This window comes from Paracidovorax sp. (assembly GCF_057642795.1).
The window spans coordinates 447,711-503,517 of record NZ_JBXYZY010000001.1; the positions used below are offsets into that span (position 1 = coordinate 447,711).

General features: G+C 64.8%; 52 protein-coding genes, 1 other RNA gene and 1 pseudogene (2 of these 54 only partly in view). 18 read left to right on the forward strand and 36 right to left on the reverse strand.

The features are described 5' to 3' along the window. From AC3A84_RS02075 to gyrA, 19 genes are all read right to left on the reverse strand, one after another. Positions 1 to 159, reverse strand: partial view of an LOG family protein gene (locus tag AC3A84_RS02075; RefSeq protein WP_487968069.1) — the 5' portion only. 705 nt of this gene lie to the left of the window's left edge; the window shows 159 of its 864 coding nt (coding positions 1-159); the start codon lies at positions 157 to 159; its stop codon lies beyond the left edge, outside the window. Between the two features lie 98 nt (positions 160 to 257). Further along, entirely contained in the window at positions 258 to 647 is a 390-nt protein-coding gene (crcB, locus tag AC3A84_RS02080) for a fluoride efflux transporter CrcB (RefSeq protein WP_487968070.1), read from the reverse strand. Between the two features lie 36 nt (positions 648 to 683). Next, complete coding sequence (locus tag AC3A84_RS02085) at positions 684 to 2,528, reverse strand: M14 family metallopeptidase (RefSeq protein ID WP_487968071.1); 1,845 nt, start codon at positions 2,526 to 2,528, stop codon at positions 684 to 686. A gap of 92 nt (positions 2,529 to 2,620) precedes the next feature. Continuing rightward, positions 2,621 to 2,992: a Na+/H+ antiporter subunit G gene (locus tag AC3A84_RS02090; protein WP_487968072.1), complete on the reverse strand. Its 372-nt coding sequence runs from the start codon at positions 2,990 to 2,992 to the stop codon at positions 2,621 to 2,623. Further along, entirely contained in the window at positions 2,989 to 3,270 is a 282-nt protein-coding gene (locus AC3A84_RS02095) for a K+/H+ antiporter subunit F (protein WP_487968073.1), read from the reverse strand. Before AC3A84_RS02095 ends, AC3A84_RS02090 begins: the two co-directional genes overlap by 4 nt. Continuing rightward, positions 3,267 to 3,764 (reverse strand): Na+/H+ antiporter subunit E, encoded by a 498-nt coding sequence (locus AC3A84_RS02100; RefSeq protein WP_487968074.1) that lies wholly within the window; start codon positions 3,762 to 3,764, stop codon positions 3,267 to 3,269. The genes AC3A84_RS02095 and AC3A84_RS02100 overlap by 4 nt, the downstream gene beginning before the upstream one ends. Continuing rightward, positions 3,761 to 5,500: a monovalent cation/H+ antiporter subunit D gene (locus AC3A84_RS02105; RefSeq protein ID WP_487968075.1), complete on the reverse strand. Its 1,740-nt coding sequence runs from the start codon at positions 5,498 to 5,500 to the stop codon at positions 3,761 to 3,763. Before AC3A84_RS02105 ends, AC3A84_RS02100 begins: the two co-directional genes overlap by 4 nt. Beyond that, positions 5,497 to 5,862 carry a Na+/H+ antiporter subunit C gene (locus AC3A84_RS02110; protein WP_343590184.1) on the reverse strand — a complete coding sequence of 122 codons (366 nt, stop codon included), beginning with the start codon at positions 5,860 to 5,862 and terminating at the stop codon, positions 5,497 to 5,499. Before AC3A84_RS02110 ends, AC3A84_RS02105 begins: the two co-directional genes overlap by 4 nt. After that, positions 5,862 to 8,837, reverse strand: coding sequence for a monovalent cation/H+ antiporter subunit A (locus AC3A84_RS02115; RefSeq protein WP_487968076.1), 2,976 nt, complete (start codon positions 8,835 to 8,837; stop codon positions 5,862 to 5,864). Before AC3A84_RS02115 ends, AC3A84_RS02110 begins: the two co-directional genes overlap by 1 nt. 133 nt (positions 8,838 to 8,970) lie before the next feature. Next, positions 8,971 to 9,330, reverse strand: coding sequence for a ComEA family DNA-binding protein (locus tag AC3A84_RS02120; RefSeq protein WP_487968077.1), 360 nt, complete (start codon positions 9,328 to 9,330; stop codon positions 8,971 to 8,973). A 62-nt stretch (positions 9,331 to 9,392) separates the two neighbouring features. Further along, complete coding sequence (gene lapB / locus AC3A84_RS02125; protein WP_487968078.1) at positions 9,393 to 10,550, reverse strand: lipopolysaccharide assembly protein LapB; 1,158 nt, start codon at positions 10,548 to 10,550, stop codon at positions 9,393 to 9,395. Next, positions 10,540 to 10,893 (reverse strand): LapA family protein, encoded by a 354-nt coding sequence (locus tag AC3A84_RS02130; RefSeq protein ID WP_487968079.1) that lies wholly within the window; start codon positions 10,891 to 10,893, stop codon positions 10,540 to 10,542. Before AC3A84_RS02130 ends, lapB begins: the two co-directional genes overlap by 11 nt. Positions 10,894 to 11,057: 164 nt before the next feature. Continuing rightward, positions 11,058 to 11,369, reverse strand: a complete 312-nt coding sequence (locus AC3A84_RS02135) for an integration host factor subunit beta (protein ID WP_092936661.1) — start codon at positions 11,367 to 11,369, stop codon at positions 11,058 to 11,060. 135 nt (positions 11,370 to 11,504) lie between these two features. Then, positions 11,505 to 13,193, reverse strand: coding sequence for a 30S ribosomal protein S1 (rpsA, locus tag AC3A84_RS02140; protein ID WP_092936659.1), 1,689 nt, complete (start codon positions 13,191 to 13,193; stop codon positions 11,505 to 11,507). Positions 13,194 to 13,378: 185 nt separating this feature from the next. Next, positions 13,379 to 15,406, reverse strand: coding sequence for a bifunctional 3-phosphoshikimate 1-carboxyvinyltransferase/cytidylate kinase (locus AC3A84_RS02145; RefSeq protein ID WP_487968080.1), 2,028 nt, complete (start codon positions 15,404 to 15,406; stop codon positions 13,379 to 13,381). Further along, positions 15,406 to 16,293, reverse strand: coding sequence for a prephenate dehydrogenase (locus AC3A84_RS02150; protein ID WP_487968081.1), 888 nt, complete (start codon positions 16,291 to 16,293; stop codon positions 15,406 to 15,408). Before AC3A84_RS02150 ends, AC3A84_RS02145 begins: the two co-directional genes overlap by 1 nt. Before the next feature lie 42 nt (positions 16,294 to 16,335). Beyond that, the gene (pheA, locus tag AC3A84_RS02155; RefSeq protein ID WP_487968082.1) at positions 16,336 to 17,436 is read right to left on the reverse strand and encodes a prephenate dehydratase; all 1,101 of its coding nucleotides are present in this window, start codon (positions 17,434 to 17,436) and stop codon (positions 16,336 to 16,338) included. Positions 17,437 to 17,489: 53 nt separating this feature from the next. Further along, positions 17,490 to 18,599 carry a 3-phosphoserine/phosphohydroxythreonine transaminase gene (gene serC / locus AC3A84_RS02160; RefSeq protein ID WP_288508718.1) on the reverse strand — a complete coding sequence of 370 codons (1,110 nt, stop codon included), beginning with the start codon at positions 18,597 to 18,599 and terminating at the stop codon, positions 17,490 to 17,492. Positions 18,600 to 18,720: 121 nt separating this feature from the next. After that, a complete protein-coding gene (gene gyrA / locus AC3A84_RS02165) occupies positions 18,721 to 21,378 on the reverse strand; it encodes a DNA gyrase subunit A (RefSeq protein ID WP_487968083.1) in 2,658 nt (885 codons plus the stop codon). A 224-nt stretch (positions 21,379 to 21,602) separates the two neighbouring features. Here gyrA and ompA point away from each other — a divergent pair, with 224 nt between their 5' ends. From ompA to AC3A84_RS02200, 7 genes are all read left to right on the forward strand, one after another. Continuing rightward, a complete protein-coding gene (ompA, locus tag AC3A84_RS02170; RefSeq protein ID WP_487968084.1) occupies positions 21,603 to 22,262 on the forward strand; it encodes an outer membrane protein OmpA in 660 nt (219 codons plus the stop codon). A gap of 83 nt (positions 22,263 to 22,345) precedes the next feature. Continuing rightward, positions 22,346 to 23,059, forward strand: coding sequence for a bifunctional 2-polyprenyl-6-hydroxyphenol methylase/3-demethylubiquinol 3-O-methyltransferase UbiG (ubiG, locus tag AC3A84_RS02175; protein WP_487968085.1), 714 nt, complete (start codon positions 22,346 to 22,348; stop codon positions 23,057 to 23,059). Continuing rightward, positions 23,056 to 23,730: a phosphoglycolate phosphatase gene (gene gph, locus AC3A84_RS02180; protein WP_487968086.1), complete on the forward strand. Its 675-nt coding sequence runs from the start codon at positions 23,056 to 23,058 to the stop codon at positions 23,728 to 23,730. The genes ubiG and gph overlap by 4 nt, the downstream gene beginning before the upstream one ends. A gap of 12 nt (positions 23,731 to 23,742) precedes the next feature. Beyond that, positions 23,743 to 24,121, forward strand: a transfer-messenger RNA (tmRNA) gene (gene ssrA, locus AC3A84_RS02185). A 308-nt stretch (positions 24,122 to 24,429) separates the two neighbouring features. Beyond that, complete coding sequence (locus tag AC3A84_RS02190; protein ID WP_487968087.1) at positions 24,430 to 24,723, forward strand: type II toxin-antitoxin system TacA family antitoxin; 294 nt, start codon at positions 24,430 to 24,432, stop codon at positions 24,721 to 24,723. Further along, on the forward strand, positions 24,720 to 25,220 hold the full coding sequence (locus AC3A84_RS02195) for a GNAT family N-acetyltransferase (protein WP_487968088.1): 501 nt from the start codon (positions 24,720 to 24,722) through the stop codon (positions 25,218 to 25,220). Before AC3A84_RS02190 ends, AC3A84_RS02195 begins: the two co-directional genes overlap by 4 nt. 3 nt (positions 25,221 to 25,223) lie before the next feature. Continuing rightward, positions 25,224 to 25,451: a hypothetical protein gene (locus tag AC3A84_RS02200; protein ID WP_487968089.1), complete on the forward strand. Its 228-nt coding sequence runs from the start codon at positions 25,224 to 25,226 to the stop codon at positions 25,449 to 25,451. Positions 25,452 to 25,456: 5 nt separating this feature from the next. Here the strand turns inward: AC3A84_RS02200 and AC3A84_RS02205 are convergent, their stop codons facing one another. From AC3A84_RS02205 to AC3A84_RS02260, 12 genes are all read right to left on the reverse strand, one after another. Beyond that, on the reverse strand, positions 25,457 to 25,909 hold the full coding sequence (locus tag AC3A84_RS02205; RefSeq protein WP_487968090.1) for a hypothetical protein: 453 nt from the start codon (positions 25,907 to 25,909) through the stop codon (positions 25,457 to 25,459). After that, positions 25,906 to 27,255 carry a recombinase family protein gene (locus AC3A84_RS02210; RefSeq protein WP_487968091.1) on the reverse strand — a complete coding sequence of 450 codons (1,350 nt, stop codon included), beginning with the start codon at positions 27,253 to 27,255 and terminating at the stop codon, positions 25,906 to 25,908. Before AC3A84_RS02210 ends, AC3A84_RS02205 begins: the two co-directional genes overlap by 4 nt. After that, a complete protein-coding gene (locus tag AC3A84_RS02215) occupies positions 27,252 to 27,713 on the reverse strand; it encodes a DUF2924 domain-containing protein (RefSeq protein WP_487968092.1) in 462 nt (153 codons plus the stop codon). The genes AC3A84_RS02210 and AC3A84_RS02215 overlap by 4 nt, the downstream gene beginning before the upstream one ends. Before the next feature lie 2 nt (positions 27,714 to 27,715). After that, the gene (locus AC3A84_RS02220; protein ID WP_487968093.1) at positions 27,716 to 27,964 is read right to left on the reverse strand and encodes a hypothetical protein; all 249 of its coding nucleotides are present in this window, start codon (positions 27,962 to 27,964) and stop codon (positions 27,716 to 27,718) included. Positions 27,965 to 28,025: 61 nt separating this feature from the next. After that, a complete protein-coding gene (locus AC3A84_RS02225) occupies positions 28,026 to 28,454 on the reverse strand; it encodes a hypothetical protein (protein WP_487968094.1) in 429 nt (142 codons plus the stop codon). A 169-nt stretch (positions 28,455 to 28,623) separates the two neighbouring features. After that, complete coding sequence (locus AC3A84_RS02230) at positions 28,624 to 29,469, reverse strand: hypothetical protein (protein ID WP_487968095.1); 846 nt, start codon at positions 29,467 to 29,469, stop codon at positions 28,624 to 28,626. A 21-nt stretch (positions 29,470 to 29,490) separates the two neighbouring features. Continuing rightward, a complete protein-coding gene (locus AC3A84_RS02235) occupies positions 29,491 to 29,766 on the reverse strand; it encodes a hypothetical protein (RefSeq protein ID WP_487968096.1) in 276 nt (91 codons plus the stop codon). Then, positions 29,759 to 31,582: a hypothetical protein gene (locus AC3A84_RS02240; protein WP_487968097.1), complete on the reverse strand. Its 1,824-nt coding sequence runs from the start codon at positions 31,580 to 31,582 to the stop codon at positions 29,759 to 29,761. Before AC3A84_RS02240 ends, AC3A84_RS02235 begins: the two co-directional genes overlap by 8 nt. A gap of 14 nt (positions 31,583 to 31,596) precedes the next feature. Further along, entirely contained in the window at positions 31,597 to 31,794 is a 198-nt protein-coding gene (locus AC3A84_RS02245) for a helix-turn-helix transcriptional regulator (RefSeq protein ID WP_410747804.1), read from the reverse strand. A gap of 119 nt (positions 31,795 to 31,913) precedes the next feature. Next, entirely contained in the window at positions 31,914 to 32,651 is a 738-nt protein-coding gene (locus tag AC3A84_RS02250) for a hypothetical protein (protein ID WP_487968098.1), read from the reverse strand. An 822-nt stretch (positions 32,652 to 33,473) separates the two neighbouring features. Continuing rightward, positions 33,474 to 33,959, reverse strand: a complete 486-nt coding sequence (locus AC3A84_RS02255; RefSeq protein WP_487968099.1) for a DUF3489 domain-containing protein — start codon at positions 33,957 to 33,959, stop codon at positions 33,474 to 33,476. 11 nt (positions 33,960 to 33,970) lie between these two features. Beyond that, positions 33,971 to 34,174 carry a hypothetical protein gene (locus tag AC3A84_RS02260; protein WP_487968100.1) on the reverse strand — a complete coding sequence of 68 codons (204 nt, stop codon included), beginning with the start codon at positions 34,172 to 34,174 and terminating at the stop codon, positions 33,971 to 33,973. Positions 34,175 to 34,319: 145 nt separating this feature from the next. On the opposite strand from AC3A84_RS02260, the gene AC3A84_RS02265 reads away from it, so the two are divergent. The 6 genes and pseudogenes from AC3A84_RS02265 (at position 34,320) to AC3A84_RS02290 (ending at position 44,474) form a co-directional block, all read left to right on the forward strand. After that, on the forward strand, positions 34,320 to 34,643 hold the full coding sequence (locus tag AC3A84_RS02265; protein WP_487968101.1) for an HVO_A0114 family putative DNA-binding protein: 324 nt from the start codon (positions 34,320 to 34,322) through the stop codon (positions 34,641 to 34,643). A 9-nt stretch (positions 34,644 to 34,652) separates the two neighbouring features. Then, positions 34,653 to 37,067 (forward strand): annotated as a pseudogene (hsdR, locus tag AC3A84_RS02270) (EcoAI/FtnUII family type I restriction enzme subunit R). A 15-nt stretch (positions 37,068 to 37,082) separates the two neighbouring features. After that, complete coding sequence (locus AC3A84_RS02275) at positions 37,083 to 38,915, forward strand: class I SAM-dependent DNA methyltransferase (RefSeq protein ID WP_487968102.1); 1,833 nt, start codon at positions 37,083 to 37,085, stop codon at positions 38,913 to 38,915. Between the two features lie 86 nt (positions 38,916 to 39,001). After that, a complete protein-coding gene (locus AC3A84_RS02280; RefSeq protein ID WP_487968103.1) occupies positions 39,002 to 40,075 on the forward strand; it encodes a restriction endonuclease subunit S domain-containing protein in 1,074 nt (357 codons plus the stop codon). Beyond that, the gene (locus AC3A84_RS02285; RefSeq protein WP_487968104.1) at positions 40,072 to 42,810 is read left to right on the forward strand and encodes an NERD domain-containing protein; all 2,739 of its coding nucleotides are present in this window, start codon (positions 40,072 to 40,074) and stop codon (positions 42,808 to 42,810) included. The genes AC3A84_RS02280 and AC3A84_RS02285 overlap by 4 nt, the downstream gene beginning before the upstream one ends. Beyond that, positions 42,807 to 44,474, forward strand: a complete 1,668-nt coding sequence (locus tag AC3A84_RS02290; RefSeq protein ID WP_487968105.1) for a tetratricopeptide repeat protein — start codon at positions 42,807 to 42,809, stop codon at positions 44,472 to 44,474. Before AC3A84_RS02285 ends, AC3A84_RS02290 begins: the two co-directional genes overlap by 4 nt. A gap of 780 nt (positions 44,475 to 45,254) precedes the next feature. Here AC3A84_RS02290 and AC3A84_RS02295 read toward each other — a convergent pair. Further along, complete coding sequence (locus AC3A84_RS02295; protein ID WP_487968106.1) at positions 45,255 to 45,449, reverse strand: hypothetical protein; 195 nt, start codon at positions 45,447 to 45,449, stop codon at positions 45,255 to 45,257. A 705-nt stretch (positions 45,450 to 46,154) separates the two neighbouring features. Continuing rightward, the gene (locus AC3A84_RS02300) at positions 46,155 to 46,607 is read right to left on the reverse strand and encodes a hypothetical protein (RefSeq protein ID WP_487968107.1); all 453 of its coding nucleotides are present in this window, start codon (positions 46,605 to 46,607) and stop codon (positions 46,155 to 46,157) included. 397 nt (positions 46,608 to 47,004) lie between these two features. On the opposite strand from AC3A84_RS02300, the gene phaR reads away from it, so the two are divergent. From phaR to tcuC, 4 genes are all read left to right on the forward strand, one after another. Beyond that, positions 47,005 to 47,544, forward strand: coding sequence for a polyhydroxyalkanoate synthesis repressor PhaR (phaR, locus tag AC3A84_RS02305; RefSeq protein ID WP_487968108.1), 540 nt, complete (start codon positions 47,005 to 47,007; stop codon positions 47,542 to 47,544). A 66-nt stretch (positions 47,545 to 47,610) separates the two neighbouring features. Further along, on the forward strand, positions 47,611 to 49,002 hold the full coding sequence (gene rimO, locus AC3A84_RS02310) for a 30S ribosomal protein S12 methylthiotransferase RimO (protein WP_487968109.1): 1,392 nt from the start codon (positions 47,611 to 47,613) through the stop codon (positions 49,000 to 49,002). A 147-nt stretch (positions 49,003 to 49,149) separates the two neighbouring features. After that, positions 49,150 to 50,472: an Nramp family divalent metal transporter gene (locus tag AC3A84_RS02315; protein WP_487968110.1), complete on the forward strand. Its 1,323-nt coding sequence runs from the start codon at positions 49,150 to 49,152 to the stop codon at positions 50,470 to 50,472. Positions 50,473 to 50,615: 143 nt separating this feature from the next. Next, a complete protein-coding gene (gene tcuC / locus AC3A84_RS02320) occupies positions 50,616 to 51,932 on the forward strand; it encodes a tricarballylate/proton symporter TcuC (RefSeq protein WP_487968111.1) in 1,317 nt (438 codons plus the stop codon). A gap of 265 nt (positions 51,933 to 52,197) precedes the next feature. On the opposite strand, the gene efp is transcribed toward tcuC, so the two are convergent. The 3 genes from efp to AC3A84_RS02335 all read right to left on the reverse strand — a co-directional run bounded on the left by efp (position 52,198) and on the right by AC3A84_RS02335 (position 54,900). Continuing rightward, a complete protein-coding gene (efp, locus tag AC3A84_RS02325; RefSeq protein WP_487968112.1) occupies positions 52,198 to 52,752 on the reverse strand; it encodes an elongation factor P in 555 nt (184 codons plus the stop codon). Positions 52,753 to 52,915: 163 nt separating this feature from the next. Continuing rightward, positions 52,916 to 53,992 (reverse strand): elongation factor P maturation arginine rhamnosyltransferase EarP, encoded by a 1,077-nt coding sequence (earP, locus tag AC3A84_RS02330; RefSeq protein ID WP_487968113.1) that lies wholly within the window; start codon positions 53,990 to 53,992, stop codon positions 52,916 to 52,918. Continuing rightward, a complete protein-coding gene (locus tag AC3A84_RS02335) occupies positions 53,989 to 54,900 on the reverse strand; it encodes a LysR family transcriptional regulator (RefSeq protein ID WP_487968114.1) in 912 nt (303 codons plus the stop codon). The genes earP and AC3A84_RS02335 overlap by 4 nt, the downstream gene beginning before the upstream one ends. Before the next feature lie 133 nt (positions 54,901 to 55,033). Here AC3A84_RS02335 and AC3A84_RS02340 point away from each other — a divergent pair, with 133 nt between their 5' ends. Continuing rightward, positions 55,034 to 55,807, forward strand: the 5' portion of a protein-coding gene (locus tag AC3A84_RS02340) for a CaiB/BaiF CoA transferase family protein (protein ID WP_487968115.1). Its footprint extends 459 nt past the window's final position; only the first 774 of its 1,233 coding nucleotides appear in the window; the start codon lies at positions 55,034 to 55,036; the stop codon falls past the right edge of the window.

Below are 55,807 nucleotides of genomic sequence, written 5' to 3' on the forward strand. Positions count from 1 at the left end.
GCGGATGCCGCGCGTTTCCCGCCGCAGCAGGAACTCGGGATCCGCGAACGCGAGCCGGTAGGCGTCGGCATGCAGCGGGTTGCCGCTGATGGCGTGGTTCTGCAGCTCGGCCCAGGCGTTGGCCAGGCGGCTGTCGTTCAGGTCGTTGGTGGCTTCCATGGCGAAACGGGAAAAGTGATGAGGGGCAAATCCGGCAATAGCGCCCGCGCACTGTGCGCATGCAGCTACGGAAGTGATAGTAACCCTGCCGGGGCGCCTCAGCCCCGCAGTGCGGGCCAGAGCAGTGCAACGGTCTGCAGGCCCACCCAGGTCATCAGCAGGGAGCCGCACACGTGGACCAGCGCCGTGCCGCCGGCCAGCAGCCAACGCTCCTGCATCAGCATGCCCACGACTTCGGCCGAGAAGCTGGAGAAGGTGGTGAGCCCGCCGAGGAAGCCGGTGACGAGCGCCAGACGCCAGGCGGGATCGAGCTGCGGCAGCTGCTGGAAAGCCCCCACGCACACGCCGATCAGGTAGCCCCCGATGAGATTGGCGGCCAGCGTGCCCCACGGGATCAGCGAGCTGCCGGTGCTGAGCCACAGGCCCAGCTGCCAGCGCAGCAGTGCGCCCAGGCTGGCACCGATGGAGATGGAAAGAACGGCAAGCATGACCGGCAATGCTAGTGGTCTTCTGTGCCCGCCGCTTCAGTGCGCGTGGCCGGCAGCAATGCGTTGCCATGCGGCCACGGCCGCCAGCGTGGCATGCATTTGCACGGTGTGCGCGAATCGGAAGGACTCGCCATGCACGGTCTCGTCGGGGAACTCGGTGATGAGTGTGACGGCGGCGTCGTGTGCCCGTTCGGTGACGATGTAGGGAAAACCGTGCAGCGTCTCGAACGGAATGGGGCCGGCATGTCGCTCGTAGAGCGCAATCTGGCGGGCATTGAATTCGACGAGGCCTGGCACCTCTCGCAACGCTGCGGTCACCGACTGGATGAGCGCCATTGCACGGTCTCCGTGGTCGGCCTGGTGCCGCACGATCAGGAAGAAGCCCTTGGGCAGCATCCAGGGCTCGAAGCCGCGGGGCACATAGCCGGTGAGCGGGCGCGTCCATTCATGCGCTGGGTAGCCGTGCAGGTTGACGTGCAGGCCAGCGCCGGAGAGCGCCAGCGCCTCTTCGCGTGCTGCGCGCTCGTGCAGCGGCAGGGGCGGGGTGCGGTATTCGATGTCGTCGCCCAGGGCGCTGTAGCGCGCGGCATGGTGCATGTGGTGCGGGTGCTGTGCGCCCAGCTCGCGGTGCAGGGCGTAGCCATCGGGGTTCTCCAGGGCGATCAGCGCGAAGTGCGCGCCGGGCTGGCTTTGCAGCGCCTGGGCGGCGCGCAGCGCGCCGACCACGCCCGAGGTCTCGTTCGCGTGCTGGCCGGCGCTGATGAGCACGGGCGCGCCGCTGCCCGGCTGGTAGAGGCCCTGCACGGTGCGGCCCTGGCGCGATGTGGCGCACAGCCGCTGCACGCCGGGCCGGGTGAGTGAGTCCAGTTGCTGGGCGATGCGGCCCGGTGCGATGGCCTGCTTCAGTGCGTGCAGGGGCAGGCCGGGCGCATCGGCATCGGACCAGGCGGCGCCGTCTTGCGCTGCCACGTCGAAGCGCTGAAGTTCGATGCGCAGGCGAGGCGCGGCGCCGGCCGCCAGCGGCCGCACATCGGGAACCACCTGGCCGGGCTGCAGGCAGCGGTCACCCATCGGCCGGCCGGAGTGCTGCTGGAACCATTCGAGCAGCGAGAAGTAGAGGTCTTCATGCAGTGCCTCGTGCGTGCTGACCCGTTCGTCGCCCACGGGCAGGGCGTATTCCAGGCCGGGTGTGTCGATGCGGATCTGAAGGCGCTCGAAATACGGCTCCTCGTGGCCCCAGGGCTGCGCCTGCACGCTGTGCAGGGCCAGGCCGAAGAGCTGTTCATAGTCGGTGGCCTGGGGCGCGTCCAGCCGGTCGGCAGCGCCGGGCGTGCTGCCCACGCGCAGCCAGCCAGTGGGCGAGAGCTGCAGCTGGCCTATCCCGTCGGTATGTCGCCGGTTGGGCGCGAAGACGCTTGCGCGGTGCAGGCTGCCGTCCTCGAGCGTGGCCTCGACCTCGTAATGCAGCGCGGCGAGGTCTTCGCCACAGGCCGTGGCGAGTGGTTCGAACCGCAGGGCGCCTTCGGGCAGCAGGCCGGCGAGCGGGTAGGCCTCCATCAGGAAGCGCCGTTCCGAAGCCGGCGCGGCGTTGGGGTAGCGCACCACGGCCTGGGCGATCCGCCCGACGTCCAGTGCTTCCAGGAAGTGGTGCAGCAGCGGCTTGTAGGCGCTGTGAAAGCAAGCCTGCACGCCGGCGCGGGCCAGGGTCTGCTCGGCAGCGCGGCGCGCCGCCGCGTCTTCGAACAGCCAGCCCTGCACATGCGTGCCGGCCCATTCTGGGCGGCGGAAGCGCTCCACCCAGATGGCCAACGTGCGCGGCACGGTTGCGTCGACCAGCAGCCGGTCTTCGGCAGGTCGTTCGGTGGCGGTGGGGCTGGGCATGGATCAGGCTCCGATAGGCGCGCGGCGGGCGTCCTGCCTGCGCGGTGTGCTATTTTTTCTGAAGCGGTGCGGTGGCTTGCGGTGTGCGGGTATTAGGAGTCGCGCTCGCCGCCGTGCGTGCTCCGGCTCAGGCTGCCAGGCACGTCCTTGCCTGCACGGCGGGCACGAAAGAGCGCCGCTCGCATCAGGAAGATGTTGGTCACCGGCACGGTGATGGCGATGAAGAGCGCGATCAGCAGCGCGTGGATGGCCAGACCACCGCTCTTCAGCGAGAAATAAAGGATCGTGCCGTACATGATGCACCAGCAGCCCATGGTGGCGATGACGGAGGGCGCGTGGACACGCTCGAAATACGTCTTCAACCGCAACAGGCCCAGCGAGCCCAGGAGCGCGATCAGCGAGCCCGCCAGCACCAGGGCGGCGATGGCGATCTCGGCCCAGAGCGGGAGCGTGCTTTCTGTCATTCGATCACCTCCCCGCGCAGCAGGAACTTGGCCATGGCCGTGGAGCTGGCGAAGCCCAGCAGGGCGATCAGCAGCGCGGCCTCGAAGTAGTTGGTGCTGTCGTAGTAGATGCCCAGTACCAGCATGACGAGCATGCCGTTGAGATAGGTGCAGTCCAGCGCCAGCACGCGGTCTTGCGCCGAGGGGCCGCGCAGCACGCGGATCAGGCTGCAGGCCATCGCCAGCGCCAGGAGGAAGAGGGCGATGGGCAGAGCCCACGAGAGCACCGGGCTGTTCATTCGAAGATCTCCATCAGCGGGCGTTCGTAGCGCTGTTTGATGTGGTCGATGAGTTCTTGCGGATCGCCGACCTCCAGCGCATGCAGCAGCAGCACCGAGCGGTCCAGCGACAGCTCGGCCCACGTCGTGCCGGGCGTGATGCAGACGATTACCGCCAGCACGGCGAGCGCATTGGGATCGCGCAGGTCCAGCGGGATGTGCACGAAGCAGGACGGATGCCGGCGCAGCGACGGAACGGCCAGGAAACGCACCACAGCCCAGTTGGACGCGGCGGTGTCCGCGACCACCGTAGCTGCCAGCCTCAGCACTGTGCCGGGCTTGCGCACCCGCACGGGCAGCGGCCGCAGCCCGCGCGTCAGCACCGGAATGACGACGGCCACTAGCGTGGCCAGCACCAGCTGCCCGGCGCCGAGCGAGCCGTTGAGCAGCAGCCAGGTGGCGAAGAGCACCGCCGACAGCAAGGGCGCAGGAAAGATACGGCGCAGCAGGCTCATGGCGTGCCTCCGGAAATGCCCTGGGCGGCGGCGCTTTCGGATGGAACGCCGCTCGAAGCGGGACCGGGCACGGGGCGTGCCGACATCACCGCACGCACATAGGTCGATGGGGCATGCAGCACGTTGGCCGTGGCCTGCATGTAGCGCATCACGCTCTCCGCACGCACCGTGAGCACCACGCAGGCGGCCAGCAGCACGGCGATGGGCAGGCCCTCGGCCACGCGCAGCTGCGGCGTGGGCCGGTCGTGGCTGGCCCAGAAGTGGCGGATGCCGGCCCGCGTGAGCGCGATCAGCGCGATCAGCCCGGTGGCGATCAGCAGGGCCACCAGCGTCCAGCCCGGCAGGCCCGGCTGGTTGCCGGCCGACGAGCCCAGGCCCAGCGGATTGAGCAGGGCGGTCAGCATGGCGAACTTGCCGACGAAACCCGAGAGCGGCGGCAGCCCGGCGACCACCAGCGTGCAGGTGAGGAAGGCCAGCCCCAGGAAGGCGGCGGCGGCCGGGATGGCGCGGCCGATGAGTGCGACTTCGTCTTCGTCCAGGTTGATGCCGGTGGTGGGCATCAGCTGGGCGTTGAGGAAGGGCGCGTCGCCGTCGGTTTCGTAGGGTGCGAGCGAGGCGCCGTCGTTGCGCCAGCGGTCGATCAGGTCGGCCAGCAGGAACAGGGCGCTTATGGCCAGCGTGGAGCTGGGCAGGTAGTAGAGCAGCCCGGCAGTGAGCACGTTCTGCCCGAACCCGGCCGCCGCCAGCAGCGTGCCCGAGGAGAGGATGGCCGCATACCCCGCCAGATTCGCAAGCCGCTGCGAGCCCAGCATGCCGATGGCCGCGAACGCCATGGTGACCATGCCAGCGCCGATGAGCCAGAGGCTGCCGAAGAGGGCCGAGGGCCCGGCCTCGCTGCTGAACATCAGCGTCCAGAGGCGCAGCAAGGTATAGACGCCCACCTTGGTCATGAGCGCGAAGAGCGCGCCCACCGGCGCCGTGGCCGCTCTGTAGGCCGGAACGAGCCAGAAGTTGAGCGGCCAGACGGCGGCCTTGATGAGGAAGGCCGTGGCCAGGATGCCGGCTGCCGCATGCAGCAGGCCCCGGTCGGCCGCGGCCACCTGCGGAATGCTGCGCGCCAGGTCGGCCATGTTCAGCGTGCCGGTGATCCCGTAGAGCATCGAGGCGCCGATGAGAAAGAGCGACGAGGCCGCGAGGTTGATGGCGATGTAGTGCAGGCCCGACTGGATGCGCGTGCGGCCCGAGCCGTGCAGCACCAGCCCGTAGGAGGCGGCGAGCATGATCTCGAAGAAAACGAACAGGTTGAACAGGTCGGCCGTGAGGAAGGCGCCCGCCAGCCCCATCAGCTGGAACTGGAACAGCGGGTGGTAGTGCACGCCCGCCCGGTGCCAGCGCGATGCGGCGAAGACGATGGAGCACAGCGCGATGCCGCTGGTCAGCACCAGCATCAGGGCCGAGAGGCGGTCCAGCACCAGCACGATGCCGAAGGGCGCGGGCCAGTTGCCCGGCAGATAGACGCCCATCGACGCGGGGGCTCCGGCCTTGTGCGTCCACTGCATGAGGGCGATGGCGATGATCAGGCCCAGCAGCGTGGAGGCCATGTTCACGCCGAGCTTGAGCCGCTGGCGCTCCTCGCGCAGCAGCAGCATCAGCGCGCCCGTGAGCAGCGGCAGCATGATGGGCGCCAGCATCAGATGCGGCATCAGCGAGGAGATGAAGGATGCCCAGGCGGTCATGGCATCTCCTGCAGGTCTTTGGCGCGGTCGCCGTCCACATGGTCGGTGCCGGCGATGCCGCGGGAGGCCAGCAGCACGACCAGGAAGAGCGCCGTCATGGCGAAGCCGATGACGATGGCCGTGAGCACCAGGGCCTGGGGCATGGGGTCTGCGTAGTGCTGCAGATCCTGCGGCACGCCGGCGATCAGCACCGGCTCCTTGTCAACGGCCAGGCCCAGCCGGCCCATGCTGAAGATGAACAGGTTGACCGCGTACGACAGCAGCGACAGGCCCATGATGACCTGGAAGGTCCGTGGGCGCAGCAGCAGCCAGACGCCCGAGCCGGTGAGCACGCCGATGGCGATGGCGAGAACGATTTCCATCAGCGGCCTCCTGCGGTGGGTGGGTTGGGGGCGGGTTCCGTGGCGGGGGCTTCAGCGCCTCCGGCGGCTTCGGCGGCCTCTTCCATCAGGCGCGCGTGGTAGCGGTGGCCGCGCACGGACTGGTGGGCGATGGCCGTGAGCATCAGCAGGGTAGAGCCGACGACGATGGCGAACACGCCGACATCGAAGAAGAGCGCGCTGGCGACGTCGATCTCGCCGATCACCGGCAGCGTGAAGTGCGCCGTGTGGCTGGTGAGGAAGGGGTAGCCCAGCACCACCGCGCCCGCTCCGGTGGCCAGCGCGAAGAGCAGGCCCACGCCGATCCAGCGGCGCGGATAGAGCGGCAGGTGCGCTTCCACCCATTCGGTGCCCGAGATGATGTACTGCAGCAGCAGCGCCACCGACAGCACCAGCCCCGCCACGAAACCGCCGCCTGGCTGGTTGTGGCCGCGCATGAAGAGGTAGAACGACACCAGCAGCGCGAAGGGCAGCAGCAGCCGCACCAGCACGGCGGGCACCATCAGGTAGCCGATGGCCGTGTCGGAGGCGTTGCGCGGGTTCAGCAGGTCGGTCTGCAGGTCGGCCGGCAGCAGGCGCTGCTGCTCGGGCAGGTCCATGGTCTCGCGCGCGGGGCGGAAGCGGCGCAGCAGCGCATACACGGTGAGCGCGACGATGCCCAGCACCACGATCTCGCCGAAGGTGTCGAAGCCGCGGAAGTCCACCAGCACCACGTTGACCACGTTGGTGCCGCCGCCTTCGGTCAGCGCGCGTTCGAGGAAGAAGGTCGATGTGCTGTCGGCGAACGGCCGGCTCATCATGGCGAACGCCAGCCAGGCCATGCCACCGCCCGCCGCCAGGGCGATCAGAAGATCGCGCAGGCGCCGCGCACGCGCCGCGGCCTGGCTTACGCCGGCACCGCGCAGGCTTTCGTCGCGCCGGGGCAGCCAGCGCAGGCCCAGCAGCACCAGCACGGTGGTCACGATCTCGACCACCAGCTGCGTCAACGCCAGATCGGGCGCAGAGAACCAGAGGAAACTGATGCAGACGCACAACCCGGTTGCGCCCAGCAGCGTGAGCGCGGCCAGCCGGTGGTACTTGGCCTGCCACGCGGCGGTAACCGCGCAGATGCCGCCCAGTATCCAAAGCAGCACGAAGGTGGGCGAGAGCGCCAGCGTGCCCCGGTCGCCCAGCTGCAGCCCCTGCGTCCAAAGCGGCATGGCGCCGGCCGCGAGCGAGGCCAGCACCAGCCAGAGCATCTGCCACTGCAGCCGCTGGGTGGAGAGGAGCTGGCGGCCTGCGCGGCCTGCCTGCGTGAGCAGGGCCATCGCGCCCTCGAAGATCCGCTGGCCGCTGATGCGGTGCATGAGCGGCGGCGCATCCACGTGGCCGGCCTTGCGTTGCCAGCGCAGCAGCAGGTAGAGCGCGATGCCGCCCGCCATGGCGATGATGCTCATCACCAGCGGCGTGTTGAAGCCGTGCCAGATGGCCAGGCTGTATTCGGGCAGCTCGCCACCCACCACCGGCAGCGCTGCAGCGGCGAGGTATTTGCCGACTGACCACGAGGGGAAGATGCCCACGACCAGGCAGGCCAGCACCAGCAGCTCCACCGGCACGCGCATCCAGTGCGGCGGCTCGTGCGGCTCGCGGGGCAGGTCGGTGGCGCGCGGGCCCCAGAACACGTCGACGATGAAGCGCAGTGAATAGGCCACGCTGAACACACCGGCGATGGTGGCCGCAATGGGCAGCGCCATGGAAATGAAAGGCGTGGCCGTGATATAGACGGTTTCTGCGAAGAACATTTCCTTGGACAGGAAACCATTGAGCAGCGGCACGCCGGCCATGGACGCGCTGGCCACCATCGCCAGCGTGGCCGTCACCGGCATCATGGTGCGCAGGCCCGAGAGCCGGCGGATGTCGCGCGTGCCCGATTCGTGGTCCACGATGCCCGCCGCCATGAAGAGCGAGGCCTTGAAGGTCGCGTGGTTCATGATGTGGAAGACGGCGGCCACCGCCGCCAGCGGGCTGTTGAGCCCCAACAGCAGCGTGATGAGGCCCAGGTGCGAGATGGTGGAGTAGGCCAGCAGGCCTTTGAGGTCGTGCTGGAACATGGCCGCGTAGCCGCCTACCAGCAGTGTGCACATGCCGGCACCGCCCACCAGCCAGAACCAGGGCTCGGTGTCACCCAGCACCGGCCACAAGCGCGCCAGCAGGAAGACGCCCGCCTTCACCATCGTCGCCGAATGCAGATAGGCCGACACCGGCGTCGGTGCGGCCATGGCGTGGGGCAGCCAGAAGTGGAACGGGAACTGCGCGCTCTTGGTCAGCGCGCCCAGCAGCACCAGCACCAGGGCCGCAAGGTAGAGCGGATGGTGGCGCACCTGCTCGGCGGCGGCCAGCACGTGATCCAGGTCGTAGCTGCCCACGATGTGGCCGATCACCAGCATGCCGGCGAGCATGCACAGGCCGCCGGTGCCGGTCACGGTGAGCGCCATGCGCGCGCCGCGGCGGGCGTCCTTGCGGTGGTGCCAGTAGCCGATCAGCAGGAAAGAGAACAGGCTCGTCAGCTCCCAGAAGAAGGCGAGCTGGATGATGTTGCCGGAGAGCACGACCCCGGTCATGGCGCCCATGAAGGCCATGAAGAACGAGAAAAAGCGCGGCACCGGGTCGGCCGCCGACATGTAGTAGCGCGCATAGAGCACCACCAGCGAGCCGATGCCCAGCACCAGGATGCAGAACATCCAGGCGAACCCATCCATGCGGATGACCAGGTTCAGCCCCAGCGAGGGCAGCCAGGCGATCTCCTGCCGCAGCACCCCGCCTGCGGCCACCTCGGGAAAGCACAGCGCCACCTGCGCCGTGCAGACCACCGCGATCACACCGGCGAGCGTCGATTCGGCATTGCGGGCATTGGCGGGCAGCAGGGCGGCCAGCACGCTGCCCACGAATGGCAGAAGGACGAGGAGGATCAGTGGCATGTGCGTTTCATTCTACGGGCACGCCTCTCGGGCCGCTATGAAAACCTTAGCTGTAGACGGCCATTGGCCGTGGGTTGGCGAGGTGTTGCCTGGGGCTCTTCAGCCCTCGCACTGAAGCGCATCCGGCTCCCGCCTAAGGTGCGGGGGCGTGCGGGCCGGAGCCGCCCGTTGCCGGCTCGGACCGGGGTTGTGGAGCCTGGCCTGATGTGGGCCGAACGCCTGCAAAACCTTCGCCGTTGACCATCAGGCCTTCTGCCGAGAGCTTCTTGGCCGTGCCCGTGCCGATGCCTGGCACGCGCGCGATAAGGTCGTCCCAGTCCTTGAAGGCCGCGCTGCTGCGTGCAGCCAGGATTCGTGCAGTGGTGGCCGGCCCGACACCCCGGACGCTGTCGAGCTGCGCCTCGGTAGCGAGGTTGACCTCCACCGGCGCGGCCCCGTGGACTGCGACCCCCCAGGACCAGAGGACCGTCATGGCAAACTTCTTGGGGTGCATGGTGGCCTTCCTGGGTTCGTTGGGTTCAGGCGGTCAGGCGTCTTGATGCGGCCATCGCGGGTTTACAGCTCTTCCACCCGGCGGGCTGGGTAGCTGTCCCAGCTCTGGCAACCCGGGCACTGCCAGAAGTGCTGGCGAGCCTCGAAGCCGCAGGCCGCGCAACGGTAGCGCGTGAGTGGCTTGGTGGCGGCGTCGAGCGCGCGCTGCACCTGCGGGTGGAATTCCTCATGGTCGAAATGCTCGTTCGCCAGCCACTTTGCGGCGGCGACCAGGGAGGGTTCGGCTTCGAGGTGGCGCACATACCATTCGCGGGCAGGGCCGTGCGAGCCTGCGGAGGCCGTGTCCAGCGCCACGATGCCTTCGAGCAGGTCGAGCGAATGGCTTTGCTCGTAGTGGCGCAGCAGCAGGGCGCGCACTTCGTCCGTGCGGCCGGTGGCGCCGGCCAGTTCCACCAGCAGTGCCGCCGCCAGAGGCAGGGCGATGGGGGCGTCTTCCGCCAATCGCAGCAGCGTGGCCAGCGCACCCGCGGCATCACCCCGGCGCTGCAGCAGCCGAGCCAGTTCGATGCGGGCGCGGGGAGCTGCAGGCGCGGCGGCGATCGCCTCTTCCAGCTGTCGCTGCGCGGCGGCCAGATCGCCCTGGGCTGCATGCGCCAGGGCTTGTTCGCACAGGTAATGCGCTTGGCGTGGGCCGAAATCTCCCTGATGCAAGCCTTGCATCTTGCTGGCGATGGCGGCGGCCTGCGGCCAGTCGCGCGAGCGCTCGTAGATCGCCAGCAGGGCCAGCCGTGCCTGGTTCTCGAACGGCGTACCTTCGAGGCGCCGCAAGGCATCCTCTGCGCGATCGAGCAGGCCGGCTTTGAGGAAGTCCAGCGCCAGCGCATGCTGGGCGCGCTCGCGGTCGGCCCGGCTCAGGTCGCCGCGCGAGAGCAGGTGTTCATGCACCCGCACTGCGCGGTTGTATTCGCCTCGGCGCCGGAAGAGGTTGCCCAGCGCGAAATGCAGCTCCGAGGTGTCGGGGTCATTCTGGACAGCCTCGATGAAGGCGTCGATGGCTTGGTCCTGCTGCTCGTTGAGCAGGTAGTTCAAACCCTTGAAGTACGCCTTGGGCGCGCGGCGGTTCTCTTCGCGCAGCTGGCGCAGGTCAAAGCGCGATGCAAGCCAGCCCAACCCGAAGGCGAGCGGAAAGCCGAGCAATATCCAGCTGAGATCAAATTCCATGGAACGGGGGTTGTGGCGTTGTCAGAGGGGATGCGGGCGCGTAGGTGCCGGCCGCCGGTGGTGTAGTGGAGCCTTCAGCCCCTGTGGAGGCTGCGGCGGGCGCCGCAGGATGCGCGGCCACTGCCTTGCGTGCAGCGCTGCGGTGCTTCCACCAGCGCGGCACCATGCCGAGAACGCCCATCACCAGGCCCGCCGCAAAGGCCGTCAGCACCAACAGCACCATCGGTGCGCGCCACTGCGTGCCGAAGAAGAAATGCACAGTGGCGTCCTGCTGGTTGTTCAGCGCGAAGGCGAAGAGCGTAAAAAAAATGGCTGCCTTGAGCAGCCACAGAAGGTATTTCATGTGTCTCCCCGGTGGAGGGGGCATTCTACGGTCAGCACCCTCGAAGGGGTTGCCCTGCTGAACTGCGCGGCCCCGGGGCCAGGAGTGCCTGCGGCGCAAGGGCTTTAAGGCCTTCAGCGCTTGTTCTACCTACGCAGTGCGCTATATGTTTGATAGCGTCTTGATCAGCTGCCGGCAGCGTCTTTCAGCTCGGCGGTGCGTTGGTCGACCGCTTCACGCAGGGCCTTGCCCGGCTTGAAGTGCGGCACGCGCTTTTCGGGGATGGCGACGGCCTCGCCGCTGCGCGGATTGCGGCCCATGCGGGGCGGGCGGCGATTCACCGAAAAGCTGCCGAACCCGCGGATCTCGATGCGGTGGCCGCGCACCAGGGCATCGCCCACGGCGTCCAGGATGGTCTTGACGGCATGTTCGGCATCGCGCTGGGTGAGCTGGCCGAATCGTGCGGCCAGTTCTTCGACGAGGTCAGATCGGGTCATGGGAATGGAGGGCTTCTTTGCAGAACCGGAGGCAGTGCAGGGGCTGCCAAAAAATACGGGCGCCCAAGGCGCCCGCTGCGGCCCGCCGACGCTCAGCGCCGGCGGGTTTGAGCCTGCTAGTGAGGCTGCTCCGGCTTACTTGTCGGAGTTGTTGTCCAGCTTGGCGCGCAGCAGGGCGCCCAGGCTGGTCGTGCCGGCGCTTTCGCGGCTCGATTGCTGCGACAGGCTGGCCATGGCGCCTTGCTCGTCGGCCATGTCCTTTTGCTTGATCGACAGCTGGATGTTGCGGGTCTTGCGATCCACGTTCACCACCACGGCCGTGACTTCGTCGCCTTCCTTCAGCACGTTGCGGGCATCTTCCACGCGGTCGCGGGAGATTTCCGAAGCGCGCAGGTAGCCGACGATGTCTTCGCCCAGGTCGATTTCAGCGCCGCGGGCATCGACGGTCTTGACCTTGCCGGTCACCGTCTGGCCCTTGTCGTTCACGGTCACGAAGGTCGTGAACGGGTCGCCGTCGAGCTGCTTGATGCCCAGGGAGATGCGTTCGCGGTCCACGTCCACGGCCAGCACGATGGCTTCGACTTCCTGGCCCTTCTTGTAGTTGCGCACGGCGGCTTCGCCGGGCTCGTTCCACGACAGGTCGGACAGGTGCACCAGGCCGTCGATGCCGGCAGCCAGACCCACGAACACGCCGAAGTCGGTGATCGACTTGATCGGACCCTTCACGCGGTCGCCGCGCTTGGTGTTCTGGGCGAACTCTTGCCACGGGTTGGCCTTGCACTGCTTCATGCCCAGGCTGATACGGCGCTTGTCTTCGTCGATCTCGAGGACCATGACTTCGACTTCGTCACCCAGCGACACGAGCTTGGAAGGAGCGATGTTCTTGTTCGTCCAGTCCATTTCGGACACGTGGACCAGGCCTTCGATGCCGGGTTCCAGTTCCACGAACGCGCCGTAGTCGGCAATGTTCGTGACCTTGCCGAACAGGCGGGTGCCTTGGGGGTAGCGGCGCGAGACGCCCATCCAGGGGTCGTCGCCCATTTGCTTCAGACCCAGCGAGACACGGTTCTTCTCGGTGTCGAACTTCAGGATCTTGGCCGTGATTTCCTGGCCAGCCGTCACCACTTCGGAGGGGTGACGCACGCGGCGCCATGCCATGTCGGTGATGTGCAGCAGGCCGTCGATGCCGCCCAGGTCGACGAACGCACCGTATTCGGTGATGTTCTTGACCACGCCTTGGACGATGGAGCCTTCCTTGAGGGTTTCCATCAGCTTGGCGCGCTCTTCGCCCATGGAGGCTTCCACCACGGCGCGGCGGCTCAGCACCACGTTGTTGCGCTTGCGGTCGAGCTTGATGACCTTGAATTCCAGGGTCTTGTTCTCGTAGGGGGTCAGATCCTTGATCGGACGGGTGTCGATCAGGGAGCCGGGCAGGAAGGCGCGGATGCCGTTGACCAGCACCGTCAGGCCGCCCTTGACCTTGCCGCTGGTCGTGCCGGTGACGAATTCGCCGGATTCCAGGGCCTTTTCCAGCGCCAGCCAGGAGGCCAGGCGCTTGGCGGTGTCACGCGACAGGATGGTGTCGCCATAGCCGTTTTCGATGGAGCCGATGGCCACGGAGACGAAGTCGCCGACCTGGACTTCCACTTCGCCCTTGTCGTTCTTGAACTCTTCCAGCGGCACGTAGGCTTCGGACTTGAGGCCTGCGTTCACCACGACGAAGTTGTGCTCGACGCGCACGACTTCCGCGGTGATGACTTCGCCGGGGCGCATTTCGGTGCGCGACAACGACTCTTCAAAAAGGGCGGCAAAAGATTCAGACATGTATTTCCTAGAGCCGCAAACAGGTTTCCGGGAGCACCATTGCCACCGTTTCTAAGACTGCCTGCGGAGGTTTTGCGGCTGGGGAGCCGCGGTTAGGTTGAAAACCACGGGGGCCGGGCGCGTATTGCGCGACGCCGGCTTGGTGGGCCTCGGTGCAGGGCGACGAGACCCTGCGGGTGCCGGCCTCAGTGCTGCGGTGCAGAAAAGGGCTGGCGCTCCTGCCACCAAGCGACCACCTGCTCGACGGCCTCGTCGATCGTCAGCAGGGAGTTGTCCAGCACCAGGGCATCCTGCGCGGGCTTGAGTGGCGCGACGCTGCGGGAACTGTCCCGGGCATCGCGCGCCTCCAAGTCGGCGCGAAGGTCGTCTATGTTAGCCGAAATTCCCTTTGAAATCAATTGTTTATGGCGGCGTTCGGCGCGGCAGGCGGCGCTGGCCGTCAGATAGACCTTGAGCGGCGCCTCGGGAAAGATCACCGTGCCCATGTCGCGGCCGTCGGCGACCAGGCCCGGCAGGCGCTGGAAGCTGTGCTGCAGCTCCACCAGCGCCTCGCGCACCTGGGGCAGGGCGGACACGCGCGAGGCGTCCATTCCGGCCTCTTCGGTGCGGATGGCATCGGTCACGTCGGCTTCGCCCAGCCAGATGCGGCCGGCCTCGAAGCGCACGGGCAGCGCGCGGGCCAGGGCGGCGATGTGTGCTTCGTGCTCGGCATCGATCCGCAGGCCCGCCCGCGTGGCGGCCAGGGCGGTGATGCGGTACATCGCGCCCGAATCGAGGAAGCGGTAGCCCAGGCGTTCGGCCACGGCGGCGGCCACGGTGCCCTTGCCCGATGCCGTGGGGCCGTCGATGCAGATCACCGGAATGCGGGGGGTGGGCGTCTGGGCGACCGAGAACAGGGCCTCGAAATAATCCGGGAAGGTCTTGGCGACGCACTGCGGATCGAGGATGCGCACGGGCAGCCCCGCCGGGTTGAATGCCGCGAGCGAGAAGCACATCGCCACGCGGTGGTCGTCGTAGGTGTGGATGCTGGCGGCGCGCCAGTCGGCTGGTACGGCGAGCGGCGTCACGCGGATGAAGTCCGCGCCTTCTTCGACCGTGGCGCCCAGCTTGCGCAGCTCGGTGGCCATGGCGGCGATGCGGTCGGTTTCCTTCACGCGCCAGCTGGCGATGTTGCGCAGCGTGGTGGTGCCGTCGGCATAGAGCGCCATCACGGCCAGCGTCATGGCGGCGTCGGGGATGTGGTTGCAGTCCAGGTCGATGGCCTTGAGCGGCCAGGCGCCGCGGCGGATGCGCAGCCAGTTGGGGCCGCTTTCGACCTCTGCGCCCATGGCCTGGGCGGCTTCGACGAAGCGGATGTCGCCCTGGATCGAATCCCGGCCCACGCCCAGCACCTGCAGGCCTTCGGCGCCGTCAACGCCCGCCGCGAGCGCGCCCAGCGCGATGAAATAGCTGGCGGAGGAAGCATCCGCCTCGACGTGGATGCTGCCCGGCGAGCGGTACCTGCTACCGGCGGGGATGGTGAAGCGCTGCCACTGGTCGTGCCGCACGGCGATGCCGAAGCGTGCCAGCAGCTCCAGCGTGATGTGGATGTAAGGGCGCGAGATGAGCTCGCCCACCACGTCGACCACCACGTCCTGCGTGCGCGCCACCAGGGGTAGAGCCATGAGCAGCGCGGTCAGGAACTGGCTGGAGACGTCGCCGCGCACCTGGATGGGCTGGTCCAGCGCCAGGGCTGGCACGCCGTCCGCGTGGGCGATGCGCAGCGGCGGAAAGCCGTCGTTGCCGAGGTAGTCGATGAGGCAGCCGAGCTGGCGCAGCGCGGCGACCAGATCGCCGATGGGGCGCTCGTGCATGCGCGGCACGCCGGAGAGCTCGAATTCGCCGCCCAGCAGCGCCAGCGCCGCAGTCAGTGGGCGCATGGCGGTGCCGGCATTGCCCAAAAAGAGCTTTTGGGGCGACTGCGGCGCTCGCTCGCCCAGGCCGGTGATGCGCACCGTGCTGCCTGTCTGCTCCACGCCGCAGCCGATCTGGCGCAGGCCGTCCAGCATGACGCGGGTGTCGTCGGAGGCCAGCAGGTCGTGGACCTCGGTCGTGCCTTCGCTCAGTGCCGCCAGCAGCAGCACGCGGTTGGAAATGCTCTTGGAGCCGGGCAACTGCACGCTGCCGGCCGCCGTGGCGAGAGGAGGGAGATCAAGAAAGGCGGTGGTGTACATCAGGAGATGGTCTTGTGCGTACGCTGCGCGCCCATGCGCCAGTGGGCGCGGGTTTCGCTGGCCAGGGTGATGAGGTTTTCGATGGCCTGGCCGTCGCCTTGCTGCACGGCCTGCTCGAAGTCGGTCAGAGCCTGGCGGAAGTGGGCCGACTGAGCCAGCAGCTCGTCGCGGTTGGCCAGCAGGATGTCGCGCCACATCTTGGCGTCGCCTGCGGCTATGCGGGTGAAGTCGCGAAAGCCCGGGCCGGCGACCGAGAGGAAGGTCTCGCCTTCGGGCTGGGCCGTGATGCCGTTCATCATGGCGAAGGCCAGCATGTGGGGCAGGTGGCTGATGGCGGCGAAGGCGGTGTCGTGCGATTCGGGCGACATGCTCTGCACGCGGCAGCCCAGCGCGGTCCACACGCTCTCGGCCTTTTGCAGTTGAGCGGACAGAGTGCGCTCCGTCGGCGTCAGGATGACCTGCCGTCCGTGGTAGAGCTCCGCATCGGCAAATTCGACGCCCGAGACTTCGCGTCCCGTGACGGGGTGTGCCGGCACGAAGGAGCCGACCCGGTCGCGCAGCGCCTGGCGTGCCGCATGCACCACGTCGGTCTTGGTGGAGCCCACGTCCATCACCAGCATCTGCGGCGTGACCAGGTGCTTGATCGCCTTGAGCGTGTCTTCCGTCGCGGCCACGGGCACGGCCAGCAGAACGATGTCGGCGCCGGCGGCCGCCAGCAGGGCGGAGGGTGCCTCGACGTCGATTACTCCCAGCTGCCGGGCCCGGTCGGTGGTGGAGGGGGACTTGCTGTAGCCCACCACGCGCTTGACCAGCCCGGCCTTCTTGAGCGCCAGCGCGAAGGAGCCTCCCATCAGCCCGCAGCCGATGAGCCCGAGCTGCTCAAACATGGCCGCCTCGCGCTTGCGGGCGGCCTGCGACTGCGCTCCGGCTCATGGTGCCACCGGATACGAGCCCAGCACCTTGTAGAACGCGCAGAGGCTGCGCAGCTCTTCCAGCGCGCGGGCGACATGCGGCTGCGAGGGATGGCCGTCGAGGTCGATGTAGAAGTAGTACTCCCACTGGCCGGTGCGTGCCGGACGCGATTCGAAGCGCGTCATCGACACGCCGTGCTTCTTGAGCGGCACCAGCAGGTCGTGCACCGCGCCGGGCTGGTTGGGCACGGAGATGACGAGGCTGGTGCAGTCCTTGCCGCTGGCCGGCGGCGTGGGCAGCGTGTGCGGCAGGCAGATGACGGCGAAGCGGGTGCGGTTGTAGGCGTCGTCCTGGATGGCGTGCGAGACGATGTGCAGGCCGAACTGCGAGGCGGCGCGCTCGCTGGCAATGCCGGCCCACGCGGGGCTGGTGGCAGCCAGGCGCGCGCCCTCGGCATTGCTGGAGACCGGGCGGCGCTCGGCATGCGGCAGGTGCTTGGAGAGCCAGCTCTGGCACTGCGCCAGCGCCTGCGGATGGGCCAGCACGGCCTCGATGCCGTCGAGCGAGTTCGACTGGCGCAGCAGGTTGTGGCGCACCAGCAGGCTGACTTCGCCCACCACATGGCAAGGCGTGTGCAGAAAGAGGTCGAGCGAGCGCGTGACCACGCCCTCGACCGAGTTCTCCACGCCCACCACGCCGTACTGCGCGCTGCCGGCGGCCGTGGCGTGGAACACCTCGTCGAAGTTGGCGCAATACATCAGGTCGGCCGCGCCGCCGAAGAACTCGACGGCGGCCTGCTCGCAGAAGGTGCCCGCCGGGCCCAGCACGGCCACGCGCTGGGGTGCTTCGAGCGCGAGGCAGGCGGACATGATCTCGCGCCAGATGGCGGCCACGTGCGGGCCCTTGAGCGGGCCCGGGTTGGCGGTCTGGATCTTGTCGATGACCTGCGCCACGCGGTCGGGGCGGAAGAAAGGCGTGCCTTCGCGCTTCTTGACCTCGCCGACCTGCTCGGCCACCAGGGCGCGCTGGTTGAGCAGGGTGAGCAGTTGCTGGTCGATGTGGTCGATCTGCACGCGCAGGCTGGCGAGATCGTTGGAGGCTTGCGGGGTGGTGGACATCGGGTGTGGTGTGGGGCGGCGTGAGCGGGCGGATGGGGCGAGGCGCGGAGGCTTCAGGCGTGCTGCCGCTCGAATTCCTGCAGGTAGGCGATCAGTGCCTCGACGCCTTCCATCGGCATGGCGTTGTAGAGGCTGGCGCGCATGCCGCCCACGGACTTGTGGCCCTTGAGCTGCAGCAGGCCGCGCTGCTTGGCGCCGGCCAGGAAGGCGTCGTTGCGCGACTCGTCGCGCAGGAAGAAGGGAATGTTCATGCGAGAGCGCGCGTTCGCGGCCACCTTGTTCAGGTAGAGCTGCGACTGGTCGATGTAGCCGTAGAGCCGGTCGGCCTTGGCGATGTTGCGGCGCTCGATGGCGGCCACGCCGGTGGCATCACCCTCGCGCTGGCGCTTGAGCCACTGGAAGGTCAGGCCCGCGATGTAGATGCCCCAGGTCGGCGGGGTGTTGAACATCGACTGGTTGTCTGCCACGGTCTTGTAGTCGAAGGCGCTGGGGCAGGCGGGCAGGGCGTGGCCCAGCAGGTCTTCGCGGACGATGACCAGCGTGAGCCCGGCCGGGCCCAGGTTTTTCTGCGCGCCGCCGAAGGCCAGGCCCACGCGCGACCAGTCGACCGGGCGCGATGCGACGTGCGAGGAGAAGTCGATGACCAGCGGCGCGTCGCTGCCCAGCGCCTTCAGGTCGGGCAGCTCGTGGAATTCGACGCCGTGGATGGTCTCGTTGCTGCACAGGTGCAGGTAGCTCGCGCCGCGGCTCAGCTGCCAGGTGGCGGGGTCGGGCAGGGTGGTGAAGCCGCTGGCTTCGCCGGAGGCCGCCACATGCACTTCGGCCGCGTACTTGCGCGCTTCCTTCTGCGACTTCTGGCTCCAGCTGCCGGTCAGCACCACATCGACGGTGGCGGCGCGCGAGAGGTTCAGCGGCACGATGGCGTTCTCGGCCAGGCCGCCGCCCTGCATGAAGAGGATCTTGAATTCCGGCGGCACGGCGAGCAGCTCGCGCAGATCGGCCTCGGCCTGCTCGTAGATCGAGATGAATTCCTTGCCGCGGTGGCTCATCTCCATCACGCTCATGCCGCTGCCCTGCCAGTCGAGCATCTCCGCCGCAGCCTGCTGCAGCACTTCGACAGGAATGGCGGCCGGGCCGGCGGAGAAGTTGTAGGGGCGGTTCATGGTCGGTGCTTGCGGATGAAAACGGCTTGCAGCGCTTGATTTTCCGGCGCTTGCAGCTATCAATAAAGTAGCGGTCGTCCGGCAGCGACCCCTGGCGGGCGCTGCCGGTGCGGCTCTAGGCTCAGGCGTCTGCGGGCGGGGCGCCGGCGGGGTTGCCGCCTTCGGCATCGGCGTCTGCATCGGCTTCCGGCACGTTCGCGTCGTTCTCGACGATGCGCTGCAGGCCGCCGAGCTTGGCGCCTTCGTCCAGCGCGATCAGCGTCACGCCCTGCGTGGCGCGGCCCAGTTCGCGGATCTCGCTCACGCGGGTGCGCACCAGCACGCCCTTGTCGGTGATGAGCATGATCTCGTCATCGGCATGCACCAGCGTGGCGGCGACGACCTTGCCGTTGCGCTCGCTCTGCTGGATGGCGATCATCCCCTTGGTGCCACGCCCGTGGCGGGTGTATTCGACGATGCTGGTGCGTTTGCCGTAGCCGTTCTCGGTGGCGGTGAGCACGCTCTGCGTTTCGTCTTCGGCCACCAGCATGGCGATCACGCTCTGGCCTTCTTCCAGCGTCATGCCGCGCACGCCGCGTGCCGCGCGGCCCAGCGGGCGCACGTCGTTCTCGTCGAAGCGCACGGCCTTGCCGCCGTCGCTGAACAGCATCACGTCGTGCTTGCCGTCGGTGAGCGCCGCGCCGATGAGGTAGTCACCGTCATCCAGGTTCACGGCGATGATGCCGCCCTTGCGCGGGTTGCTGAACTCGTCCAGCGCCGTCTTCTTCACGGTGCCCATGCTGGTCGCCATGAACACGAAGCGGTCGGCGGGGAAGGTGCGCATGTCGCCCGTGAGCGGCAGCACCACGTTGATCTTCTCGCCTTCCTGCAGCGGGAACATGTTGACGATAGGCCGCCCGCGCGAGCCGCGCGAGCCCGCCGGCACTTCCCACACCTTCAGCCAGTAGAGGCGGCCGCGGTTGGAGAAGCACAGGATGTAGTCGTGCGTGTTGGCGATGAAGAGCTGGTCGATCCAGTCGTCTTCCTTGGTCGCCGTGGCCTGCTTGCCGCGTCCGCCGCGCTTCTGGGCGCGGTATTCCGACAGCGGCTGGCTCTTGATGTAGCCGGTGTGCGAGAGCGTCACCACCATGTCGGTGGGGGTGATCAGGTCTTCGGTGGAGAGGTCTTGCGCGCTGTACTCCACCACGCTGCGGCGGGCGCCCAGCTTGGACTGGCCGAACTCCTGCTTGATGTGGCCCAACTCCTCGCCGATGATGACCGAGACGCGCTCGGGCTTGGACAGGATGTCCAGCAGGTCTTCGATGACCGCCATGACGTCCTTGTATTCGGCGACGATCTTGTCCTGCTCCAGTCCGGTCAGGCGCTGCAGGCGCATCTGCAGGATTTCCTGGGCCTGGGTGTCGGACAGGTGGTAGAGCCCGTCCTGGCCCATGCCGTATTCGCGCTCCAAGCCCTCAGGGCGGTAGTCGTCCGCACTCACCACGCCGCCGTCTTCGCGGGTGCGGGTGAGCATCTCGCGCACCAGCTTGCTATCCCAGGCGCGGGCCATCAGCTCGGTCTTGGCGATGGGCGGCGTAGGCGATTCGCGGATGATGCGGATGAATTCGTCGATATTGGCCAGCGCCACGGCCAGGCCTTCCAGCACGTGGCCGCGGTCGCGCGCCTTGCGCAGCTCGAACACCGTGCGGCGTGTCACCACTTCGCGGCGGTGCTGCAGGAAGACGACGATCAGGTCCTTCAGGTTGCAAAGGCGCGGCTGGCCGTTGACCAGCGCCACCATGTTCATGCCGAACGTGTCCTGCAGCTGCGTCTGCTTGTACAGGTTGTTCAGCACTACTTCAGGCACTTCGCCGCGCTTGAGCTCGATCACCAGGCGCATGCCCGACTTGTCGGACTCGTCCTGAATATGGCTGATGCCTTCGATCTTCTTTTCGTGCACCAGCTCGGCCATGCGTTCCTGCAGCGTCTTCTTGTTGACCTGGTAGGGCAGCTCGTCGACGATGATGGCCTGGCGCTGACCGCGGTCGATGTCCTCGAAGTGGCAGCGCGCGCGCATGATGACCTTGCCGCGCCCCGTGCGGTACCCGTCCTTGACGCCATTGATGCCGTAGATGATCCCAGCGGTGGGGAAGTCCGGCGCCGGAATGATCTCCATCAATTCGTCGATGGTCGCCTCCGGGTTACGCAGCAGGTGCAGGCAGGCGTCCACCACTTCATTCAGGTTGTGCGGCGGAATGTTGGTGGCCATGCCCACCGCGATACCTGCCGATCCATTGACCAGCAGGTTGGGTAGCTTGCTGGGCAGCACCAGCGGCTCTTTTTCGCTGCCATCGTAGTTGGGGCCGAAATCGACGGTTTCCTTGTCGATGTCGCCCAGCATCTCGTGGGCGATCTTGGCAAGACGGATTTCGGTGTACCGCATGGCGGCCGCGTTGTCGCCATCGACCGAGCCGAAGTTGCCTTGCCCGTCCACCAGCATGTGGCGCAGAGAGAAGTCCTGTGCCATGCGGACGATGGTGTCATACACCGCGCTGTCGCCGTGCGGGTGGTACTTGCCGATCACGTCGCCCACGATACGGGCGGACTTCTTATAGGGTCGGTTCCAGTCGTTGTTCAGTTCGTGCATCGCGAACAGCACGCGGCGATGCACGGGCTTGAGGCCATCGCGCGCATCCGGCAGCGCGCGGCCGACGATCACGCTCATGGCGTAATCGAGGTAGCTGCGCCGCATTTCTTCTTCTAGGCTGATGGGCAGGGTCTCTTTGGCGAACTGGGTCATGGCGGCGGGGGTGGCGACAGTAAAGATTCATTTTAGTTCCAAGCGTCTGTCGCGGCTTCGCAACATATCCGCGCCATTGCGCTTCTGTCCTACGGCGCCCGCTCGGTCCAAGCCGCCTTTGGGTTGTTACGTATGGCACAATCAAATCAACGTTTTTAGTGATGGTCACTGACGACGTCCCTGATTCGCAGCGCGGCTGCGGCTTTTTCCCCAAGAGGAGAACCATGAAGAAACTGAACAAAGTGGCGATGTTGTTGGCCTCTGCCGTGATCGCGACCTCGGCTGGCGCTCAAGTGAAGGCAGCAGACGGCGGCAAGGTTGTCGACAACTGGCAAAACGGCAGCGGTGAACTGGTCTGGAAGAACGGCACCAACGAACTGTGCTGGCGCGATGCCAACTGGACCCCCGCCACGGCCGCTGCTGGCTGCGACGGCGCTCTGGTTGTTCAGGCGGCTGCTCCTGCTCCCGCTCCTGTCGTTGCCCCCGCACCCGCTCCGGCACCCGCTCCCGCTCCCGCAGTGGCTTCCAAGGTCACCTACGCAGCTGATGCGTTCTTCGACTTCGACAAGTCCGTGCTGAAGCCTGAAGGCAAGGCCAAGCTGGACGATCTGGTCTCCAAGGTCAAGGGCATCAACCTGGAAGTCATCATCGCCGTGGGTCACACCGACTCTATCGGTACCGATGCTTACAACCAGAAGCTGTCCGTGCGCCGCGCTGAAGCTGTGAAGGCTTACCTGGTGTCCAAGGGCATCGAAAAGAACCGCGTGTACACCGAAGGCAAGGGCGAAAAGCAGCCTATCGCCAGCAACAAGACCAAGGAAGGTCGCGCTAAGAACCGTCGCGTGGAAATCGAAGTGGTCGGCACCCGCGCCGCTGCCAAGTAATCGATATCCATTCGATATGGAAAAAAGCCCCGGTAACGGGGCTTTTTTTATGCCCGCGTTTTTCTGATGGGACAATCATTGTCATGAGTGAACATCTGAATGCAGACCCGGCCGAACTGGCCAAATTTTCCGAATTGGCACACCGCTGGTGGGATGCAGAGAGCGAATTCAAGCCGCTGCACCAGATCAATCCGCTGCGTCTAGACTGGATCGACCAGCTCTCTTCGTTGACGGGCAAGACCGTTTTGGACGTGGGCTGCGGCGGCGGCATTCTTTCCGATTCCATGGCACGCCGTGGCGCGGATGTGACGGGCATCGACCTGGCTAGCAAAGCGCTGCGCGTGGCGCAGTTGCATGCCCTCGAAGCTGAAACACCGCGGATACAGTATCGCGAAATCAGTGTGGAGTCTTTGGCGCAAGAGCGCCCCGCGTCGTTCGACATCGTGACCTGCATGGAAATGCTGGAGCATGTCCCGCAGCCCGAATCGGTGGTACGCGCGTGCGCGCAACTCGTCAAGCCGGGTGGATGGGTGTTCTTCTCGACCATCAACCGCAATGCCAAGGCGTTCATGTTGGCCATCGTTGGTGCGGAATATGTACTGAAGATGCTGCCTCGGGGCACGCACGAATACGCAAAGTTCTTGAAGCCTCGCGAACTGGCGCTGGCCTGCAGGCAGTCCGGGCTGGACGTCTCGCAGACGCGAGGCCTGGAGCACAACCCGCTGACGGGGCGCTATTGGCTGAGTGATGACACCAGTGTGAACTATCTTTTCGCCACGCGGCGTTCGGCGCAATGAGCACGCCCGCGTTCCGAGGGGTGCGTGCCGTGCTGTTCGATCTGGACGGCACCTTGGTGGATAGTGCGCCCGATTTGGGTGCCGCGGCTGACAAACTGCGCGTGGAGCGTGGTTTGCCTTCGCTGCCGCTGGAGCAATACCGCCCGCTCGCCGGGGCAGGCGCGCGGGGCATGCTCTCCGTGGCGTTCGGCATCACCCCCGAGCACCCGGATTTCATGGCGTTGCGCGATGCGTTTTTCGCCAACTATGAAGCCTGCATCCTGGAGCGAACGGACGTTTTCCCGGGCATCGCGGAGATGATCGCGCAGATTGAAGAGCGTGGCTTGCCCTGGGGCATCGTCACCAACAAGGCCACGCGGTTCACGCAGCCGCTGGTCCAGGCCATGCCGCTTCTGCGGGGTGCCGGCGCCGTGGTGAGTGGTGACACCACTCCCCATTCCAAGCCGCACCCGGAGCCGCTTCTGGAGGCTGCCCGCCGGATCGGCGTGGAGCCCGGCAGCTGCATCTATGTGGGCGACGACGAGCGGGACATCGTAGCCGGCGAGGCGGCCGGCATGAAGACCGTGGCGGCCGTCTATGGCTATTTGGGGGTGAAGACGCCTTCGGCCTGGGGTGCGGCCGCGATGATTAATTCTCCGGTTGAGCTCTTGAAATTGCTGGGGACGGACTAAAATACGAACTCTGGGGCTGCCCTGGTTTCGACGTGGGTTCGGAATCGGTGTGGTGCATGTCGAGCTTGATTGGCGCTCGTAAATCTGCATTCAACAAACTAACTGCAAACGACGAACGTTTCGCACTCGCCGCTTAATACCGGTGAGCCTTGCAACAGCACGCTGATGGGCTGGGCAAAGGGGGTTGCAAGACCTCCCGGCTGCAAGGTAATTCACATCAGCTGGCTTCAAACCGGGTGCCTTGGTTTGGAGCAAGATCCAAGGGCACTGGCCTTTGTCATAGCGTGCGGCTGCGCGATGACCGAGGTGAGATCCAAATCAGACCGCTAAACATGTAGATCTGCCCGAAGAAGGCTTGCGGACGCGGGTTCAATTCCCGCCAGCTCCACCATACACAAGGGCTCGGATCATTTCCGGGCCCTTTTTCTTGCCTGAAATCCCCGCGCCACGCGGGGTTCCGGCCGCCTGTGCTGCGGGTGGCCTTTTGCCAAAACGCCCCAAATCGGCCACTTTCTCGGCCCGAGCCGTCTCTGTTCTCCGTTTGGCCTGCGGGTAGGCGCAGATGCAGGTCTAGCGAAATCAACAACTTACGCGCGGCGGTTCATCGTCAACCAAGACCACCAGTCACCAGTACAACTAGACGGTGTGCGTCACTTGTACTAACATTGCGGCAGTTGATCTAACAAAAGAGGTGCTGCCATGACTGCCGTTGCATCGTCGCCTTCCGCCCGTTCTGCCCGACTTGGGCTGCGCGCTACCCCCGAACAGGAGGTGGTGCTGCGCCGTGCCGCCGAGGTGGCCCACAAGTCGTTGACCGACTTCATCCTCGACAGCGCGTGCCTGGCCGCCGAGCAGACCCTGCTGGACCAACGATTGTTCATGGTCTCGGGCAGCCAGTATCGGGCCCTGATGGATCTTCTGGATCGCCCCGAACAGGCCAATGAGGGTTTGCGTGATCTGTTTGCCCGCAAGGCGCCCTGGGATACGAAGTGACGTTGCGCGCACCGGAGCCTCTGGCCGCGCAGCATCGGCTGGAGGGTTTTGATTGCGGCAAGCCCGCGCTGAATGACTGGCTGTTGCGTCACGCTCGCCAGGCGCAGGGCAGTGGATCGGCCAAGACCTTTGTCGTGGCTGAAGACGATGGCCGCGTGGCGGGCTACTTCGGCCTGACCGTGGGCCAGGTCGACACGCTGGAGGCGCCGGAGCGCATTCGCAAAGGGATGGGGCAATACCCGTTGCCGGTGGTGATTCTGGCGAGGCTCGCTGTCTCGGTGGTGGACCAGGGGCGAGGCATCGGCTTTGGCCTGCTGCAGGATGCGATTCGTCGCACGATGCTGATTGCCGAGCAGGCCGGCATCCGTGCCATGCTGACCCACCCCATCGATGAAGAAGCGGCGAGGTTCTACACCCGGTTTGGGTTCATCGCGTCACCGCTGCGCGAACAGCAATTGTTGCTGCTCTTGAAGGACGCCCGTCGCTGGGTCCGCTGAACCATGACCATCGAATCACTGCCCACTTTTACCAAGCTGGCCCGCCAGCGCTGGGAGTCCATCCCTGCCGACATTCGCCAGCGGCTGCTGTCCAACGTCTGGTGCGGCCAGTGCCGTCACGAAACCACGATCACCAATTTCAGCGGCACCATCAAGGGTGGCGACTTGCTGCTGGTGGGCAAGTGCGCCGAATGCCGCAGTGATGTGGCACGGGTCATCGAGGGCTCGTAACTCGGTCAGGCGTCGAACCCCGCCACCACCTCCCGCTGCGCCACCCAGTCGGTCGGCAGCGGATTACGCTGGAACCACAGCAGGCTCATGCACCGGGGCTGCTGCCCGGCCAGAATGCTCTGGATGATGGCCGGCTCCAGCAGGGTTAGGCGGAGCAGTTCGTTGACAGTCGAGTGGTGCAGGCCTTCGCGCTGGGCGATCTCGCTGCCACTGCCGACCACGCCGTCGTCGAGCAATTGCTGCCAGTAGAAGGCCCGCGTCAGCGCCACCAAGAAGGGCTGGTCGATCTGGCTGGCGACCTTGCCCGGCGACTCGACCGCCCCATCTGGCCGCACCACCACCTTGCTGGCGCCGCGCTTCCTGATCTTCAGCGGGATGAAGGTGGACAGCTTGACCTGGCCGCCATCCCGGCGCTCGCGGGCGATTGCTGCCCCCAACGGCTGCACTTTCGGCTTCATGCCTCCACCTCCTGCTGTTCCCATTCCTGCAATTCCGCGCCGATGGTGCCGGGCATCAGTTCCCCGGCCAGTTCCTGCCAGCCCTGATCGCGCCAGATGATTTCCAGCCCGCCGTCGGTAATCACCACGCGCTCGATCAGCAACTGCGCCAGTCGACACTGTTCAACGGGGAACAGCTGTTGCCACAGGCCCGCCAGGTTTCGCATCGGAAGCACGACCTCAGGCTCCGACAGGTCTGGGCGGGCTGTCCGAATCCGATCCCACACCGACTGCACGATGTGCGGCGCTGACAGCGCCGCTACGATCTGCTGGGTCACCAATTCCTCAATGGGCGCCGCCGGTAGTGGCCCGTGCTGGCTGGCCCACGCGCCAAAGCGCCGGTGCTTGATCGGCGTGTAGTAGCGGTAGGTCTTGCCCTTCTTGACGGTATAGCTGGGCACCAGACGTTCACCGTCTGGCGTGAAAAGCAGGCTGCGCAATAAAACCGGCTCACGCTGGCGGTCGTTGGTCTCGCGCCGCCGTTCAATGCCATCAGTGGCGATCAGTGTGTGCACGGCATCCCACTGCGCTTGCGTCACGATGGCCTGATGCTGGCCGGGGAAGGACTGCCCCTTGTGGACGATCTCGCCCAGGTACATCCGGTTGTGCAGCATCTTGTAGATGGTCTGCTTGGTGAAGGGCTTGCCGCCCTTGGTGACCACGCTTTCTGCGCCGTAGGTCTTGGCCATCAGGGTGGCCGAGCGCACGGTCACGAAGTCATCAAAGATGCGGCAGACCAGCTTGGCCTCCGTTTCATTCACGACCAGCAGCCGATCCCGAACGTCGTAGCCCAGCGGCAGCGGTCCACCCATCCACATTCCCTTGGCCTTGCTGGCGGCGATCTTGTCGCGGATGCGTTCCCCGGTCACTTCCCGTTCGAATTGCGCGAAGGACAGCAGCACGTTGAGCATCAACCGGCCCATCGAGGTGGCCGAGTTGATCTGCTGCGTGACTGCGCTGAAGCTGACCCGGTGGCGGTCAAACACATCGACCATCCGCGCGAAATCGGCCAACGAGCGCGACAAGCGGTCGATCTTGTAGACCACCACGATGTCGACCTTGCCCATCTTTATGTCTGCCATCAGTCGGCGCAGGGCGGGTCGATCCATATTGCCGCCAGAGAAGCCGCCATCGTCGTAATCATCGGCCACGGCGATCCAGCCCTCGTGGCTCTGGCTCTTGATGAAGGCTTGTCCGGCTTCCTTCTGGGCATCGATGGAATTGAAGGACTGGTCCAGCCGTTCGTCGCTGGACACGCGGCAGTACACCGCGCAGCGTTTTGGGGGCACAAGCAGGGGTGTGTTCATTGACCATCCCCCTTGCCATCGCGCAGACCAAAGAACTTCGGCCCGTTCCAGCGCGTGCCGGTGATGTGGCGGGCCACCGCCGACAGGCTCTTGAACACCTGGCCATCTAGGGCATACAGACCATCGGGCGTGACCGTCACGCGGTACTCGCGTTCATCCCATTCCCGGATCAGCGTGGTGCCGGGCATCAGGAGGGTCTGCGCGCTGCGCCCGGCGGCCGACTTGATCTTGGAATGCTTGGCACCGGCCTCAACCAGCATCTTGCGGATGTTGGTGGGCAGTGCGCCGTAGGTCAGCTCCTGGATGCGGTAGGCCAGACGCGATTCGACGTAATTGCGATTGCGATGGCTGGGCCGCCGGGGAAAGTGCTGATCCCACAGCGCCCAGAGGTCAGGCATTGGCAGGGAGGGCAGCGCCGCCAACTGTGCCGAGATGGTGTGTTGCTGTTCGGCGGCCATCCTCAGTCCTCCCATATCGCGGTGCCACCGAGCGTGATCCACAGGCGGGCATCGTCAGCGGTTGCCATTTCGCGGGGGGCCACGCCACTGGCGCGGTGGGTGCCGGATTTGCCGGTGAACCAGTAGGCTTGGCCATCGTGCTGTATGCGGTAGGGCCCGAGGTGATCGAAATCGGCCTCGATGGTCATCACGCCGCGCGGGCGCTGGTTGGTGTCGGTAACCTGTACGCGCAGGGTTTGGTGGGTGCTCATTGCTTTCTCCGAGAGGGGTTTGCGGACCTCCATGAACGCGCTGTGACGACCAGAAGCCAAGTCAAACCGCGCTCTGATCAACGTCATCGACCTGCCCTGTCGCTACATCGAAACGCTCGCCCAGCAGGGTCTGCGTACGCCCGGTGCGCTTGTCCTTGACACCCAGGATGTAGACCTCGCCGTTCCAGACCCCGCAGGCCACGTTGGTGTCTTCAGCGTTGGCGGGAAGCAACCAGCCGGTGATGCCCTCGGGCAGTTGCAGCAGATCCTCCGGCGCGTGGATCGGCCAGCGCATCGACTCCTGGTGTCGGTCGGCAAACTGCAGAATCTCTGGCGGTGTGCCGGGGAAGTTGTCTTGGCTGAGGATCGGAATCCAGGCCAACAGCTGCCCGCTGGCAAGCCAGCCGTGCACGCGCTGCGCGACCTCTGGGTCGTAGTGGGCCAGTGGCTGGCCGGGGATGGTGTCGTTGTTGTTGATCGTGGTGGTCATTTCATTTCCTTGAAGGCTGGTAACCCGGCGCATCGCCGGGCGGTAACCGGGGTGGTAACTGGTAACCCCGTTTCGGGGTCTGTCGGTAGCGGGGCAGCGCGCTCGCGCCCCCCGTATTGCTTTATGGCGAGGAAGGACCCAATTCGCCTGTGGACCGGTTGCGTGACGATCAGGGCGCTGGCATTTCTGCCGCCAGTGCATCGCTGGCTGCTTCGATCAGATCGCGTGGAATCTCAACCGGGAAGCGACTTTCGTCGTGGTGGTAGTTGATCTGGCGCCGGGCCGCCGAGGCGCGAGCCAGTGCGTTCATGACCGGCATCAACTGTTCGTGCAGCTCGATTTCGGCCATTGCCGCACGGCAGTGGATGAAGTGGTCCCTCGCCTTGCGCACGGCATCGGGCAGGCCAGCCAGTTGACCTTGAATCGCATCACGCTGGCGCTCAAGCTCGGCCTGCGACGCGCGGGTGATGCGCAACTCCACCTCCAGCTTGGTCAGGTTTTCAGGCACCACGAATTCCGCTTCGGTGTCCAGCAGCGCCCGAGATGCCGACTTCGTCTCGACAGCAATGCGCGCTTCGAGGTCCGCCAGCCGCTTGGCGATCTTGGTCAGTTGGCCATCGACCGTCTGCACCTCAGCGGTGAGCGCCTTGCGTTGTGCCATCAGATCGTCAAGCTGCTTGCGGGCCAGTGCAAAGCGCTCGGGCGTGGCCAGGACCTGCTGCAGCGGACGCAGTTGGCTCTCCAGGTTGGACACCTTCGACTTGAGCCTTTCCATCCGCTGATTGGCCTCGCACAGGATGGGCCAGTGGGCTTTGGCTGCCGGTGGCGTGTTCATCGACAGAGAGCCAGCGGCATCACGTAGCCGGGTTTGCTTCTCGCGTGCCGCAGCGTGCTCGGCTTCCGCCTCTGCCAATTCGACCTTGAGGGGCGCGAGTTCCAGGTTGAGCGCGTCGTGCTCAGCCTTGACTTTGTCGAGGTAGAGGTTGGACTTCTTGCTAAACGGGTTCAGTTTCATGGTGATGGTCTCCGGGTTTGATCAGGGATGGACGGGGTAGTGGGTATCGCCGGGCCGCGCGACGGTGCTGACCCACAGGCCGGGGCCCACCTGCTTCTTGATGCCGACCGGCGCGCCGGGGCGGCGGGGCGGGCTGGTGGCCTGCCAACCCCGGTGGGAGTTGGTTTGCCCGGTCATCGCCGCAATCGCGGCAGCCAGCGGGGACAGCTGCGTTTCGGCAGAGGTGGATGGGCTGGTGGCCTGCGGCGTGATGCCGAGAACCTTGGCCCAGATGGGATGCAAGTTGGAATTACTCACGGTGAGCTCCATATCGAGTGCCACCCTCGATGCCGGGTGGCGTGGCAGGATTGGTTTGGGAACGGGTCTGGGCAATGCGCCAGCGCGCGCCCTCACGGCTGTGGCCGAGGTGGGTGATGTCGATGCCCTTGGCGCGGTAGGCCGGGGCGATGCGGCGCAGCTGGTCCGACAAGCCCTTGGGTGAGCGCGGCCAACTGCTGCGGTCGGGGATGCTGTGGGTGTTCAGCAGGTCGTAGAGCTGGCCGGCGGTGCCCTGCCAGTTCAAGGGAAGCACACGGTCCGCGAGGTACTTGTCCAGTGCCTGCGCGACGGCGTTGCTTTCCAAGGCACGGTCGATGCCCGCACGCACGAGCTCGGCGTACTGCTGCTGGAACTCACCCGGGGCAAAGCCCAGGGCGCGTGCCACTGCCTCGCCCAGCCGCTCAAAATCGGCCATACGCTGCTTCTGGGTGAGCCTGACCGTCGGCAGGATGGCCAGCGCTGCAGAGAACAGATCGAGCAGCCCGGCAAACACCTTGGGCTGATCACGCTCCCAGCCCGCGTGCGTGTCGGCATCGTCGCGCCGGGCATCGGTGGGGATGGTGGGCAGATCGACGTGGATCACCCGGTCGATCAGGTCCGGGCGCGTGGCGACCACGGCGATGCCGTTGAGCACCACTGGCCGCTTGGTTTCCATCACGTGTTCTTCGCCGTTGGTGTAAAGCTGGCGCGAGGCAAAGCCGCCGCCGGTGGCCAGCGTGCAAAAGGCATCCTGCTGCTCGGGCGTGAGGCCGGAGAGGTTCTCGTAACTGACCAGCCAGTTGTTGGCGGCGGCGACAAACACGTCCTCCACCGTCTTGGGCCGCCCGCGCAGCATCACCTTGTTGGGATCGACCAGACTGCGCAACACCGATTGCGTGGTGGACTTGGCCGAGCCTTGTTCCCCCACCAGTTCCAGCACCGGGAATGGGGTGTCCGGACGGAAGCAGTCCAGAAGCCACGCCAGCACCATCACCCGGCTGTGTGCCGGGATGTTGGTGTGCTGCCAGAGCAACCCGACATCGCCATGGGTCATCCTTGTCGGCACAGGCATCGGCAACGGGCGCATGGAGGGCGTGCGGGTGAAGTACACCGGCGATTCGTTCACCACGCGCCAGCCCTGGGGGGTGACGTGGATGGCCTGCCACTGCTCATCGGCCAGATCGATCAGGTAGCCATCTTCACAGCGGGCCGCGCGGACGTGGACTTCGATCTCATCACCGTCGTTGATGCCTGCGGCGGCGAGTGTGGCCAGGGCCGATTTCATCGTGGTCTCCGGCACGCCCATTTCCTTGGCACGCCAGTACGCCGCCCGCAGCCATTCCTCGAAGCCTGACGAATACACCCGCCACACTTCGCGCCGACTGGGCATCGGGATCACGGCGACCGCATTGCGGTCCGCGTCGTGGTGCAACTGGCACTGCGCCCGGGCCAAGGCGACCAGTTCATCGAGCGCGCTGCTGTCGTCATCGCTGCCGGGCAGTTCGTCGCGCACCAGCTTATCGAGCACCGTCACCGAGCAATCGCGATTGGCCTTCTTGGCGGCGTGGCGCAGGCGCAGGTAGCCGGGCAGGTCCGTGGCCTTGAGGATCGAGAAAGAGCGCACCACGTCTTCCTCGGCCAGCACGCCCACGTCATCGACCAGACGGACCAGTGCCGCCTCGATCACACCAACGGGATCGGTGTCAGGTGTCGGTGCCGGAGTTGCCGCAGCATCCATCTCGACCGTGTGATGGTCGTGATGGTGGTGACGGTCGTTCTCTACTACTCCGTCCGCGGAAGGTATGGACGCGCTCATCGTCACCGCCCGAATCAGCGTGAGCGTTCGATGAGATGGCGAATGTCTTCAGCGCGCCAGACTGTGGTCTTGCTGCCGAGTTTGATACCTTGAGGGAATTTGCCTTCCCGGATGCCTGCCCACCAGGCTGAACGGCTGATGGGGATCAGGGACAGAATCTGCGGCAACCGAACGAAGCCGGTTTCGGGCAGTGCAGGACGGGGTTGGTACATGGCGAGCATCCGTGGTCGTTTGGGGATGCTCTGTATTGAATGCCACAAGAATCGGCATTCATAGACACGGTGCGCGCACGATGATCACGCTGTGCGCAGCGTGAAGGTTCGCAGTGAAATTATTCGGGCGGCGAGTCCTTTGGAATGCCCGCGATCCAATTCTTGATCGTGCCCGGTGCCTTGCAGACCTGCGCGCCGATGATGCGATAAGCCTCTTCCTTGGTGCGGTAGGTATTCGATGCGAACAGTTCCAGGGCTTTTTGCTTGGCGGCTCGGTTGCTGGCGTGTCGAGCATCGGCCGCCCGTCTTACGGCTTGGCTTTGCGCCTTGCGGACTTCGTCGGCGGCAATGGGCTCTGGCGTGAGCCCCGCCTTCCACGCCTCTTCGATGATCTGTTCCGTTGATGGTGATTCCGGCAACAGATCGGCCAGCACCAAGGATTCCAGCGACTCCATCAACGCTTCAACCGCCAGCCTGATGATGACCCCGGGTGGGGTATCTGCCGTAGCCTCAATCACCACGCCCAACTTGTAGAGCGCCAAGAGCCGGAGGTAATCCCGGTCCGTTGCAAGTGCTGACCTCAGGCGCGGCCATTCGGCTTGATTGGTGACCTCGATGAACCAGTCCAGGTCGCGCTGCTCGCGTCGGTTGACCAGCTCGCCGCCGTGCTTGATTTGCGCCAATGTCACGGTATCGGTGATGGCGGCATCCATGCTGGCCAACATCTGCGCCAACTGCTCTGCGCTGAAGCGCTGCAAATCTTCTCGGGCGCAGGCAGCAATCCGCACCGCGTTCGGCAACTCCAGAAGTTGTTCGAGCGGTGTGGTCAGGGCCAGGGTGAGCAGATGTGGATTCATTGCCCATCAGTCTACCGAGGGTGGTCCAGCACCGTCCACGTTCATCCATGCCGGTTTGCCATCGCACCGCTAGGCGCCCTGCGTGATGATTGTCGTGCCGAGGGCACATCTGTGCTTTCGCCGGTGTAAACAATAAGCGGCGACCGTCACGACCATCACCACTGTCACGCCGGGCCAGTGCCTGTGATGGTTGTGACGATGGTGATGGTCACCGCCTATTTTTATGGCCGAGGAACACATACATACCCCAGGCAAAAGGGGTCCTTCCTGGCGATATTCCAATACAGGGGGCGCAAGCGCAGCATTTCGCTACCGTCCGACCAGAAAACAAGGTTTGCAGGGTTTGCGGTTCGCACCCGGCGGTGCAGGACGGCGAGCCGAATGCCCGGTCAGCGCGGGCCTGTGCGTGAGGGCGGGGGATTGGGAAATGTGCGAACCTCGGTGCGTACCGGGTTTGCAGGTTTGCACCCGACCGCACGAAAACGGCCAGGGACGAAAACTCAATGCTGGCGCGGGGTTGCGGCTGATTTGCCGCCTGAATTGCAGAAATCGGCCCACGAGCGAACCAGATTCGGTGACCGTGGAAGGGTCAGTACTGGCGGGGGCTTGCGACCCTTGATGGTCAAAAACCGGGCAAAACGGTGAGGGTGTGCAGAAGCGCGATGAACACCGTCTGACGCATCGGACACATCTCTACGTAACTCTCTATACGCGTGCGCGTGTGCGCGCCTCACGGGAAGTTGCGACAACCTGTGTCCGATGCGTCAGAAGCGCCGGGGTATGGGCAAGGGCCTCCAGAAACTGGACACCCTTGGCGACCTATCAGACCACCCTGTAAACCCGTTCGCCGCTGTCGTTGTGAGCCAGCACCACGTTCAGGCCCAGCTTCTTGCGCAGCAACCCGGAAATCGCCCCGCGCACCGTGTGCGGCTGCCAGGCGGTGGCCAGCATCAGTTGCAGGCTGGTTGCACCCTGCGCGCGGCGCAGCGCCATCACCAGTGCGGCGAGCTTGGTGCCGGGGCGGACCGGGATGCCCTCCAGAAGTTGGAGGTCACCGGTGGCTTCCACAGACTGGACGTCATCCGGCCGAACCGGCCTTTCCTGGCCGATGGCCGCGTAGCCCGCGTCGGTCATCACGTGGCCGTCGTCGGCAGGCTCAATCCAGCCACGCTGCAGCAGTGCAGTCAGCACCTTGGACCGCGCGCCGCCCCGCAGGGAGTCGTGCGGGATCACGCGCCCATCGGCACGGCGGGCGGCGTTGCGCAGGAGCAGGCTTTGGGCCGGGGAGAGTTTGGGCAGCATTTCCATCGCGGACTCCCTCACTTGGGCTGGCCGTCGAAGATCGCCAGCAGGTCGTCCAGCGCCTGATCCACCCGTCCGAGGTCACCAACGTGGCCCCAGTGAATGGCCTCTGGGTCGTGGCCGAAGTGGTCGTCGGCCAGTTGCCCCAGCCGGATCAGTTTGTTGTGGATGGCGGCGGCGCGGGCGAGATAGCTGTCAATGGCGGTGGTCTTGGTGTTCATCGCGGGGCTCCTTGGTTGATGGATGACGCCACCATTCACGCGCTGAACGATCAGGAAGCCAAGCCTTTGTTCATCAAGATCTGGCTGCAGTTGTGCCACATTGATAAGATGGGGGTCTTATGCCATGCCGATCAGGACATCCGATATGAAGCGCTGCGTTGTCGGTATTCGTCGTCCTGGTGAATCGCAGGGGGCAGTTGCTCAAAAAGATGTCCCGACTGTCTGGTTTCCGTCGATGGCCACCATGGCTGCGGTGCTGTCGGAGGATAACCAATCCCTGCTGCGCCTCATCCGTGACAAGCGCCCCAAGTCGTTGACCGAGTTGGCGGAGCTCACCGGGCGCCAGGTACCGAATCTGTCGCGCACGTTGCGGATGATGGAAAGCTATGGCTTGGTGGCACTGAAGAAGAACGTACGCGAAATCGAGCCGATGGCGCTGGCGACCAGTTTCAAGATTCTGATTGATTGAGGGGCGAATATGAAGGGGGAGGCAATGCGAGATGGCGTGATCACCGAAGCAGACACCTGCCGCGAATTCGTCACGCCCCGATTGGTCGAGGCTGGCTGGGGCACTGCTCCACACGCCATTGGCGAGCAGCGCACTTTTACCAACGGTCGCATCATCGTGGCCGGGGGCAAGGTGCGGCGCGGCAAACAGAAGCGGGCCGACTACTTGCTGTACCACCGGCGTGACTATCCCCTGGCTGTGGTGGAGGCCAAGGAGATTGGTCTCCCCGCTGAAACCGGTGTGCAGCAGGCTCGCGAGTACGCTGAGATTCTCGGTCTCAAGTTCGCGTACGCGACCAATGGCCACCGCATCATCGAGATCGACTACACCACCGGCACCGAGCGCGAGGTGGATCGCTATGCCACGCCTGATGAACTGTTTACCCGCCTTTCAGCCGCCACCCATCTGCCCCAAGACGCCGCTGCGCATGTGCTGGAGCCGTTCAACCTGATCTCTGGCAAGGTGCCGCGCTATTACCAGCAGATCGCCATCAATCGGGTGATCGAAGCGATCTTGCTCGGGCAGAAACGCATCCTGGCCACCCTGGCCACTGGCACCGGCAAGACCTGCGTCGCTTTCCAGATCTGCTGGAAGTTGTGGAACAGCCGCTGGAACCGGACTGGGGAGTACCGCCGCCCCAAGATCCTGTTTCTGGCTGATCGCAACATCCTGGTGGACGACCCGATGGCCAAGATGTTCGCACCCTTTGGCGACGCTCGGCACAAGATCGCTGGCGGCGACACCAGCCAAAGCCGGGATATGTATTTCGGCATCTACCAGGCGCTGACCACCGCCAGCGCCGATGTGTTCCGGCAGTACCGTCCCGACTTTTTCGACCTCATCATCATCGATGAATGTCATCGGGGCTCCAGCCGTGACGAAAGTGCCTGGCGCGCGGTGCTCGACTATTTCGAGCCCGCAGTCCAGTTCGGCATGACGGCCACGCCGCTGCGCGAAGAGTCTCGCGACAGCTACGAATACTTCGGCAACCCGGTCTAGACCTACAGCCTGCGCCAAGGCATCGAAGACGGTTTCCTGGCCCCCTACCGCGTACACCGCGTCATCACCACGGTCGATGCCGCAGGCTGGCGGCCGAGCAAGGATGAGTTGGACCGTTATGGCCGCGAAGTGCCTGACGACGAGTACCAGACCAAGGATTTCGAGCGAGTCGTGGCCCTTCGTTCCCGCACAAGGGCGATGGCGAGGCATCTGACCGACCTGCTCAAAGGTACCGACCGCTTTGCCAAGACCCTGATTTTCTGCGTCGATCAGGAACACGCGGCCGAAATGCGCCAAGAGTTGCTCAACCTGAACAGCGACCTCGTCAAGCAGTATCCCGATTACGTTTGCCGTGTGACAGCCGATGAAGGCGCTATCGGCCTCACCCATCTGTCGCACTTCCAAGACGTGGACAAGCCCACGCCCGTCATCCTGACCACATCTCAATTGCTGACCACCGGCGTTGATGCCGAGATGGTCAAAAACGTGGTGCTGGCGCGCGTCGTGGGCTCCCGCTCCGAGTTCAAGCAGATCGTCGGTCGCGGCACGCGACTCAAGGTCGATTACGGCAAGGAATACTTCAACATCATCGACTTCACCGGTACAGCCACCAGCCACTTTGCCGATCCGGACTTCGATGGCGATCCAGCGCGGATCGAAGAGGTGACCATTGATGAAGCCGGCGAACAGGTGGGCATCACTGAGGCTGAGGCTGAAGCGCCGCAGGAAGATGTGCCAGTGGAGTACGAGCTTCCCGACGAGCAGATCGGTCCAGACACCGGCATCATCATCACCGAGCCACCTGTCGAGCCCCGAAAGTTCTACATTGACGGCGGCGAAGTCGAAGTCATCGGCCACTTGGTCTATGACCTCGATACCGATGGCAAGAAGCTGCAGGTCGTCAAGTACACGGACTATTCTGGCCGTGCCGTGCGCACGCTTTATCCCACGCGCGAGGCACTGCAATCGGCCTGGGCCAACCCCGATACCCGGGCGGAAGTGCTGCGCGAGCTGACCGAGCGCGGCATCAGCTTCGCGGAGCTGGCCAGCAGCAGTGAGCAGCCTGACGCAGATCCGTTCGACCTGCTGTGCCATTTGGCCTGGAATGCGCCACTGCTGACCCGCCGCCAGCGTGCTGAAGCCGCCAAGCGCCAGACACAAGACCTGTTCGCCCAACACGGTGACACAGCCCGCGAAATCCTCACGCTGCTGCTCGACCGCTACATCGAGCGCGGCATCCTGCAATTCAATGCGCTGTCCGAGCTGATGAAGGTCCAGCCCTTCGACCGCTACGGCAGTCCTTCCGAGATCGCCACCCGTCACTTCGGTGGTGTGCGCGGCATGAAGGACGCTGTATCACGGCTGCAGACCGCGCTATACCAATAATCAGAACCACATCCAATGGCCAAATCTACCACCACCGGCGAGACAAAGACCCGCGCGCCACGCAAAGCCAAGGCACCGCTCACCACCCGTGAAAATCTGTCTGCCCTAATCGGCAGCGCTCGAAAGATCCTGCGCAAGGACAAGGGCCTCAATGGCGACGTGGATCGTCTGCCCTTGCTCACCTGGGTAATGTTTCTCAAGTTCCTCGACGACCTTGAAGCGGTCCATGAGGAGGAAGCCGAGCTCGATGGTAAGCGTTACCAGCCCATCATCGAAGCCCCTTACCGGTGGCGCGACTGGGCTGCCCGTGATGACGGCATCACCGGTGACGAACTGCTGGCGTTCATCAGCCAGGAAGCAGCCATCCGAGTCGATGGCACGGTCGGCAAGGGCCTGTTTGCCTACTTGCGTGGCCTGGCTGGCGACGGAGAAAAAGGCAGCCAGCGCGAAGTCATTGCCAACGTGTTCAAGGGCGTGCAGAACCGCATGGTCAGCGGGTACCTGCTGCGCGACATCATCAACAAGATCAACGGCATCCACTTCAGCGCCAGCGAAGAAATCCATACCCTCTCGCACCTGTACGAGTCGATGCTGCGCGAAATGCGCGATGCCGCTGGCGATTCCGGTGAGTTCTATACCCCGCGCCCTGTGGTGCGCTTCATGGTGCAGGTTACCGACCCGCGCCTGGGTGAGACGGTGCTCGACCCGGCCTGTGGCACCGGCGGCTTTCTGGTCGAGGCGTATGACCACATCGCGCCGCAGGTCAGCACACCCGACCAACGCCGGGTGCTGCAGCAGAACACCCTGTTCGGTCAGGAGGCCAAGCCGCTGCCCTACATGCTGGTGCAGATGAATCTGTTGCTGCACGGCCTGGAAGCCCCGCAGATTGCCTATGGCAACACGCTCGAGCGCCGGGTCAATGAGATCGGCCACAGCGAGCGGGTGGACGTCATCCTCACCAACCCGCCCTTCGGCGGCGAAGAGGAGGCCGGCATCAAGGCCAACTTCCCGCCCAACATGCAAACGGCAGAAACCGCGCTGCTTTTCCTGCAGTACATCATGCGCAAGCTGCGCGTGGCAGGTGCGCCCGTGCCGGGTGGCAAGCCGGCTGATCGCGGTGGCCGTGCCGCTGTGGTCGTGCCCAATGGCACCCTGTTTGGCGATGGCATCAGCGCCGTCATCAAGGAGCAAATGCTCAAGGAGTTCAAGCTCCACACCATCGTGCGTCTGCCGCAAGGCGTGTTCGCGCCTTACACCGACATCCCGGCCAACCTGCTGTTCTTTGAACGCGGCGGCCCCACCAACACCATCTGGTACTACGAACTGCCGTTGCCCGCAGGGCGCAAGAAGTACAGCAAGACGGCGCCTATGCAGTTTGAGGAATTCGCTCCCGCCCTAGCATGGTGGAACGCCCGCGAAGAAGGCCCGCAGGCCTGGAAGGTGGATTTCGCGGCCAAACGTGCCGCTGCTGTTGAAGCCGCCACGCCGCACTGGCAACGGGCGGAAAGCGAACGCAATGCCGCCATCGCGCTGGGCAAGCCCATTCGTGAGTTGGAACAGGCCGTTCAGGCTGCTGCCAATGGCCAGAGGGTCGAGTTGCAAGACCGCCTGAAGTCGCTCAAGAGCGAGCAACAGGCCCACGAACAGGCTGCCAAGTCCGCACAGACCGAAGGCGATGCGCTGTACTGGCCCATTTACAACTTAGACTTAAAGAACCCGAATGCCAAGGCCGGGCTGGAACATGCCGATCCAAAAGTCCTGATTGCCGCGATGCGCAGCCACGAGGCCGAGGTATTGCGCTTGCTGGGCGAGATCGAAGCCTTGGTTGGCGTTGAGGGCAGCGAATGAGGGCGTGGCCTAAGATCGCTCTGAGCGAGTTGCTGCGGCGCTCCGACGAGACTGCGGGAATCGAACCGGAGGCTGAGTATCACGAGGTGACGATCAAGCTTTGGGGGAAAGGTGTCGTCAGTCGCGGCAAGGTTCGCGGCAGCGACGTCGTTTCAGTGCGCCGTGTCGTTCGCGTCAATCAATTGATCCTGTCCAAGATCGATGCGCGCAATGGCGCGATCGGCTTGGTACCACCCGAACTTGACGGTGCCATCGTCAGCAACGACTTTCCTTCATTCGATTTTCGTGACCCAGACGCGTGCAGCGCGGAATTCATGGGCTGGCTGGTGCGCTCGTCGCCCTTCGTGGAGCTGTGCAAGTCTGCCAGTGAAGGCACAACCAACCGCGTGCGCATCAAGGAAGATCGGTTCCTCGATCAGCAAATCGCGATTCCACAACTGGCCGAACAGCAAGCCGTCGTTGCCCGCCTCAACGCGCTGGCCGAAAAAACCCGGCAGGTTGAAGCGCATCTGGATGCCGTCGAGCGCGACGCCGAACATCTGCTGGCGCTGCGGTTCCGCGATGCCATTGCCGACGCACCGATGCGGCCTATGGCGGAGGTGGCACCGTTTGTTCGCCGCCCGGTAGAAATCGATATCGAAACCCGTTACAGGGAGGTCGGTGCACGCTCATTCGGCAAAGGACTGTTCATCAAGCCCGATTTCGACGGAGCTGAAGCAACGTGGCAAAAGCCAGTCTGGATCAAATCAGGTGACTTGGTTCTCAGCAACATCAAAGCATGGGAAGGTGCCATCGCCATTGCGGGTGATGAGCACGAAGGCTGTATCGCCTCGCATCGCTACATCACCTGTGTCCCCGACCCGGAGCTTGCCACAACTGGTTTCCTTGCCTACTACCTGCTGAGTGAGGACGGCTTGGAGAAGATAAGTCTCGCTTCACCCGGAACGGCTGACCGGAATCGCACGCTGAGCCTTGGCAATCTCGGCAAGATCGAAGTGCCCATGCCCGCGCTGGCGGTACAGCGCACCTTCGACCGCCTTCAAGCCGAAATTGCCGCCCTGAAGGCCAAACACACCGCCATTCGGCAAGCCAACGCAGCACTGATCCCGGCGACGCTGGAACGGGTGTTTGGCGTCAAACCCACTGGATCTCGCCAATGACCATCCTCGTTTATGGCGAGAAGGCCAGCCGCACGCACGAAAACCAGATGCTCCAGGTGTTTCTGGAGCGGCTGGAAGATCGCTGGGCAGACAGCTCCGACTGGATTGTTGCCGTTGCAAACGCGATGTGGAACGGTGCGGAAATCGACTTGGTCTGCATCCTGCCATCGGCCATCATCGTCGCCGACTTCAAGAACTATGGCGGCACGCTGACCGGCACCGAGAACGGGCCTTGGCAAGCCGATGGCGTGATAGTCAAGGGCGGCCGGAAGGCCAACCCCTACCAGCAGCTGCGCGACAACAAGTTCTCCGTGCTGGATTGGCTGCAATCCAAGGCGCTGCTGTCCGGACGCAACTTGGGGCATATCTCTGCCGGTGTCATCTTCTCGGGTGAGATCACGGATCAGTTGGAACTTCCCTCCAAGGTTCGCTCCTGGTTCTACCCGACGGATTTGGCCAACTGCGCCGTCATGCTCGATGGCTTGTCGTCACCCGAGCTGAGGATTGCTCGCGACGAAGCGCTGGAGATCGTCCGCAGGCTGGGCGTTCAGCCGATTGAATGGGCATCCAAGCGCCCACAGGTTCGCGATATTCATTCGCGTCCGGATCAACCTCAAGCGCGCACGCCGCTGACCGGACATCAACGCGAGGCCTTGCTGACCCTGAGCAGCTTCGTCGCTGCGGACGACTCCGTCAGTCTTTCAGTTCTGGGCATGACATCGACCGGCAAGAGCCGTTTGCTTGTCGAGGTAGCAGAGATCGTTAAAAAGGCTGGAAAGCAGGCCATCGTGCTGCAACCTAATCGGCGCCTTGCCGATGGCGCCGAGGTGAAGTCCAACAGCATTTACGGGCATCTCTACACCAGTGATGTGAACGGGGATGATGAACCGGAAAGCGAGGCCGAACAGAAGAAGCTCAAAGTCATCCCGTTGCGCGACTGCGATGACAAGACCGACTGCGTCTACCTCGTGGACGACGCCCACCTGCTGAGTAACTCCAGATTTTCGACCCCTGACGGCAAACAATATGGCAGCGGCCAGTTGTTGTCGGATTTCTTCGATTTCGCTGCGCTGGGCAAGGGGGCACGCAAGGTCGTTTTCTTTGGTGATCCGTATCAGATTCAGCGCGGCGGTAGCGAGGGGGCAGTGCTTTCGGGTGACTTCCAGAAGTCACGTCAACTGAAGCACCAATCGCTAGAGCTGACGCAACTGATCGACACCACAGGTGGTTCAGCCAAACTGGCCAACGCAGTCAAGCTGGTAGGCGCCATCCGTGCCCAGAAATTTGCTGCCTTGGAATTGGAAACCGATGCAGGATTCAGGGTTCTCGATAAAAAGGATGCTGCCAATGAGATGATGGATCATTTCCAGGCAGACCCAAGCTCAGTCTGGTATCTGTCCGAGACACATGGCCAGGCCAACGCATTGACCCAGTGGATTCGTGAGCGCTTGCACGGCAAGAAACTCCTGGACACGATGGAGGTGGGCGACCTGCTGGAGGTCTACGTGAGCCCTGATGTGCGCGAGGCATTCGGCTCAAGGGTAGCCATGCAGTCCGGCGGGCGCCTAACTGTCACGAGTGTCGGCAAGCGGACCGCGTACCAACAAGCGTTGAGCTGGGTAAAGAACGGTCCGGTCAAGTTCCATTCCCTCAGGTGTAGGGTCGATCGTCGTGATGAGATAGAACTTGAGGTGTTCGAGGAGTTCCTGAGCGCGGAAAAGCCTGAGCTGGACAAGGAGACCTCTGTCGCCGAGGCGGTATGGAGGAATGCAGAAAAGCAGTACGAAAACAGGCTCAAGAAATACCAGAGGGACCAACTTGCATGGGAGAGGGAGTCCGGACTTCCCGGTGTTCCAAAAATGCCACCTCCAAGTGAGCCACGAGAGCCAAATCCGCCACTCCCGAGACCGGCATTTACGTATGCACGATATGGTTATGCAGCCACGGTTCACCATGCCCAAGGCATGTCACAGCCGATTTGCTATGTGAATTGCGATCACGCCGCTGGCCGCCACTCTGAGGGATTCTTCCGTTGGCTGTACTCGGCACTCACTGTCGCCGAGCGTGAACTGGTTTTATTGAATTTCACGGATATCCACCCCTTCGACGCTGCTGTCTGGAAAGCAGGTGCTGTCAAGGTGGCTGCTGACATCGCAGTGGGTGCAGGCTGGGTATTTCAGCCTAACGGAATCGCGTCCGAAAGAGATCAGCAGCGCGGCTTGCCCGACGGGCTCGAACAGTCGAAAGATGTGCTCAAGTCCGTTGCAATCTGGCTTCGTGTCGTCAACGCCGCAGAGCGGTTTGGTTGGCAGGTCGTCAAAGCGGCCTGTCACCCCTACCAGGAGCAGTATGACCTTTCTGGTCCACAGGGCGAACACTGCCAGCTGCGGATCGCCTACAACGGGAAAAATGTCGTCACGGCCATGCACGTGAAGGAACCCGAGCACTGGGGTTTGCTTTCTGACGTGGCCTTTGAATGCCTCTCGACGAACGACTATTCACCGGAGGCTACCGCCTTGCTCCGATCTACACAGTCGCGCCTGGATCAAATTGGCTGGAAGGTCGTATCTGCGGCTGAGACCTCGTATCGTTTGGCAATAACGGTTGCTCGAAACCAAGATGAGCGAGTCGGTCTTGAGATCAACTTCGACAAGCAGGGGCTCGTTTCCAGCTTGCGCCCGTTGACGTGCAGCAGTCCAGAGTCCGTTGAAACGATAAGGTCTGTTTTCCAATGACGTGGGCAGACGTACAAGCGCTCCGCAAATCTGGGCGTTTCCAAGAGGCTGTTGACCTTGGTCTCCAAGAGCTTGCTGACGATCCCGATGACTTCAAACTGCGGACGCAGATTGACTGGGCGTTCTATGGTCTGATCAAGAACCATGTGTCTTCCATAGTTTCCAAGCTCAAAGGAGGGCAGCCAGCCCCCAATGCGGTTATCAATCAAATTCATCAGGCGTTGCGCCGCTACGCGCGGCAACCGAAGCGCCGGCCAGATAACGCGCTCTCCAACATCTTGCGCGAGTTGTCGAAGATCGCTCCGCACTTTCCATTCTTCCCTGGGTTTATACGGTGGGTGGGCTTCGATGGCCTCGGTGCGGAAGATTGGCAGTACAACCAGCTCGATGAAAATCGTTTTCCGCCAATCGCCCTTGGAGTTGCCCGTGGCTTGGCGAAGTGGATGAAGGCATTCCCTGATGCGGCCCAAGAGGATATTGATCTGGCGCTTGAATGGATCGACCGCGTGCGGCCTGTGGCCGAGGGTGACGATGCCCTATGGATGGATTGGGACAGAGTTTATCTACTGCGGCGCGTCCATCGCCATGCTGAGGCGGCCGGAGTTCTTGGTCCAGTCATCAAGGCTAAGAGAAATGAGTTTTGGGTATGGGCCGAGGCGGCGAGACTGTATTCAGAGGAGCAGCCAGACCTCGCATTTGCGTGCGCGTGCCGGGCATTGGAATGCGGATCAGACCCCAAATTCACTGTGAAGGTTCACCGTGAGCTTGCCCAGATGTTGGCAGATCGTGGTGAGTTTGCTCAGGCAAGCAGCGAACTGGCGTCGGTGATATCGCTTCGGCAAGAACAAGGTTGGGGAATCGATGCGGAACTTCAGGACCTGATCAACAGCAGTTGGTATGACCCGTCGGCACAAGGTGCTGAAAGGGCAAGAGACTTCTACGCCCACCACTCCCAGGACGCACTGGTATTGTGTTTCGATTCTGTGGATGTGAAACCTGCGACCTATTTGGGAACGATCGTGCCGCAGCAGCCGAAGGATGCTGAGCCGGGAAGGAAGGTCCGACCTCTTCCTCGTTTTGCGATACGTGAATCCAATGGTGCGTCGGTCAGCATTGTTGGCCCGGGTGTTCGTTGCAGGAATATCAAGATCGGAGATCCCGTAACGCTAGTTCTCGGCAGGCAGCGGGACAGTGATCGCGACGCAATTGTTCAAGTTTCGGTTCGGTCGGACGGGGCCAGCTGGGACTGCACCGATTCGGGGAAGGGTCTGGTAACCCGCGAGGCAGCAGATGATAGGCGGGCAAAAGTCTTTGTTGATCGGGACCTTGAGGTTGGAATCGACGGCGAGGCTTGGATCGGGTCACACTCCCCCAAAGTCGGCGAAGGCGTCCGTTTTCGGGTGACTGAAAACCGCAAGACGGGCCGAAGGGACCTTTTCGCCGTTGAACCAGGTCCTCGTCCAGATGCTGATGTCAAGATGACAACGGGTCACTTGAAGAGGAACCCCAAGGGGTTCGCTTTTGTCGATGATGCCTTTGTCCCTCCTTTTATGGTTGAGACGGTCCCGCCGGAAGTCGATACCGTGGTTGCTGTGCTGGTGTACGCGAAGCACCCAAAAGAGGATAGATACGGATGGCGCGCAGTCGCGATCAGCGCAGCGTGAAAAACGATTCCGCAGCAACCCGCGCCAATGCTCATAAGCTCGGGAAGCAAGTCAGCACATGGTCAACCGTCCGCCACCACTCAAGACGCCGCCACACTCTGGTTTTTCCGGAATGTGGCGGTTTTTCTTTGTGCACCGCATCCTTAGCCTGGATGCCCGATGCCTTGACATCCGAGTCTGCCGCTTATTGCAGCAATCACGGCCGTTTGGTGTTGAACTTCCACCCCGGCATGAGGTACCGCATGGCGACGCTTTCGTTGCGTGCGCCCCGGCCGTGGTGCAGGTTGAGCCGGTGGACGCTGTCGATGATGCCCGTGTCCAGTACAACGCTCAGTCAGGGCTGTGTCGGGTGCGGTCTGCACATGGCCGCCCGCGATCTAGAGCGCGTTGCGCATCAGTGCTGGCCGTGCTGCCAGATCCAGTGCGTGTTGATGGCATTGACCTGGCCGGGAACTGCGGCGATAGCCTGCGACACGTCAAACTGGTTGCTGGAGTGCGATCCCCGTGTAGAGGTCTCAGGCCCGGCAGAGCTTCGGTATACGCACCGAGCAGGCCAGGGTCCAGAAGTGCGGATTGGCCATGGCGATGTTTACCGACTGCACCGAGAGGCTGTGGACATCTCGCGCCATTCGGAGGCGACCCCGTGGGTGGCGGTTGGCAGGCTGGTGGCGCGCCAGAATTCGACCATGGCCTCGCGGGCGGAAAAGCGCCTTCGGCGTCACATGGGTCTTCGGCGTAGGCCATGAGCCGTGCTGATCACGGGCAGGCAGATGGCGTCTTTCAAGAGCCTGCCGCCGTTGGGGTCGAGCGTGAGCGCTCATGTGAAAAGCGGTGGTGCAGCGTGAGGATGACTTCGACTTCTTCCTTGCCGCGCAGCACTTCGCCTTTGAGCTTCAAGTCGGCAAAGTCGTGGCGGACATGGGCGGCTTTCGCCGGGCGCACGATGGACTCGGGCGTCATTGGAGTTCGGCGCATGCGCAGCGAGTCGGCCTTCGCGTCCGGGTCGCTGTGCGCTAGGGCAGGGCGGCGCGTTCGCCGTCGCTTCTCACCACCGCCGTATGTACCGCCACAGGCGCATCGTGGGGTCTGCGCTCCGCCGCGCAGGATCAGTGGCAAGCGGCCAGGACCACCACCTACCGAGCCGTTTGCCGCCGGCGGCACCACCGGCACGCTGGGCCGGCGCATTGCCCATCGGCTTGGCGCGACTCCGGGCGCTAAAGTGGTGGTGGACAACAAGGGTGGGGCCGGGGGGCAGCGTGGACTCGGGGATCGCCGCTCGCTTCGCCTGGCGGCTACACGCCGCTGTGCCGCCACATCAGCTCGCAGGCCGTCAACGGGAGCCTCCCCAGCGTGTCCTGGCAGGTGATCTTTGTGCCTGCGGGCGCGCCCGCACCGTTCATCGCGCGGCTCCACGAGGACCTCCGCAAGATCCTGGCTCAGCGCGAGATGCAGTCGAGGCCGAAGAGCTTCGGCTGGAGCCGGTAGACCTGCTCACCGCGCAGATCGCTGCCTTCCAAATGGCGGAGGTGGGTAAGTGCGCGCCGATCATCAATGCGGCGAACTCAAGCCCGAGTGATGGACTGGGGCTCGGGGCCACCTAAGTGCATCTGCTGCCCATGAAAAAGAGCCCCGTCAGACGGGGCCTTGTCATGGGTGAAGGCGACGCGACCGCTGGCGGGATCAGGCGGTGGTAGGTGTGTGCACTCGCAGCGATGAAGCATCGGTGGCCAGCGCGTTGAGCGAACCGTCGCCGCCCATGCGGAAATACGCGGCCGGGCTGTTTGCCATCAGGATGTAGGCACTCAGGCAACTGGCTGGCAGCGTCATGGTGCCGATGGCCTCGTCCTCGGCCATGTGGAAGGTCGCGGCGGGCAGATCCGCAGCCAGCGAGAAGCCGATCAGCAGCACGGTGGCGCGCGTGGCCACGCGGTTGCCGATCACCTCGATGCAGCCGACGGCCTGGTGCAACACGTAGTCGCGATCCGAATAGGTGGCCTGCCCCGACAGCGCGATCACGCGCACGCCCCGGACCTTGATGACCTCGCCGCCGTCCCACGTGGGCGAAAGGTCGAGCGGGGTGAATTGCTGGAGAAGTCCCTTCTGCTGTCGTGTTCTCTGTGGATAGTTTCCCATGGTGTTCGCAGTTGTAGAGCCGACGGCTGGGTTCGCTGAGGGCGCGCCTGATCGGCGGGTGGGCACGCAAGCGTTTGGCCGGCATGCCCCGGGAGTGTTTCCGTGGAAAGTCAAAAATTGCAAAGCCGTGTGAGCGACTGCTAACGAGTCTCAGGGCGATGGCGGATGCGCGCTGTGGGAGAGGTCTTACAAAAGGGTCAGGGAAAGCTGACGGGGTGTAACTGAGTGCGACAGTCTGTGACTTTGTTTGGAATGTTTCGGTGAGGGCTTGCCTCAGGAGCCATGGGGCGGTGCCTTTTCCGGGTTTCAGGGTATTCCTGCGCGGCGGTCTAGTGGGCACTCCCTAGAATCGATCGCAGAGAAACCAAGATGGGCGACATGCCCGAGGAGCCCAGCTGTGCAAGAAGATTCCCATTCCTCCCCCGAGGCCTCCACCGCACAGCGCGTGATCAAAAAGTACCCGAATCGCCGGCTCTACGACACCTCCACTTCCGCGTACATCACGCTGGCCGAGGTCAAGCAGCTGGTGATGGACGGTGAATCGGTGTCGGTGCGCGATGCCAAGACCGGCGACGACCTCACGCGCAGCATCCTGCTGCAGATCATTCTGGAAGAGGAGGCTGGCGGCGCGCCAATGTTCACGGAGGCGGTTCTTGCCAACATCATCCGGTTCTACGGACATGCCATGCAGGGTTTCGTTGGCGCCTACCTCGAGAAGAACGTGCAGGCGTTCACCGAGATCCAGGCCCGCATGACCGAGCAATCCCGAGCCATGACGCCCGAGATGTGGAGCAAATACATGCACCTGCAGTCGCCCATGCTCAAGGGAATGATGGGCACCTACGTAGAGCAGTCCCAGGCCGTCTTTGCGCAGGTGCAGGAACAGATGCAGAAGCAGACAGAGCAGATGCTAGGGGCCTTCGGCATCAAGCGTTGAGCCCGATGGGCGTGCGGCTCTGCACCCGCCCAGCCCCGCTTCGGGCAGAACTGGGACAATAGCGGGATGAGCGAAGCACTCTCCCCCACGAAAACACCCAAAGTCGGTTTCGTCAGCCTGGGCTGCCCCAAGGCCCTGACGGATTCCGAACTCATCCTCACGCAACTGAGCGCCGAGGGCTACGAAACCTCCAAGACCTTCGAGGGTGCCGACCTCGTCATCGTCAACACCTGCGGCTTCATCGATGATGCCGTCCGGGAAAGCCTGGACACCATCGGCGAGGCGCTGGCCGAGAACGGCAAGGTGATCGTCACCGGCTGCCTGGGCGCGCGCTCGGGCGAGGGCGGTGGCAACCTGGTGCGCGAGATGCATCCCAGCGTGCTCGCCGTCACCGGCCCGCATGCCACGCAGGAGGTGATGGATGCCGTCCACCTGAACCTGCCCAAGCCGCACGACCCGTTCATCGATCTGGTGCCCGGCGGCTTCGGCGTGGCGGGCGTCAAGCTCACGCCCAAGCACTATGCGTATCTGAAGATCAGCGAGGGCTGCAACCATCGCTGCACCTTCTGCATCATCCCCTCGATGCGCGGCGACCTGGTCTCGCGCCCGGTGGGCGACGTGCTGAAGGAAGCCAAGGCCCTGTTCGAAGGCGGCGTGAAGGAACTGCTGGTCATCAGCCAGGACACGTCCGCCTATGGCGTCGATGTGAAGTACCGCACCGGCTTCTGGGACGGCAAGCCCGTCAAGACGCGCATGCTGGAGCTGGTGCAGACGCTGGGCGAGATCGCCGAGCCCTACGGCGCCTGGGTGCGGCTGCACTACGTCTATCCCTATCCGAGCGTGGACGAGGTGGTCCCGCTCATGGCCACCGGCAAGGTGCTGCCGTACCTGGACGTGCCGCTGCAGCACAGCCACCCCGACGTGCTCAAGCGCATGAAGCGCCCGGCCAGCGGCGAGCGCAACCTGGAGCGCATCCAGCGCTGGCGCGAGGCCTGCCCTGAACTGGTCATCCGCAGCACCTTCATCGCTGGTTTTCCCGGCGAGACGGAGGAAGAATTCCAGCACCTGCTGGACTTCGTGCGCGAGGCGCAGATCGACCGTGCCGGCTGCTTCGCCTACAGCGACGTCGATGGCGCCGCCGCCAACGAGCTGCCCGGCATGCTGCCCATGGAAGTGCGCGAGGAGCGCCGCGCGCGCTTCATGGCCGTGGCCGAAGAAGTCTCCATCGCCCGCCTGCAGCGCCGCGTGGGCGCCACCATGCAGGTGCTGGTGGACCATGCTCCCGCCCTGGGCCGCAAGGGTGGCCGGGGCCGCAGCTATGCCGACGCGCCCGAGATCGATGGCGTGGTGCATCTGCTGCCGCCCGAGAAGATCAGCAAGCAGCTGAAGGTGGGCGAATTCACGCGGGCACGCGTGGTGGGCACGCAGGGGCACGACCTGGTCGCCGTTCCCGTCTGACGGCGGGGCCGGGCAGGGGGCTTGCGCAACGCCCCTGCCGGCTGGCTGATCGCCCGGCGCTGTCAAGCGCGCCGTGCCTATTGCGCACATAAGAATCGGCAGCCCCGCGCAGCGTTTCTGGCGCGGGAGGCGTGCCTATCATCAGGCATGTTCTTCCGCCTGCCCCGTACCGCCACCGCGCCCTTTTGCCCTTCCGAGGTCACGGGCAGCGTGACCATCGACCCCGGCCTGCCGCTGCACCGCAAGCTGCTGCGCTACGCCGGCCCGGGCCTGCTCGTTTCCGTAGGCTACATGGACCCGGGCAACTGGGCGACCGACATCGAAGCCGGTTCGCGCTTCGGCTACGGACTGCTCTTCGTCGTGCTGCTGGCCAGCCTGGCGGCCATGCTGCTGCAGACGCTGTGCGTGCGCCTCGGGCTGGTCGCGCACAAGGACCTGGCCCAGCTGTGCCGGGAGCGCTATTCGCCCGCGGTGAACCGCTTTCTGTGGGCGGGGGCCGAACTGGCCATTATCGCCTGCGACCTGGCCGAGGTGCTGGGCGGCGCGCTCGCGTTGCATCTGCTCTTCGGCGTGTCCATCCCCGTGGGCATCGGCATCACGGCCTTCGACACATTGCTGGTGCTGGGTCTGCAGGGCGCGGGCTTCCGGCGCGTGGAGGCCATCGTGCTCGCTCTGGTCACCACCATCGCCGGCTGTTTTGCGGTGGAGCTGTTCTTCTCGCAGCCCGTTTGGCCTGAGGTGGCGATGGGCTTTGTGCCCAGCCTGGAGCGGCTGCAGCAGCCCGGCGCGCTGTATCTGGCCATCGGCATCGTGGGCGCCACGGTCATGCCGCACAACCTCTACCTGCATTCTTCCATCGTGCAGACCCGCAAGGTGCCGGGAGGCGATGCCGGCCGGCGAGAAGCCATCCGCTTCTGCACGCTGGATGCGGTGATCTCGCTGTCGCTCGCGCTGCTGGTCAACGCGGCCATCATGGTGCTGGCGGCCAGCGCCTTCCACGGCCATGGCCGGCAGGACGTGGCTGACATCGCCGACGCTTACCAGCTCATCGAGCCGCTGGTGGGCAGCGCGCTGGCTGCGGCGCTCTTCGGCATCGCGCTGCTGGCCTCGGGCCAGAGCTCCACCTTCACCGGCACCATTGCCGGGCAGGTGGTGATGGAGGGCTTTCTCAACCTCAAGATCCCTTGCTGGCAGCGGCGCGTCATCACCCGCCTGCTGGCCCTGGCGCCGGCCCTGGCAGGCGTGTGGTGGTTGGGGGACGACGGCGTTGGCAAGATGCTGGTGCTCAGCCAGGTAGTGCTGAGCTTTCAGCTGCCCTTCGCCATGTGGCCACTGCTGCGCTTCACCGAGGACCATGACGTGATGGGGCCGTTCGCCAGCCCGCCCTTGGTGAGGTTGCTGGCCTGGGCCCTGTTCGGCGCGATTACGGCGGCCAATGTCTGGCTTATGGGAATGGTTGGGGCTAGCTAGCACCAGGGCGCAGGATCCGCAAATGCCCCTGAAGTTTCTAAGTAATTCCACGTAACTGGCCCTGTCTGTGCTGCGTTCTAATTTCAGGGTTTCCACTTTGGAGCTTGCCAGGCCTTCCCCTTGATCCGGCAGCTCCGCTTCTGATGACTTCCTTTTCCTCTTCTTCCCAGGCTGCTTCCATCCACGAAGCCGCGCACTCGACGTCGTCCTCGTCCAAGGCAGCTACCGTCCTGCGCGTGACGGGCGGCAATTTCATGGAGATGTTCGACTTCTTTCTGTTCGGTTTCTATGCCACGCAGATATCCAAGGCGTTCTTTCCGGCAGGCGATGAATTTGCCTCGCTCATGCTGACGTTCATGACCTTCGGGGCGGGCTTCCTGATGCGCCCGCTGGGTGCGGTCTTCCTGGGGGCCTATGTGGACCGGGTGGGCCGCCGGAAGGGCCTGATCGTCACGCTGGCCCTGATGGCGCTGGGCACGTTGCTGATCGCCTGCGTGCCGGGCTACGCCGCCATCGGCCTGGCGGCGCCGCTGCTGGTGCTGGTCGGGCGCTTGCTGCAGGGCTTCTCTGCGGGGGTGGAACTGGGCGGGGTGTCGGTCTATCTGTCCGAAATGGCCACGCCCGGCCACAAGGGCTTCTACGTGAGCTGGCAGTCGGCCAGCCAGCAGGTGGCGATCGTCGTCGCGGCGGCGTTGGGTTACTGGCTTAACGTGACCTTCATGCCGCAGGAGATCGCGGACTTCTACTGGCGCGTGCCGTTCTTCGTGGGCTGCCTGATCGTGCCGGTGCTGTTCATCATCCGTCGCTCGCTGCAGGAGACCGAGGAATTCAAGGCCCGCAAACATCGTCCCTCCACGCGCGAGATCTTCCGCTCCATCCTCGCCAACTGGGGGCTGGTGATTGCCGGAATGATGATGGTGGCGATGACCACCGTGTCGTTCTATCTCATCACTGTGTACACGCCGACCTTCGGCAAGAGCGTGCTGCACCTGAGCACCACCGACGCGCTGGTCGTGACGCTCTGCGTGGCGGTGTCCAACTTTTTCTGGCTGCCGGTGATGGGAGCGCTTTCCGACCGCGTGGGCCGCAAGCCCCTGCTGGTCGTCTTCACCGTCCTGACCCTCTTCACCGCCTACCCAGCGCTGAAATGGCTGGTGGCTTCGCCGGGCTTTGGCCGCATGCTGGAGGTGGAACTGTGGCTTTCCTTCCTCTACGCGAGCTATAACGGGGCCATGGTGGTGGCACTGACTGAAGTCATGCCGGTCGATGTGCGCACCGTGGGCTTCTCGCTGGCCTATAGCTTGGCCACGGCGCTGTTCGGGGGCTTCACGCCGGCGGTGGCTACCGGCCTGATCGAATGGTCGGGTGACAAGGCCTCGCCGGGATGGTGGATGACGGCAGCCGCCGCCTGCGGCCTCACGGCCACGTTGTGGCTCTATCGCCGGGCCGCGCAGCGATAGCGATAGCGGGCGGGCCGGTGCCCCGGCGCGATGAGGAGTGCGCGATTGGGGGGCGATGAGGCGGACCCGGCGCATGTGTTGGAGGCTTTCGGGGCGCGAACACCATGGCTGTCATGCTGATCGAACATCCGTGACGCGTGTGCGTGTGCTGTCCGGGGCGACACGGCGGTGCGGCGTCAGGCAAAGAAAAAGGCACCGGCCACGAATGGCAGGTGCCTTTTTGCTGGAGCGCGGTGCATGCGCGCCGGTGGGCGCGCCAGCCCGATCAGACGCGCTTGCGGTACTCGCCCGTGCGGGTGTCGATTTCGATCTTGTCGCCTTGAGCCACGAACAGCGGCACGGCCACTTCGAAGCCGGTGGCGATCTTGGCAGGCTTGAGCACCTTGCCCGACGTGTCGCCCTTGACGGCCGGTTCCGTCCACGTGATTTCGCGTTCGACGCTGGTAGGCAGTTCGACCGAGATGGCCTTGCCGTCGTAGAACACCACTTCGACGGCCATGCCGTCTTCCAGGTAGTTCAGTGCGTCGCCCATGTTTTCGGCTTCGACTTCGTACTGGTTGTATTCGGTGTCCATGCAGACGTACATCGGGTCGGCGAAGTACGAGTACGTGCATTCCTTCTTGTCGAGGATGACGTTGTCGATCTTGTCGTCGGCCTTGAAGACGTTTTCCGTGCCGAAGTTGCCGATCAGGCTCTTGAGCTTCATGCGGACCGTGGCGGCGCCACGGCCACCGCGAGCGTATTCGGTCTTGAGGACGACCATCGGGTCCTTGCCGTGCATGATGACGTTGCCGGCGCGGATTTCTTGAGCGATTTTCATAGCAGATTGCTGGGGTTGGAGCCGCTCTACGTGCTGGAACGCTCAGGAGCCCGCCGTGTGGCGGGCCCGGCGCCAGCGCATGTTCCGCGGCGGGGTGCGCCGGCTGGGCACCCCTGGTTTCAGTCAGGAAGTGCGGCCTTCGGTTGGCGCAAAGCCATGCATTTTAGCTTTTTTCGGCTGTGAACCCGAGCAACTGTGTCAGGAGATCGCCTTGCGCCAACAGCCGTGCGCGGGCGGCGCGGGCGCAGTCGCGCCAGGCCGACAGCGTGGGCGCGTCGATCACTGGCAGCGGTTCGTGCGGCGCGAGGCCGTTCCAGACGGCGTGGAAACGGCGCAGCGACTCGGGGGCGCCCAGCCAGTCCAGAAAGGCCTGCAGTTTGGCGTGGTGGGCGCCGTCGTCCTGCGGGTAGATATGCCAGACGAAGGCCTCGCCCGCCCAGAGGGCGCGCACCAGCGAATCCTCGCCGCGCACGCAATTCAGGTCGCAGGCCCAGAGCATCTCGTCGAACTGCGGCTGGGGGCAGGGCGGCAGGTAGTGCGCGCGCAGGCCCGGGTGGCTGGCCTGTAGCGCCTGCACGGCGACCGTGGCGCGGCCGGGCGTGACCAGCAGCTGCACATCGCTGCGCGCCGCGAGCTGATCCAGCAGGCCGGACAGGCCGGCGGGTTCGTAGCAGAAGAGCGAGACGGCCACCTCCTGCGCGCCGATGTCGTGGCGCGCCCGCCAGCCGGCGCGGTCGAAGGCGGCCTGGCGAGAAGCGAGATCCGCCTCGCGCAGCAGCCCGCCCGTGCGGGGCGTGAAGCCGGGGTAGAAGAACCAGCGAGTGCAGCCCGCGCCCGGTCCGCTGGACAGCAGCGAGGGCAGGCGGTGGCTGCGCTCCACATAGCCCTCGGCCGACAGGTATTCGAGGTTGATCCACAAGGGTTTTCGGCCTGCAGCGCTGGTGGAATGAGCGATAGATGCTGCGAAATCAGGAGCAATCTCGCACCCGAAGGCTTCGATCACCACGTCGCCAGGGCCGTCTGCCGGCGCATGCTGCGGCCAGGGCCGCACCTGCACGCCAGGGTGGCCGGCCGGCGCCATCCAGGCCAGGGCGCTGGCGTCGTCCGTCCAGAGGCGCACCCGCTCGCCGTGCGTGGCGAGCTGGCAGCACAGGCGCCAGCACACACCGATGTCGCCGAAGTTGTCGATGACCTGGCAGAAGACGTCCCAGGTGCGGGGGAGAGGAGGTAATGCGTTCATTCGGTGATGCCCGGTTCGGCCGGAGCCTGGGTGCGCAGGTGATCGACCAGCAGCCGAGCCGCGCTGGAGGGCGATTCGCCGGCCCGCACGCAGAGCGAGAGCCGCCGCTCGGCCCAGGTTTCGTTCAACGTGACGATGCGCACGGCCAGTGCGCCGCGGTAGAGCTGCGCGCTGCCGCGCGGCATGACGCCCACGCCAAGGCCGGCGGAGACCATGAGGCAGAGCGCGTCGTAGCCCGTGACCTGGATGCGCAGGCGCAACGGCCGCTCCAGCTCGGCGGCGGCGCGCGTCAGCACGTGGTTGATGGCGCTGCCCGGGTGCATGCCGACGAAGTCGCAATGCAGCGCATCGGCCAGCCGCACGCTGCGCCGGCGCGCCAGCGCGTGGCCGGCGGGCACGACCAGCACCAGCTCGTCGCGGCGGTAGGGCAGCAGGGCCACGCGGTCGCCATAGCTGCCGTGGTTGAGGATGCCCACGTCCGCCGCGTTCTCGGCCACCGACCGGGCCACGGCGGTGCTGATCTGCTCCTGCAGCTGCACTTGCACCTGCGGGTGCGCGGCCATGAAGCGCTGCAGCTCGGCCGGCAGAAACTGGGTAATGGCCGAGATGTTGGCCACCACCCGCACCTGCCCGCGCAGGCCGGCGCGGAAGTCGCGCATCTGCAGGGCGATGCCGTCCAGGTCGTTGAGCACGCCGCGCGCCAGGTCCAGCAGGGCGAAGGCGGCGGCGGTGGGTTCGGTGCCGCGGTTGCTGCGGCTGAAGAGCTCCACCTGCAGCGCCGCTTCCAGCTCCGCCAGGCGCCGGCTGGCGGCCGAGGGCGCGATGTGCTCGCGCGCCGCGGCGCGGGCGATGGCGCTTTCCTCCATCACGGCGACGAAGAGGCGCAGGGAGACCGGGTCGAGCTTCATGGGCCGGGATGGTAGCGCCGCGGCGGGCTGCCATGCCGGTTTGCGATGGCAGCGTCGCGCATCAGCGTTTTGGGGCGATGTCGGCCGGCGGCATCATGCAACGCCAGATGAAGATGCAGACACCCCGGACCCCATGACGACGATGCAAGACAACCAAACAGCGGCCAGTCGCTCCACCCCTGCGGCGCTGGCCGGCGTGCGCGTGATCGAGATGGGCCAGCTCATCGCCGGCCCGTTCTGCGGCAAGACGCTGGGCGAATTCGGCGCCGACATCATCAAGATCGAGGCCACCGGCAGCGGCGACCCGCTGCGCAATTGGCGCATGCTCAAGAACGGCACCTCCGTCTGGTGGCAGGTGCAGTCGCGCAACAAGCGCTCGGTGGCGCTGGACCTGCGGCTCGAGGAAGGGCAAACAATAGCCCGCCGGCTGATCGCCGAGGCCGACGTGCTGATCGAGAACTTCCGCCCCGGCACGCTGGAGGGCTGGGGCATGTCGCCCGACGAGCTGCATGCGCTCAACCCGGGGCTCATCATTTTGCGCATCTCGGGCTACGGCCAGACGGGGCCGTACCGCGACCTGCCGGGCTTCGGCGTGATCGGCGAGGCCATGGGCGGGCTGCGCCACCTCACGGGCGAGCCGGGCCGCGTGCCGGTGCGCGTGGGCGTCTCCATCGGCGACACGCTGGCCGCGCTGCACGGCGCCATCGGCGTGCTGACGGCGCTCTATCACCGCACGGCGAATGGCGGCCAGGGCCAGGTGATCGACGTGGCGCTGCACGAGGCCGTCTTCAACGTGATGGAGAGCCTGATCCCCGAATACAGCGCCTTCGGCGCGGTGCGCGATGCGGCGGGCAGCGCGCTGCCGGGTATCGCGCCCAGCAATGCCTATCCCTGTACCGACGGCTGG

What these genes read in the sequence shown, in the direction of transcription:
- AC3A84_RS02250 (WP_487968098.1), bottom strand. Translation starts at nt 32,651, where the DNA reads ATGAATCCACATCTGCTCACCCTGGCCCTGACCACACCGCTCGAACAA.
- AC3A84_RS02230 (WP_487968095.1), bottom strand. Translation starts at nt 29,469, where the DNA reads ATGAAACTGAACCCGTTTAGCAAGAAGTCCAACCTCTACCTCGACAAA.
- pheA (WP_487968082.1), bottom strand. Translation starts at nt 17,436, where the DNA reads ATGTCCACCACCCCGCAAGCCTCCAACGATCTCGCCAGCCTGCGCGTG.
- AC3A84_RS02260 (WP_487968100.1), bottom strand. Translation starts at nt 34,174, where the DNA reads ATGAACACCAAGACCACCGCCATTGACAGCTATCTCGCCCGCGCCGCC.
- crcB (WP_487968070.1), bottom strand. Translation starts at nt 647, where the DNA reads ATGCTTGCCGTTCTTTCCATCTCCATCGGTGCCAGCCTGGGCGCACTG.
- AC3A84_RS02225 (WP_487968094.1), bottom strand. Translation starts at nt 28,454, where the DNA reads ATGACCACCACGATCAACAACAACGACACCATCCCCGGCCAGCCACTG.
- AC3A84_RS02215 (WP_487968092.1), bottom strand. Translation starts at nt 27,713, where the DNA reads ATGGCCGCCGAACAGCAACACACCATCTCGGCACAGTTGGCGGCGCTG.
- AC3A84_RS02275 (WP_487968102.1), top strand. Translation starts at nt 37,083, where the DNA reads ATGGCCAAATCTACCACCACCGGCGAGACAAAGACCCGCGCGCCACGC.
- tcuC (WP_487968111.1), top strand. Translation starts at nt 50,616, where the DNA reads ATGACTTCCTTTTCCTCTTCTTCCCAGGCTGCTTCCATCCACGAAGCC.
- AC3A84_RS02295 (WP_487968106.1), bottom strand. Translation starts at nt 45,449, where the DNA reads ATGCGCCGAACTCCAATGACGCCCGAGTCCATCGTGCGCCCGGCGAAA.
- AC3A84_RS02200 (WP_487968089.1), top strand. Translation starts at nt 25,224, where the DNA reads ATGACCATCGAATCACTGCCCACTTTTACCAAGCTGGCCCGCCAGCGC.
- gph (WP_487968086.1), top strand. Translation starts at nt 23,056, where the DNA reads ATGAGCACGCCCGCGTTCCGAGGGGTGCGTGCCGTGCTGTTCGATCTG.
- AC3A84_RS02135 (WP_092936661.1), bottom strand. Translation starts at nt 11,369, where the DNA reads ATGACCCGATCTGACCTCGTCGAAGAACTGGCCGCACGATTCGGCCAG.
- AC3A84_RS02285 (WP_487968104.1), top strand. Translation starts at nt 40,072, where the DNA reads ATGACCATCCTCGTTTATGGCGAGAAGGCCAGCCGCACGCACGAAAAC.
- ubiG (WP_487968085.1), top strand. Translation starts at nt 22,346, where the DNA reads ATGAGTGAACATCTGAATGCAGACCCGGCCGAACTGGCCAAATTTTCC.
- AC3A84_RS02315 (WP_487968110.1), top strand. Translation starts at nt 49,150, where the DNA reads ATGTTCTTCCGCCTGCCCCGTACCGCCACCGCGCCCTTTTGCCCTTCC.
- AC3A84_RS02255 (WP_487968099.1), bottom strand. Translation starts at nt 33,959, where the DNA reads ATGGAAATGCTGCCCAAACTCTCCCCGGCCCAAAGCCTGCTCCTGCGC.
- AC3A84_RS02115 (WP_487968076.1), bottom strand. Translation starts at nt 8,837, where the DNA reads ATGCCACTGATCCTCCTCGTCCTTCTGCCATTCGTGGGCAGCGTGCTG.
- AC3A84_RS02130 (WP_487968079.1), bottom strand. Translation starts at nt 10,893, where the DNA reads ATGAAATACCTTCTGTGGCTGCTCAAGGCAGCCATTTTTTTTACGCTC.
- AC3A84_RS02120 (WP_487968077.1), bottom strand. Translation starts at nt 9,330, where the DNA reads ATGCACCCCAAGAAGTTTGCCATGACGGTCCTCTGGTCCTGGGGGGTC.
- AC3A84_RS02265 (WP_487968101.1), top strand. Translation starts at nt 34,320, where the DNA reads ATGAAGCGCTGCGTTGTCGGTATTCGTCGTCCTGGTGAATCGCAGGGG.
- AC3A84_RS02290 (WP_487968105.1), top strand. Translation starts at nt 42,807, where the DNA reads ATGACGTGGGCAGACGTACAAGCGCTCCGCAAATCTGGGCGTTTCCAA.
- earP (WP_487968113.1), bottom strand. Translation starts at nt 53,992, where the DNA reads ATGAACGCATTACCTCCTCTCCCCCGCACCTGGGACGTCTTCTGCCAG.
- efp (WP_487968112.1), bottom strand. Translation starts at nt 52,752, where the DNA reads ATGAAAATCGCTCAAGAAATCCGCGCCGGCAACGTCATCATGCACGGC.
- rimO (WP_487968109.1), top strand. Translation starts at nt 47,611, where the DNA reads ATGAGCGAAGCACTCTCCCCCACGAAAACACCCAAAGTCGGTTTCGTC.
- AC3A84_RS02145 (WP_487968080.1), bottom strand. Translation starts at nt 15,406, where the DNA reads ATGTACACCACCGCCTTTCTTGATCTCCCTCCTCTCGCCACGGCGGCC.
- AC3A84_RS02105 (WP_487968075.1), bottom strand. Translation starts at nt 5,500, where the DNA reads ATGACCGCCTGGGCATCCTTCATCTCCTCGCTGATGCCGCATCTGATG.
- AC3A84_RS02100 (WP_487968074.1), bottom strand. Translation starts at nt 3,764, where the DNA reads ATGAGCCTGCTGCGCCGTATCTTTCCTGCGCCCTTGCTGTCGGCGGTG.
- AC3A84_RS02240 (WP_487968097.1), bottom strand. Translation starts at nt 31,582, where the DNA reads ATGAGCGCGTCCATACCTTCCGCGGACGGAGTAGTAGAGAACGACCGT.
- AC3A84_RS02205 (WP_487968090.1), bottom strand. Translation starts at nt 25,909, where the DNA reads ATGAAGCCGAAAGTGCAGCCGTTGGGGGCAGCAATCGCCCGCGAGCGC.
- lapB (WP_487968078.1), bottom strand. Translation starts at nt 10,550, where the DNA reads ATGGAATTTGATCTCAGCTGGATATTGCTCGGCTTTCCGCTCGCCTTC.
- AC3A84_RS02245 (WP_410747804.1), bottom strand. Translation starts at nt 31,794, where the DNA reads ATGTACCAACCCCGTCCTGCACTGCCCGAAACCGGCTTCGTTCGGTTG.
- AC3A84_RS02090 (WP_487968072.1), bottom strand. Translation starts at nt 2,992, where the DNA reads ATGACAGAAAGCACGCTCCCGCTCTGGGCCGAGATCGCCATCGCCGCC.
- AC3A84_RS02300 (WP_487968107.1), bottom strand. Translation starts at nt 46,607, where the DNA reads ATGGGAAACTATCCACAGAGAACACGACAGCAGAAGGGACTTCTCCAG.
- ompA (WP_487968084.1), top strand. Translation starts at nt 21,603, where the DNA reads ATGAAGAAACTGAACAAAGTGGCGATGTTGTTGGCCTCTGCCGTGATC.
- gyrA (WP_487968083.1), bottom strand. Translation starts at nt 21,378, where the DNA reads ATGACCCAGTTCGCCAAAGAGACCCTGCCCATCAGCCTAGAAGAAGAA.
- AC3A84_RS02150 (WP_487968081.1), bottom strand. Translation starts at nt 16,293, where the DNA reads ATGTTTGAGCAGCTCGGGCTCATCGGCTGCGGGCTGATGGGAGGCTCC.
- AC3A84_RS02335 (WP_487968114.1), bottom strand. Translation starts at nt 54,900, where the DNA reads ATGAAGCTCGACCCGGTCTCCCTGCGCCTCTTCGTCGCCGTGATGGAG.
- AC3A84_RS02085 (WP_487968071.1), bottom strand. Translation starts at nt 2,528, where the DNA reads ATGCCCAGCCCCACCGCCACCGAACGACCTGCCGAAGACCGGCTGCTG.
- AC3A84_RS02190 (WP_487968087.1), top strand. Translation starts at nt 24,430, where the DNA reads ATGACTGCCGTTGCATCGTCGCCTTCCGCCCGTTCTGCCCGACTTGGG.
- rpsA (WP_092936659.1), bottom strand. Translation starts at nt 13,193, where the DNA reads ATGTCTGAATCTTTTGCCGCCCTTTTTGAAGAGTCGTTGTCGCGCACC.
- AC3A84_RS02220 (WP_487968093.1), bottom strand. Translation starts at nt 27,964, where the DNA reads ATGAGCACCCACCAAACCCTGCGCGTACAGGTTACCGACACCAACCAG.
- AC3A84_RS02210 (WP_487968091.1), bottom strand. Translation starts at nt 27,255, where the DNA reads ATGAACACACCCCTGCTTGTGCCCCCAAAACGCTGCGCGGTGTACTGC.
- AC3A84_RS02110 (WP_343590184.1), bottom strand. Translation starts at nt 5,862, where the DNA reads ATGGAAATCGTTCTCGCCATCGCCATCGGCGTGCTCACCGGCTCGGGC.
- AC3A84_RS02095 (WP_487968073.1), bottom strand. Translation starts at nt 3,270, where the DNA reads ATGAACAGCCCGGTGCTCTCGTGGGCTCTGCCCATCGCCCTCTTCCTC.
- serC (WP_288508718.1), bottom strand. Translation starts at nt 18,599, where the DNA reads ATGAACCGCCCCTACAACTTCTCCGCCGGCCCGGCCGCCATTCCTGTC.